Below are 54,789 nucleotides of genomic sequence, written 5' to 3'. Positions count from 1 at the left end.
CCAAGGGCGCCGATCTCAAGCTCAAGCCGCTGGGCGTCTCGGTGCTTGACGCCGGCGGCCATCTGGTCGCCTTCCAGCGCCAGGACGGCGCCTCGTTCCTGCGTCCGCAAATGTCGGCGGGCAAGGCCTATGGCGCGCTGGCCATCGGCATGGGTTCGCGCAAGGTTGAGGCCTTCGCCAAGGAGCGCCCGCATCTGGTCGCCGGTATTTCCGACGTGTCGGGCGGACGCGTGCTGCCGGTCGTCGGCGGCGTGCTGATCCGCGACAAGGCCGGCACTATTATCGGCGCCGTCGGCATATCAGGCGACACCTCGGACAATGACGAAGCCGCGGCCATCGCCGGCATCGAGGCCGCCGGCTTCACCGCCGACCCGGGCTGAGTGCTTAGTTGAGGTTGATGTCCCGGCTTGCCGACCGCATCGACACCGCGAAACCGGCCATCACATCGAACAGCGCGATGATCATCAGCGTGAAGAAGATCGAATGCGCCGCGCCCTTGACCAGCAGGAATTCGACCAGGAAGGCGACGAAGACCAGCGTCGACAGGAGATGGTCCATGATCGAGGCACTGGTCGTGCGCGCCGACTTCACCATTTCGAGGAACAGGAAGATCAGCCCTATCAGGATCATCAAATCGCCGAGCGTCATCGAGAACACCCCGCCCGACATCATGCGGAACGAGAAGATCTCGCTCGCCCACGGATCGTCACCGCCGCCGAAAATTCCGAGCAGCCCAAGATTGTAGAGAATGAAAGGCACGATTAAAAGCGGGACGGCACCGAACATCTGGCGTCTCCATATGGGGGCACCTTCTGTAGAATGCGCCACAGCCACGCCGTCAAGATTTTTCGTGTGAAGCCGCAAACACGGTAGAAGACCGGATGCAACAACCATGTCAGCCGACATCGAGCAAGCGAGACGGAGGCTCAGCGGTTGAACGAGCCGGTGCGCAGCGCGCGACGGTGATACGGCAGGCTGAACCAAGGCCCCGGCCATCAGGCTGCCAGACGCAAAAAGACCGGCCAAAGGCCGGTCCTTTGTAACTCAACCGTTCAAAAAAGCTGGTCTCAGCTTTCCTTGGGGGTCAGCACCTGGCGACCGCGATACATGCCGGTCTTCAGGTCGATGTGGTGCGGACGGCGCATTTCGCCGGAATTCTTGTCCTCGACATAGGTCGGGGCCTTGAGGGCGTCGGCCGAGCGGCGCATGCCGCGCTTGGACGGAGAGGTTTTGCGTTTCGGAACGGCCATGGATATGCTCCACTACATGGTCAAAAGCCCTGCCCGCCCTCGTGAAAGGGCCATGTCGGGGCCTAAATCTGAGAAAGTCGGGTGCCTATACACGCCTGACACCGTTTTGGCCAGCACTGCAGTGAATTTTTTTGTGTCGGCTACTCGAGGCAACCGACATAGGCGCCTGAACGGCCGGCGCGCCTCTCGATCAGATTGGCCAACCTTCTCAAGCCCGGCCCGGGTTTTGCCGGATTGCGGGCGATCGGATTGGGCAAGGTGACGGCGAGAAGTGCGGCCTGCCTCCGCGACAGCTGTTTTGCCGGAATGCCGAAATGATGCTGCGCCGCAGCCTCGATGCCGTAGACACCCGGCCCCCATTCGGCGATGTTGAGATAGATCTCCATGATGCGGCGCTTCGACATCACCGCGTCGAAATAAACGGCCAGCGGCAGTTCGACGACCTTGCGCACCGAGCCCAGCGGCCGTGACCACAGAAAAAGGTTCTTCACCGTCTGCATGGTGATGGTCGAGGCGCCGCGTGTCGCCTCGCCGGCCAGCGCATCGTCGACAACGCCGCGCAATTCGCCGAGATCGACGCCGCGGTGGAAGCAGAACTGCCCGTCCTCCGACATGATGACGGAGTGGGCCAGAACCGGGGCGACATCGTCGATCGACACCCAGCGCCGGTCATAGCCGGAGAAGGTCGCCAGGTCCTTCAGCATCAGCGTCGACACCGGATGCACGAAGGACGGCAAGTAAAGGAAGGTCAGCACTGTCGGGATGAGCGCCAGCACGGCGGCCACGACAAGGCAGCGCCGGACCCAGCGCCTAAGATTGCGGCGGTTCAAGCCGCGCGATCTTGTCGCCATGTCCAGCTTTTCGGTCTCATGATCGACGATCGGTTCCGCCAAGCCGCCCAACCCGTGCTTCTCCTCGCTCCGGCATAATGGCGCTTGCCTTCTTGCGCAACGTCTGAGTGTCGGCTACCGCTCCCGATCATGACGAATGACGACGAAATGGCGTTCGAGATGGCCCTCATCAGGCGGGCGGCGGCCGTCGAGGTGCTGCTACGGCGCCTGCTCGACGATCGCCCGCTTTCGGGCGAGATCGCGCGGCCCGACCGCCTGATGGCGGCGATGCGCCATGGCGTGCTGAACGGCGGCAAGCGCCTGCGCCCGTTCCTGGTCATGGAAAGTGCTGCCCTGTTTTCCGCCGATGGCGAAGCGGCACTGCGCGTGGCGGCGGCACTCGAATGCGTGCATTGCTATTCGCTGATCCATGACGATCTGCCGGCGATGGACGATGATGATCTGCGCCGCGGCCAGCCGACCGTGCACAAGGCCTTCGACGAGGCAACCGCGGTCCTGGCTGGCGACGCCTTGCTGACGCTGGCCTTCGACATCGTCGCCGGCGAGGCGACCGTGCTGCCGGCGGAGCGGCGGGTAGCCCTGGTGCTGGCGCTTGCCCGTGCGGCCGGCGCCGGCGGCATGGTCGGCGGCCAGAAGCTCGACCTCGAGGCCGAGCAGACGCCGCCCGACGAGGCGGGCATCATAACGCTGCAGGCGATGAAGACCGGCGCGCTGATCCGCTTCGCCTGCGAGGCCGGCGCCATCATCGCCGGCGCCGCGGCCGAGGACCGCGAAAGACTGGCCGAGTTCGGCTCGGCGATCGGCCTTGCCTTCCAGCTGGCCGACGACCTGCTCGACCTCACCGCCGACGCCAGCCAGATGGGCAAGGCGACCGGCAAGGACGCCGCCGCCGGCAAGGGAACGCTGGTGGCGCTGCACGGTGCGAATTGGGCGCGCAGCCAGTTGCACGGCCTTGTCGGGCAGGCCCACGCGCTGCTCGATCCGTTTGGTGACAAGGCGGCGCTGCTGAAGGAGGCGGCGACCTTCGTCGCGACGCGCAACAGTTGAGTGCGGCCCGCGATGTCGGTGCGGGTGGACAAAAGGGAGATCCTCTTCGATGTCGGCCAATCTGTTCGATCTCAGCGGGCGCCGAGCGCTCGTAACCGGCTCGTCGCAAGGCATCGGCTTCGCTCTGGCCAAGGGCCTGGCGCAAGCCGGCGCCAGCGTCATCCTCAATGGTCGTGACGCGTCGAAGCTCGGCGCCGCGGCGGCGCAGATCCCCGGAGCGGAAACGCTCGTCTTCGACGCGACCGACCATGACGCGGTCCGCTCCGCTATCGACAATTTCGAGCTGTCGAGCGGGCCGATCGACATACTGGTCAACAATGCCGGAATGCAATTCCGCACGCCGCTCGAAGACTTTCCCGCCGATGCGTTCGAGCGGCTGCTGCAGACCAATGTCGCCAGCGTCTTCCATGTCGGCCAGGCGGTTGCACGTCACATGATCGGCCGCGGCCGTGGCAAGATCATCAACATCGCCTCGGTCCAGACCGCACTCGCCCGCCCCGGCATCGCGCCCTACACGGCGACGAAAGGCGCGGTCGGCAACCTGACGAAGGGCATGGCGACCGACTGGGCGAAATACGGCCTGCAATGCAACGCCATCGCGCCCGGCTATTTCGACACGCCGCTTAATGCAGCCCTTGTCGCCGATCCGGCCTTCAGCGGCTGGCTGGAAAAGCGCACCCCGGCCGGCCGCTGGGGCAAGGTGGAGGAACTGGTCGGAGCCTGCGTGTTCCTGGCCTCCGATGCCTCGTCCTTTGTCAACGGCCATATCCTCTATGTCGATGGCGGCATCACCGCATCGATCTGATCGCCGCGCCGCATGATCGTCATGGTGTCGCCGGGCCGGGCAAGCCAGTGGATTATCGGCGCTTTCTTCTGGGTGTGCCTCCGACCGGCGCCGGCCCAGGGCCACCCTTGAGGGTCGGGCCGATCTCGTCCAGCGTCATCGATTTCGCCCAGTTCTTGTCCTCATAGAGATCCGCGAGCTTGTCCAGGTCGACAGGCCCCAGATCGGTGATCTTGTTTGTGCCCTGCTTCCATGCGCTTTCCCAGATCATGGCCAGGCTGCGCGCCCCTTCGGCCAGCAGCTCGACGGTTTTGTCGCCGAACTCGCTCCACATCTGGCTCTTGTCTCGAACATAGGTCTCGATGATCGCGTCGACCGAGATGGTTTCGAAGGCCGTGCGCATCACGTCGACGGTGGCCACCGCGGCGTCGTGACCGGACTGGCACAATTTCCGGAAGCCGTGCGATCCGAGCCGGCCGGGCGCAATGCCGAGCAGGGTGTTAAGGCGCGCCAGCATTTCCGGCGCATGCGAGCGCAGCATGTCGGACTCATAGGCCGAATGGACCTCGTGGCCGAAAATCTCGCCGGTCGCAGGATCCTTCAGATCAGGATCACCGTTGAACTTGTAGGAGATATGCAGCGGCTGACAGCTGTCGCCCTCATAGTGAGCCATGACGCCTGCTGCGGCAACGAAACCCACCGCGTCTCCCGCTTTGGCCGCCTGCACCATCATATCGTAAAACTGCCAGACACGGAACGGCAGCAGGCCGCGAGAGCGGTCATGAATGTCGTCATAGTAGTCCTGGAAAACCTTCACGGTCACCATATTCGGATCGGTACGGCCACCACGGCCCTTGGTGAGGTCGAGCAGAGTGCGGCCGCGCGAGTTGGGCTTGTCCATATCGGCAAAGTGATTGGGATTTTCGTGATTTCCCCTCGCGGCGGGACTGCCAGGGCGCTTCCATACTTTGTCCGGCACATCGGCAAGCGGGGAGAAGCGCCGTTGTGACGCGGTCGTAAACGACTTGGCGGCAATATTGTCATCGCCATAGGCGACGCGGTCGATATTGGCCATCATCAATTTGGAAAGATTGGGATCATCGATCAGTTGGCAGGCTTTGGCTCCGATCGTGTAGTGGCCGACATCCCCCCAATACTCGGGCAATCCGGAATTGATCCCGCGCAGAACATCCACGTCCAACTCGCGACAGACGGTGCTGACGAAAGTCGCCAGTGCAAGTCCTTGGGCCACACTGCTGCGGCCGCGATCGACAAAGACATGTCCGCCCCATTGAATCGCCATTGGACGCAAAGGGTCGGCACCTTCCGCATTAGGATCCGACACGCACCACAGCGTGCCGGAATCTCCGGGACGCGTCGTCATTCCACGGTCGGGGGCGATCAGCAGGTCGGACACGTAATCGGTACCGCCAATCGATTTGTAGCGATAAAACAGCGCCGCGACCTTGCCGGCAAGCGGCCCGGAAGCCCCTCCGAATGCCCGCACCTCACTGTCGATCAGATCGACCGTGATGTTATCGGCGTGAATGTCGAGCGGCGCGCCAATCGGGCCGAGCCCCGCGATCTGCGAGGTCCACATCGAGACATCATCAACTTCGACAAGACCCACATCGAGATTTGTGACTGCGCGGGCTCCCGGCCATCCCGGATAGACCTCCTGGAAAGGCTTTTTGCGAATTGACCCATCAGCCGATACGCCAACGTCTACACGATCGCCGCGCAAGATGGTCGCGACCTTGTCCCCCGGACGGCCGGCGACGTGCTGGTTGGTGAGCGCGAAGGTTGCGCGGCCGTCACTGACCAGACACCCGACCGAGCCAAAATGATCCGTCCCTTGTACTTTTGCCGTCAGCAGGAAGCCTCCGCCGATCAGGCCGTTGGGAAAGGATGGTGCATCGTCGCTTCCGGCTGGCGCATCCTGGCGTTCGACAAGGATGGTGCAGGTCGGGATGACACGCCCGTCCGGCAGAAACAGCGCCCGAGGTACCATCTGATCGGGGTTCCGGCCGAAATCGGCGCGGTCGACCCAGCGGTCGACGAAGACTTGTACGCATGGCCAGGACCACGGCCTTATCACTGTATTGTAGAGCGTCTTGGCTTCGGTGACAGGCTTGAAATCCTTCGGCTTCTCTTCAGCTGGAGAATGGGCGGCATACCAATCGTCTTCATGGATGCGGTATCGCCCGATGGCAGTTGCCGTCACATTTACCAGATGAGACAGGTGGAGATGGTAGGCGTCACGCGCCTCAATTAGATCGCGAACCGAAAGCGAGCTGTAGTCGCGCTGAGGTGGAAACTGCTTCATGACATTCCCCCTTCTTGCTAATTGTTATTTTATTGAACTTTGTACCCTTCCTGGTGAATAGCCAGGCTGATGCTATCATACATTGAACAAAGAACAGAAGAGCCGACTGTTGTTGATATTTGTGTCAGTCGTGTGAATATAAGATCGAGGAGTCTTATTGAGCTCCTTATACAGCCTCACCAACTACGCCGCACGGCACGAACAAGGCCGCCCCGGACACATCGTTGACATAGGCCGACTGCGAAACCCGTACGGCGCGAAGTTGCTTTCTGGACGGCATCTCCGACCCGGGAAGTCGCGATCATATCGCATCCGCTTTTGCTGGCACGTCGCCGGCGCGCGAACGAAATCTTAATGTAAATGAAGCGTAATCCCGGTCGTTAAAATAATGCGTATGTGTTGGGGTTGCGCATGCCGGAATATTCTTCCTTCATCCGGTTTGTCCGGATTCGCTATCTTTCAGGATTGCTGATTTTCGCGCTGGCTTCCACGGCCATCATGGTTGCGCTCAACCGTGTCAATTCCTTCCGTCATGAGATCGACGCGCTGAGCAGCAACCTCGTCGTCTTCACCCGCGATCTGCGCAACGCCACCAGCTTCGCCGAGACCACCGGTTCCGCCTGGCGCAACGAGACGCGCGACGCGCTGACCGCTTCGGCCCGCGACCATTCGGAACGCCTGACCAGCGAGATCGACACGCTGACCGCCCAGTTCGCCGCGCTGCGCTCGCGCCTGTCGGCCAAGACCATCAATGAGCTCGAAACCGCCTCGGTCAACGGCGACCTGTTCTGGTCGGCGCATGACATGGTGCGCAACTTCAACCTGATGTCGATGGCGCAGAAGGCCGATGAATGGAGCTATCGGGAAATCCGCAACCAGAACGACCTGTTCGTCCAGCCGATGCTGGTCCGCGTCCGCACCGCCATGGATGAAGAGCGCCATTTGGCCGACGCGTCCAGCGACCGGTTGCTGTTGTGGGCGAGCGGCCTGCTGTTCGGCGTCCTGGCCATCGTCGCCTTCTGGATCTTCCGGCCGATGGAGCAGGCGATCCGCCGCGCCTTTGCCCAATCGGCCGAATCCCTGTTCAAGGCGGAGGCCGCCGACCGCGCCAAGTCGGAATTCCTGGCCAATATGAGCCACGAGATCCGCACGCCGATGAACGGCGTGCTCGGCATGGCAGAACTCCTGGCCAAGACCGAATTGACCCCGCGCCAGAAGACCTTCACCGACGTCATCGTCAAATCCGGCAATGCGTTGCTCACCATCATCAACGACATCCTCGATTTTTCCAAGATCAATGCCGGACAGCTCACCCTGGACCCTGCCCCTTTCCGTCTCACCGAAGCGGTCGAGGACGTAGCGACGCTTGTCTCGGCGCGCGTCGCCGAAAAGAACCTCGAACTGATCGTGCGTGTCGATCCGCGCCTGCCGGCCCATGTCGTCGGCGACGCCGGCCGCTTCCGGCAGATCGTCACCAACCTGGTCGGCAATGCTGTGAAGTTCACCGAGAAGGGCCATGTGCTGATCGATGTCGGCGGCGAGACCGTCAACGATGTCGTCCAGCTCAGGTTGCGCGTCGAGGACACCGGCATCGGCATCCCGGCCGAGAAACTGCAGAACGTCTTCGAGAAATTCGCGCAGGTCGACGGTTCCTCGACCCGGCGTCACGAAGGCACCGGCTTGGGCCTTGCCATCGCCGCCCGCCTCGTCGACCTGATGGCCGGCAAGATCGGCGTCGAGAGCGAGATCGGGCGCGGTTCCGTCTTCTGGTTCGCGGTGCCGCTGCCCGTGCATCATGCCGAGGCGCGCGACGCGATCGTGCCGGTCGACGTCACCGGCGCGCGCGTGCTGGTCATCGACGACAATCCGGTCAACCGCGAAATCCTGCTCGAGCAGCTCAGAAGCTGGAGCTTCGACTGCGCTGCCGCCGAAAGCGGCGCGGTGGGGCTGGCCTTCCTCGATCGCGCCTGCCAACTGGGCGCCAGCGTCGATTGCATCATCCTCGACTACCAGATGCCCGGCATGAACGGCGCCGATGTCGCCCGGGCCATCGCCGCCGACAGCCGGCTGTCGACCATCCCGATCGTCATCCTGACCTCGGTCGACCAGGTCGATTTCGGCAAGATGATCATCGATTTCGGCATATCAGCGCACCTGACCAAGCCGGCGCGCTCGGCGGTCCTGCTCGGCACGGTCATCTCGGTCATCCAGAAGGCCCGCTCGCAGGTCGGCAAGGCGCAGTTCGTTCGCGAACCGGTCCAGCCGAAGCCGGTGCCGCAGGCGGCTCCTCCCGCCTTCACGGTCATCCGTGGCCCGGCCGTGCCGGTGATGGCGCTGCCGGAATCGACCGCGCTGCCGAACGGCACGATCGACATCCTCATCGCCGAGGACAATGAGGTGAACCAGCTGGTGTTCGGCCAGATCCTCAACGGGCTCGGTCTGAGCTACCGCATTGCCGGCAACGGCCGCACGGCGGTCGAGATGTACCGGTCGCTGCATCCGAAACTGATCCTGATGGATGTTTCGATGCCCGAGATGAACGGCTACGAAGCGACCCGCGCCATCCGGGCGATCGAAACCTCGTCGGGCGGTCACATCCCGATCGTCGGCGTCACCGCGCACGCGCTGAAGGGCGATCGCGACAAATGCATCGAGGCCGGCATGGACGACTATCTGCCAAAGCCGGTTTCGCCCGACCGCCTGGGGACGAAAATCGGCACCTGGCTCAGCGAAACGGTGGTGGCCAAGACGGCGTGAGATACGTCGGGGCGGGCTGTCGGATCAGCGCAGCCGACCGATCGGGATGATTTCCGCAGAGGTGTCCGCATAGGCTTCGCCCTGCCAGTCGCCGAACCATTGCTCCACCAGCAGGCCGGTCTCGTCCAGCATCCCGGCAAGATCTTCCCTTTTCGGAAACGCGATTTTCGATTCGGCGCCCAGAATTGGTCTGCCGCCCGGAATTTCATAGAAGGTCGAATAGGTGACCACCGCACTGGCGGCATCCCAATCCGCATCATACCATGCCCTGACCGTGCCGAGGCTGGGATGCTCCACCATCCTTTCGGAGCGCTGCGGCGTCCATTTCAGCCACGCCTCCACGGCGGGATTTCGCGTGTCGAAGATGAAGCGCCCACCGGGGGCGAGATGTTCGGCGATGGTACGCAGCACCGCCCGCTGATCCTTTTCGGTCAGGAAAACCTGGAACGCGTGACCGGTCAGCAGCACCAGATCGAACCGGTTTTCGAGCCGCACCGTTCGGGCGTCGCCGACAACCCAGTCGACCTTGTCGCCGTCGGTCCTGCGTCGCGCGACGTCGAGCATGGCCGATGCGGGATCGACACCGGTGACGTTGCACCTTTCGGCCATTTCGGCAGCCAGTTGACCCGTGCCGCAACCAAGATCGAGGACCGAGCCGCCATCCCGTGCAAGACGGATGCAATAGTCGAAATCGGCGCGGCCGTCCTGATTCTCGATGTCGTAGAACTGAACAAAGTCGGGATCATTGTAGATCAGATCGGTCATGTCGCCGCCTTTAGCTCAAATGCCTGCCATTCGCTACAGGCACAGTCGACGCTGCCGATGGCGTTGCGGCGTTGCTCGGCCCCCATACTCAGCCGGCCACGTCCAGACGATAGCGGCGCATCCAGTCGAGGCTTGCCTCGTCAGCGAGCTTTGCGACGCCAGGCCGGATGTCATCGGCATTAGGCAGTGGAACGCCGAGGGCCTCGCAGAGGGCCAGCAAGGTCGCCGCCGGGTCTGCGGAAAGCCGCTCGTAGCCAATGCGCAATGGCGTCAGGCCTTGCGCCGCGAACCAGATGTTCCAGGCCGTGTCATAGGCTTCGAGCTTGGCGAGTTCCCCTTTGATCCGCTCGAAATCATAGTGCGGCTCTTGCGCCGGCGCGACCCTTTCGATCTCGGTGCCGTCAGGCGCAATGTGCCAAAGACCGGTCTGCTGCGCCTTGATCAGCGAGATTGCCTGCGCAAGCTTGTTCTCGCGCGACAGGTGGATGTAGAGGGTGCGGCCAAAGGCCTTTTCGAAACGCGCTGTATCCGACGCCAGCCCCGGAAAAATCAGGTCGAGAATCGACGAAAGTTCATCCAGGTTTTCGCGCATCAGGCGCAGGCCGAAAATGCCTGTTCCGCCCTTTCCGGCGGTGATCGCCGCGTTGAGATAGGCAATCTCGAATTCAAGCTCGCCCATCGTCTCGCGGGCTGGCAGTTTCCACTCGTCGGCCCACTCCGACAGGTCCTGTCGCCGATAGAAGGAGTGCGGATCGCCTGATGTCCGGGTGGAGGCCAGGAGCTTGCACAGCAAGGTGCTGCCGGTTCTCGGCGTGCCGCAGATAATGTAGGCGTCGAACATCCCGCTGCCCTCGTCGCTCATCGCAGGCAGGGCAATCCCGGCCAGTCCGCCGTCGCCTATAGTCGAAATTGTTGCTGGATGCGACGGGCACATTCGAGCGGTGTGAACCGGCTGGTGTCGACTTCAAGGTCGTAGCATATATCCTGGTGCACGCGCTCATATTGCCAGCGCGCCAGCCCCGGCAGCCTGTCCGTGCGCTGCGCTTCGCGGGCTTCCAGCACCTCCAGCGGCGCCATGACACCGACCAGATGGAGATCGAAGGCCGACAGCAGCTCGACATAGTCCGATAGCTCGCCGTTGCACAGCACGTCGTCGACGATCAGGTCGTTGCCTTGCCCAGCCATGGCGGCAATGGCGTGGCGCATGCCGCGCAGGGTCTTTTCGCCCACCGCTCCGGTCCGGATCACGACCGACGGCTTGCCGTCCCGTTGAACGGTTTCGTAGGAGAAACCATCGGCATGGTCCTGCAAGGCATCGGGCAGCATATCGAGAAAACTGTCCATCTGGACATGCAGGTACGGCGCGGCGGTTATTGCCTGCAACGCCTTGGCGATCGAGCTTTTGCCGGCACTGCCGACACCATTGAGCAGAACGATCCTGGCTGTCATCGTCAAACGCCTCTCTCGGACCGGCCTACCGGTTGCGCACCACCACGCACGCCCCGCCGACACTCTGCAGTTTCCGGCAGATGACATTGGCGGCGGCACGATCTTCGATGCCGATCCTGACCGCGTAGATGCCGCGCCGGCCAATCGGCGTGCGCACCCGGCTCACCACGGGGTCGTGGCCGGCGAGCAAGGCCGGGAACCGGCTCCGCACCCTGAGCCACTGGCTGACTGCCGCGCTGCGGCGGAAATTGCCGGCGACCTGTACGCCCCAGGGTTTGACGTTGATCGAGGCCATCGCAACGGTCTGCGACATGATGACAGGCAGCTTGCGGCAGGCGACGGCAAAATCCGTCTTGGCATCCAGCGGTTTGATTTTGCCGGCATAGGCGGGGTCGGTGAATTTGTCGACCGGCTCGCCCATGACGTCGAAGACATAGCTTTCGGTTTCCATCGGCAGGAAGCCGCCTGAGCCCAGCCAGCGCGACACCCGGCTTTCGCCGGCATTGTAGGCGGCCGCCGCCAGGCCGAGATTGCCGTAGCTGGTTTTCATTTCGGCGAGATATTTCGCCGAGGCCGGGATCGCCTGGTTGATGTCGAACGAGTTTTCGAGCCCCCGCATCTTGGCGGTGCCTGGCATGAACTGGGCGATGCCTTCGGCGCCGACGGGGCTGACGGCGTTGGGATCGAAACGGCTTTCCTTCCAGATCAGCCGGGCGAAGAAATCCCGGGGCAGGCCGTTCTGGTCGGCATGGGCCTGGATCAGGTTGCAAACCTTGTCGATCAGCCGCTGCTTGGCCGATTGGGGCGGATCGGCCTGGGCAAGCGCCGACCAGGCCATGCCGAACAGGAAAATCAGCGCCGCCCAGAGGAAACGCTGCATTTGAGCTACTCTGCCGCGGCCTTGCCGCGACCAAACCGTTGCTCGATATAGTCGGCGACCATTTTCTCGAAATCCGCCGCGATCGACGGTCCGCGCAGCGTCGCCGCCTTCTTGCCGTCGACGAAGACGGGCGCCGTCGGCGTCTCGCCGGTGCCGGGCAGCGAAATGCCGATATCGGCATGCTTGGATTCGCCGGGGCCGTTGACGATGCAGCCCATCACCGCGACCTTGAGGTTCTCGACGCCCGGATATTTTTCGCGCCACACCGGCATGTTCTTGCGCAGATCGGCCTGGATGTTCTGGGCAAGCTCCTGGAACACGGTGGAGGTGGTGCGGCCGCAGCCGGGGCAAGCGGCGACGATCGGCACGAACTGGCGGAACCCCATGGTCTGCAGCAGCTCCTGCGACACCTGCACTTCGCGCGTACGGTCGCCGTTCGGCTCCGGCGTCAGCGAGATGCGGATCGTGTCGCCGATGCCTTGCTGCAGGAGGATGCCCATGGCGGCGGACGAGGCGACGATGCCTTTCGAGCCCATGCCGGCCTCGGTGAGGCCGAGATGCAGCGCATGGTTGGAGCGGGTGGCGAGCTCGGTGTAGACGGCAATCAGATCCTGCACGCCGCTGACCTTGGCCGACAGGATGATCTTGTCGCGGCCAAGGCCGATCTCTTCGGCCATCTCGGCCGACAGGATCGCCGACTGCACGATCGCCTCGCGCGTCACTTCCTGCGCGGTCAGCGGGAAACCCTTGTCCTGGTTCTCGTCCATCAGCCGGGTCAGAAGCTCCTGATCGAGCGAACCCCAGTTGACGCCGATGCGCACCGGCTTGTCGTGTTTGATCGCCATTTCGACGATGGCCGCGAACTGCCGGTCCTTCTTGTCCTTGAAGCCGACATTGCCCGGATTGATGCGGTATTTGGCCAGTGCTTCGGCGCAGGCCGGATGATCAGCCAGAAGCTTATGGCCGATATAGTGGAAGTCGCCAACCAGCGGCACATTGATGCCGAGCCGCAGGAGCCGCTCATGAATGCGCGGCACGGCGGCCGCACTTTCGTCACGGTCGACGGTGATGCGCACGATCTCGGAGCCTGCGCGGTGCAGCGCGGCGACCTGCGCGACCGTCTGGTCGATGTCGGCGGTGTCGGTGTTGGTCATCGATTGCACCACGACAGGCGCGCCGCCGCCGACGACCACTCCGCCGACATCGACACCGACCGAGGTGCGGCGGGGGAAGGGAGAGGAAAAATATCCGGTCATGCCGGCAGCCTTTTGTCTCTGGGGCCTAGCGCGTCCATTCGGACGCACAAGCACGCCCCGGGGCCGATGCGCTGAAGTCCGGGCATGAGGTGGAGGAGCAAAGATGGCTTGTCAATGGCGACAGGTCGCCACTGGCAGCAATTGATCCAGCCGGCGGCCTGAAACAGGACGCTGCCCGACGGCAGTCGACGTGCAAAAAGGGGATCGAAAGGGATATTAGCTACAGCTTATGACATAGGACTGAAAATCAAACCACCTACACCGGCGGCGGGTGCCGCCGGCAAGGAAGACCGCATAGTAGGCGGCTATGTCAGTCGGGCATCAATGCGTGGTCGGTTGCGCTTTCAGTTTCTCAATCGCATCCTTGAGTGCCAGCTTGCGTCGCTTGAGATTCACGATTTCCAGGTCGTCCACCGACGGGTGGTTCATCGCGTCATCGATTTCGCGTTCGATGTCGCCGTGTTTCCGCTGCAACTCATCAAGATGGGAAGCAAGAGACATGAATGGTTCTCCCTTTCATGGTTTCCTCGATTGCAGCCGTCAAGGCGCGTCCACCGCAGGTCGCTTCTGTGACGGCACAATGACACTTTGCCACCTTCCGACTGCGATGTCGAATGCTGCGTGGTAGCATTCCACGACAATGTGAAATGTGATATGGGCTGCGCGCCGGTGGTAAAAATTGCCGCCCCCGCCCAATCAGGCCCAGTTTTTGGGCGCCGCAGACGTGCAGACGGTAGAGAATGTCCGATCAGGAACAGGCCGATATTCGCCTCGAATTTTCCCGGCTGAAGCAGGAACACGCCGATTTCGATGCGGCGATCAACGCCATGATAGCCACCAACTGCGACCCGCTGCAGATCCAGCGCATGAAAAAGAAGAAGCTGGCGCTCAAGGACCGGCTGATGAAGCTGGAAGACAAGATCATTCCAGACATCATCGCTTAGAGTGATCCACCGTTTCATGGAAACGGTGAAGCGCTCTAACTCTTTGTTTTGACGCAACTCCCAAGGGAGGGAGAGCGCTACGCGCTTTTCCCGGGGAAACCGTTTCACACTTTTCCTGGAATTGCTCTGAATGCTTTCCCTATCCGCCGATCGACAGCCTGGCCGCGCGGTCGCGCAGGAGGCCGATGAGACTGCCGGTCCGCTCCTCGGACGTGTCGATGGGAACCACCAGGCACATCGTCGCCTCGACCTCGCCCGGCGCTGAAAAGACCGGCACGGCAAGGCACTTCGTGTACGCATCGACCAGGCCCGAGGTCACGCAGTAGCCGGTAACCCGCGCCTTGGCGATGTCGGCGATGAAATCGTCGAGCCGCAGCTTGCGGCCGTCGGGCAGCACGAGATCGTCTTGCGACACCATGGCTTCGACCTCGGCCCGCTCCAGCCCCGCCAGAAGCAGCCGGCCGGACGCGGTCCACGGCAGCGGTATCTGCAGGCCGGTGGCGGAGCTGATGCGGAACGGCCTGGTGCCCGGGCTGGAGTGCACGATCGTGTAGCGGCCGCTCTGCAGCATGCACAGTTCCGAGGTCTCGCCGGTTTCGCGCGACAGATGGTCGACCTCCTGGCGCCCGCGCCGCAGCAGGTCGTTGCCGCGCACATAATCCATTCCATAGAGGTAGAGCTTCTTGCCGAAATAGACCCGGTTGCCGTCGCCCGCCATTTCCAGCAGGCCGGCGTCCACCAGCGACCGCACCAGCGTGTAGGTCGTCGAACGGGGTGCATTCACGCCCTTGGCCAGGTCGCCAATGCCGATTGCCCGCTGCGTCGTGTGCAGGAAGTCCAGGATCTCGAGCACCCGGTTGAGCCCCTTCTCGCGGGAGGCCGTCGTCTTTTCGTCGGCCGAAACGGCCAAGGCATTGCCAGCTTGCATTGTCGATCCCTGGTGTTAGTATCTGTCTTGTACAGGATACATGCGTCTCTTGTAAGAGACAATTGCTTTTCCGGTGCATGGGGAACACAACACGAAAGGAGGTCGCCGTGAACGACACATCCGGAAGACGTGATTTTCTGAAATTGGGAATGGCGGGACTGGCCACCGCCGGTGTGCTGGTATCAGTCGACGCGCAGAAGGCGGCCGCCCAGGCCGCATCCGACAGCCTGCTGCGCACCGTGCTCGACCGCGGCAAGCTGATCGTCGGCACCGGCAGCACCAACGCGCCCTGGCATTTCGAGAACGACGCCGGCGAGCTGGTCGGCATGGACATCACCATGGGGCGCATCCTGGCCAAGGGCCTGTTCGACGATCCGACCAAGGTCGAGTTCGTCATGCAGGACCCGGCGCAGCGCATTCCCAATGTCACCACCAACAAGGTCGACATCACCATCCAGTTCATGACGATGACGGCGCAGCGATCGCAGCTGATCAACTTCACCCGGCCGTACTATGTCGAAGGCGTTGCGCTGCTGACGCTGCCCACCGCCGAGAACAAGACCTTCGACAAGCTGCTCGCCGGCGGTTCGGCGACGCGCATCTCCATCCTGCAGAATGTCGATGCCGAAAGCTCCGTCCACTACGCCTTGCCGCAGGCGCAGGTGCTGCAGATCGACACCCAGGCCAACGTGCTGCAGGCGCTGGAATCCAAGCGCGCCGACGCCGCCGCCGTCGATCTCTCCACCGTGCGCTGGCTTGCCTCGCGCAATCCGGACAAATATTTCGACGCCGGCAAGAGCTGGTATTCGATGCTCTACGGCGCGGCCCTGCGGCAGGGCGACTTGGACTGGCTGACCTTCGTCAACCAGACCTTCACCATCGCCATGTTCGGCCATGAATCGGCGCTCTACGACGCCGCCTTCAAGGATTATTTCGGCCAGGAGCCGCCGGCGCGCCACCCCGGCTTCCCGGTCATCTGATCCCGGATCGCGGAAGGGCGGCATTCCGTCCTTCCGCATCTATTCGACGCCCTTCACACCGAGGCGCACGCATGGGCTATGCCCTCAATTTCAACCTGATCTGGCGGCATTTCGACAGGCTGTGGGGCGGTCTGCTGCTCAGCCTCGAGCTTGCCGTGATCTCGATCGCCATCGGCACCGTCATCGGCCTGGTGCTCGCGGTCTGGTACGTCTCGGCCGGGCGCACGGTGCGGGCGATCATCGCCGCCTATGTCGAATTCATCCGCAACGTGCCGCTGATCCTGCTCGTCTATCTCGTCTTCTACGGCGTGCCGACCGTGGTTGACCTGGCCTACAGCGCGCCGACCTCCTTCGTCCTGACGCTGTCTGTCTATAGCGGCGCCTATCTGGTCGAGGTGTTCCGCTCGGGCCTCGAAGCCGTCCCGCGCGGCCAGCTAGATGCCGGCAAGGCGATCGGCCTGACGCCCTGGCAAAGGCTGATCCATGTGCGCCTGCCGACCATGCTGCGCATCACGCTGCCGGCGCTGTCCAACACCTTCATCTCGCTGTTCAAGGACACCTCGATCGCCTCGGTTATTTCGGTGCCGGAGCTGACCTTCGGCGCCCAGTGGATCAACTTCAACACCTTCCGCATCGTTGAGGTCTATCTGGTGACAACGGCGATGTATCTGGTGACCGGCTACATCCTGCTTTTCGGGCTCAGGCTCGTCGAGCGCCGGTTCAGGGCGGCGCGCTGACATGGCAAGCCAGATCCTCTACGCCCTGCCCTTCCTCGCCAAAGGCTTCGCCGTGACCCTTTGGGTGTCGCTGCTGGTCGTCAGCCTGTCGCTCGTCGCCGGCGTGTTGCTGGGCGTAGGCCTGGTCTATGGTCCCGCGCCGCTGCGCTGGGCGGTGCGCATCTTCTCCGACACCATCCGCGGCATCCCGATCCTGGTGCTGATGTTCTTCGTCTATTACGGCCTGCCGGCGATCGGGCTGCATCTGCCGTCCTTCTGGGCGGCGGTGCTGGCGCTCACCCTGTTCAAGACCGCGCAGGTCATCGAATATCTCAGGGGCGCGGTCGCCTCGATTCCGAAAGGCCAGTCCGAGGCCGCGATGGCGATCGGGCTGACCTTCCGCCAGCGGCTCACCTCCGTCATCTTTCCCCAAGCCTTCAGGCGCTTCCTGCCGCCCTGGATCAACGGCGTCACCGACGCCGTCAAAGGCAGCGCGCTGGTCTCGCTGCTTGGCATCACCGATCTGATGCAGGCCATCAACCAGGTCATCGGCCGCACCTACGAGGCGATGCCGCTCTATATCCTCGGCGCGCTCATCTATTTCGCCGTCAACTATGCGCTCTCGCTCGCCAGCCGGCGGCTCGAGCGGCGCTTTGCCTTCATTCGGGAATAGCACGATGTCCGACGCCACAAATGCCAGTCCCGCGCTGCTCGACGTTCGTGACGTCTCCAAGGCCTTCGGCGCCGTCGATGTGCTGCGTTCCGTCAGCCTTCAGGTCAAGCGCGGCGAGGTGGTGACCGTCATCGGCCCCTCGGGCAGCGGCAAGACCACGCTGCTGCGCTGCGTCAACTTCCTCGAAAGCTATGACTCGGRCTCGATCCGCATCGACGGCAAGGAGGTCGGCTATCTCTCAGCCGAAACGCGCCAGCGCCGCAGCGAGCGCGACCTGGCCTCGATGCGTGCCGAGACCGGCATGGTGTTCCAGAGCTTCAACCTGTTTCCGCACCTTACCGCCGCCGGCAACATCATGCTTGGACTGACCAGGGTGCGGGGAAAGAGCCAGGCCGAGGCCCGCCAGATCGCCGAACACTGGCTCGGCCGTGTCGGCCTCGCCCACAAGGCCGACAGCCTCCCGGCCGAGCTCTCCGGCGGCCAGCAACAGCGCGTCGGCATCGCGCGCGCCGTGGCGATGGAGCCGAAAATCCTCTTGCTCGACGAGATCACCTCGGCCCTCGACCCCGAACTGGTCGGCGAGGTGCTGGCCGTGGTGCGCAGCCTCGCCGAGGACGGCATGACCATGCTGATGGTGACGCACGAAATGGCCTTCGCCCGCGACGCTTCGAGCCGCATCGTCTTCATGGCCGATGGCGGCGTCAGCGCCGTCGGCCCGCCGAAAGAAATCCTGGCAGCGGAAACCAGCAACGAGCGCCTCCGCGCCTTTCTGGCGCGCTTCCGCGCCTCGCATTTCTGACATCGGACGGCCAACGCCGTCCCATTTTTGAATATCGGATGGCTGAAGCCAACCAAGGGAGCCTTCTTCCATGACGCCTTACATCCGGCTCGCCGAACTCGGCCTGACGCTGCCCGAGCCGCCGACGCCCATCGCCAACTTCGTCACCCATGCCGAGAGCGGCCGGCTGATCTTCCTGTCCGGCCAGGGGCCGCTGCGCGCCGACGGCACGCTCTGCACCGGCAAGGTGGGGGAAGATGTGACAGTCGAGCAGGCCTATGAGCATGCGCGCCTGACCGGGCTCAATCTGCTGGCCGTCATGCATGCCGCCGCCGGCGATCTCGGCCGCATCGTGCGCGTCGTCAAGCTGCTCGGCTTCGTCAACGCGACGCCGACCTTCAGCGACCACCCGAAAGTGGTCAATGGCTGTTCGGATCTCTTCGCCGATGTCTTCGACAAGATCGGCGGCCACGCCCGCTCGGCGATCGGCGTCGGCTCGCTGCCTGGAAACATCACTGTCGAAATCGAAGCGGTCGTCGAGATCGCCGCCTGACCTGCCAATCACGGGATCCGCTCACATGAAAACCACTTCCTCCACCGGCTCCAACACCACCATCCGCGAACGGCTGGGCTTGCGGCCGATCATCAACGTCTCCGGCACCATGACCGCGCTCGGCGCCTCGATCATCGTCCCGGAGGCGATCAGCGCCATGGCCGAGATGGCCTCGCAATGGGTGGAGATGGACGACCTGCAGCGCGCCGCGAGCACGGTGGTGGCGCGCCTCACCGGCGGCGAGGCCGGCTTCATCACCGCCTGCTGCGCCAGCGGCATCACCATGGCAATTGCCGGTGCGATGACGGGAACCAGCCTGCTCGCGATCGAGCGCCTGCCTGATGATACTGGCGATCTCAAATCGGAGGTCGTCATCCAGCTTGGCCACATCGTCAATTACGGCGCCCCGATCGACCAGTCGATCCGCGTCGCCGGCGCCAAGGTGGTGCCTGCCGGCACGGTCAGCGTGACGCAGGACTATCATGTGCGCGAAGCAATCAATGACCGGACAGCGGCTGGCCTCTATGTCGTCGCCCACCACACCGTGCAGTACGGCATGCTGTCGCTGGAAGAATTCTGCGAGATCTGCCACGCCAAGGGCGTGCCGGTAATCGTCGATGCCGCCTCCGAATACGATCTGCGCGGGTTCCTGGCGCGCGGTGCCGACGTCGTCATCTACAGCGGCCACAAATTCCTGAGCGGACCGACCAGCGGCATCGTCACCGGCCGCAAGGACCTGGTGCGATCAGCCTATCTGCAGAACCGGGGTGTGGCGCGGGCCATGAAGGTCGGCAAGGAGAGCATCGCCGGCACCATGGCGGCACTGGAAGCGTGGGAGAAGCGCGACCATGACGGCATCCGCCGGCGCGAGGAGGCGGCGCTCAATCTGTGGAGGGATGCGTTGCAGGGATTGCCGGGCATCTTTGCCAAGATCATTCCAGACCCGACAGCCAATCCGCTCGACCGGCTGCAGATCTTCGTATCGCCGGAAAGCCGCTTCAGTGCCGCCGGCCTCGCCTCGGCGCTGGCGACGGGCTCGCCGCCGATCATCGTGCGCAACCACGAGGTCGAACGCGGCCATTTCTTCCTCGACCCCTGCAACCTGCATCCCGGCGAGGCCGAGATCGTCGCCGAACGCCTGCGCGCCGTGTTGACCGCGAAGGACCGTCCCGCCGATGCGATGAGGCAGCCGCGCAAGGATTCGTCCGGCGTCTTGACGTGGCCGGACTGAGCCACGCGAACAGCCCCACCACCAGTGATCACGCGACTGTGAACAGCCGGATGGGGCGCGCGGGAATAAACCGTCTCCCGACCAGGTCTTCTCGGCATACGCCACTTCCGGCGTTGAGGAGACAGGCATGCCGCATCATTGCCAGGACAGCGACCATGGTTGCGGCGTCGGCCGTCGCCATGCGCTGGCAAGCATGATGGTCGTCAGGCTCTCCTTTGTGGCGCTTGACACCGGTGACGCAGATGAATTCAGTTTCAGCAAGGCAGGTGGCTCTGCCTGTTTCCGGGGGCTTTGCCCCCGCGAGCGGGGCAAGATCGCCGTCGCATCTTGAGGCGGCACGGCCCGGAGTGGATCATGGTGCTGCTTTGAGCGAGAGGGCCCTGGCGGAACGCTTCAACCAGGTGGTGCTGCCGCATCTCGGCGACGCTCTGGCGCTTGCCCGCTGGCTGACCGGCAATGCCGCCGATGCCGAGGATGTCGTGCAGGATGCCTGTATCAAGGCGCATGCCGGCATATCGAACTATGCCGGCGGCAACGCCCGTGCATGGGTCCTGACCATCGTGCGCAACACCTCCTATACCTGGATGGCGCGCAACCGGCCGCGCGCCGTGATGGCCGTCGGCGATCTCGGCGACCTTGATGACATGGCCGCGGCGCACGGCACCAGCCTGCCGGACGAGGACGGCCCGGAGGCGAGCCTGATCGCCAAAGCCGATACGTCGGCGCTCGAGGCGGCGATCGCGGCCCTGCCGCAGCCGTTTCGCGAAACGCTGGTGCTGCGCGATATCAATGGCCTGAGCTACCGCGAAATATCGGCCATGCTTGCCGTGCCGATCGGCACGGTGATGTCCAGGCTGGCCCGCGCCCGTGGCTTGCTGGCGTCTGAATTGGGGAGAGCGTCATGACGCACGACGACGGACTGCCCAGCGATCCCGAAGGTATGAGACTGATGATCCACGCTCTTGTTGATGGTGAGCTTGATGCGGCGGCCGCTCTTGCCGTGGAACGGCGCATCGCCGCCGACCCCAGGCTTGCCGCCGAGCATGCCCGCATCGTCGCCTTGCAAGGCGCGGTCAGCCGCTTGCCGCGTCCCGTTGTCAGCGACGCCTTCCGCGCCCGCATCGCGGCGATCGGCATGGCCGGCGCCGAACAGCAGACGTCCGCCGAGGCAACGGAGCCGCAGCGCGGCACGCCATCGGCATTGCCTGGATTGATCGCCGGCGCCGGTGGCGGCCAGAGGCGGGAAGCCGGGACGCGTCCGTCCCAGATGCGGCCATCGCCAAGGGCGCGCCGCTTCGGCTCGTTCGACTGGCGCGCCATGGCCGCGTCGATCATGATCAGCGCGGTGCTGGCCAGCGGGGCGACGCAATGGGTGATGCAGAGCGGCGTCGATGACGGCTTTGCCGCCGCGGTCGCCAGCGGCCATCGCCGCAGCCTGCTTGCCGCGAGCCCGATCGACATCGTCTCGTCCGACCGCCACACCGTCAAGCCCTGGCTCGACGCCCGCATCGGCGTCTCGCCGCCGGCGCCAGACCTTGCCCAGGACGGCTACGCGCTGATCGGCGGCCGGGTCGAGGTGATATCGGGTCGGCCGGTGCCGGCGCTGGTCTACCGCCACCGCGAACACCTGATCACGCTGGTCGCCGAACCCCAGCAGGGCGGCAAGACCACCCAGCCCGACGACCTCTCCTCCGGCGGCTTCTCGATGGTGCACTGGAGCGACGGCGCCTTCTCCTACTGGGCGATCTCCGACATGGAGCGGCCCGAACTCGACGACTTCGTCGCCCGCTTCCGCAAGGCGGCGGTTTAAGCTGGATTGTGGCCGTCGGTTCCCGCCGATGGCCGCACATCCTTGCGGCCCAGCGCGAATTCCGCTAAGGCGCGCCTTTGTCGCCGGGGAGCAGAAGCTTGGACGATCAACGCGCCGACGTCGCCATCATCATGGGCAGCCAGTCCGACTGGGCGACGATGCGCCAGGCGGCCGAAACGCTTGAGGCGCTGGGCGTCCCGCACAAGCGGCTGATCATCTCAGCGCATCGCACGCCCGACCGGCTCTATGAATTCGCCAAGGGCGCCAAGGCCGCCGGCTACAAGGTCATCATCGCCGGCGCCGGGGGTGCGGCGCACCTGCCCGGCATGACGGCGGCGATGACGCCGCTGCCGGTGTTCGGCGTGCCGGTGGAATCGAAGGCGCTGTCGGGCCAGGATTCGCTGCTCTCCATCGTCCAGATGCCAGCCGGCATTCCGGTGGGCACCTTGGCCATCGGCAAGGCGGGAGCGGCCAATGCCGCCCTGCTGGCCGCCGCCGTGCTGGCGCTCTACGACGACAAGCTTGCCCAGCGCCTCGATGCCTGGCGCGCCTCGCAGACCGCCAAGGTCGCGGCCGAACCGACGGACACGCCGTGAGCCTGCCCGCCGGATCGACCATCGGCATCATCGGCGGCGGCCAGCTCGGCCGCATGCTGGCGATGGCCGCCGCCCGCCTCGGCTACCGCACCATCGTGCTGGAGCCGCAGCCGGATTGCCCGGCGGCCCAGGTCGCCAACCGGCAGATTACGTCGGCCTATGACGACCCGACCGCCCTTGCCGAGCTGGCGGCCGCAAGTGCCGTCGTCAGTTACGAGTTCGAGAACGTGCCGGTCGCGGCGGCGGAAGCGCTTGCCGCCAGGGTTGCGGTCCATCCGCCGGCGCGCGCGCTCGACGTGGCGCAGGATCGGGTGAGCGAAAAGACATTCCTCAACGGCATCGGCATTGCCACCGCCGATTTTCGTCCGGTCGACACCGACGAGGAACTGACGGCGGCGCTGAAGGCGTTCGGCGGCAGCGGCATATTGAAAACGCGGCGCATGGGCTATGACGGCAAGGGCCAGCGCGTCTTCCGCAACATGGAAACCGGCGGCTTCGCCGGCACCTGCGAGGCGATGGGCAATGTGCCGCTGATCCTGGAAAGCTTCGTGCCTTTCGAGCGCGAGATCTCGGTGATCGCGGCTCGCGGGTTGGACGGCGCGGTGGCCGCCTACGACCCGGCCGAGAATGTCCACCGCCACGGCATTCTCCACACCTCGACCTTGCCGGCCAATGTCAAAGCCGAAACGGCTGAGGCCGCGCGCGCGGCGGCGGCTAAAATCCTGTCGGCGCTCGACTATGTCGGCGTCATCGGCGTCGAGTTCTTCGTGCTGTCCGACGGTTCGCTGCTGGCCAACGAGATTGCGCCGCGCGTCCACAATTCCGGCCATTGGACCGAGGCCGCCTGCGTCGTTTCGCAGTTCGAGCAGCATATCCGCGCGGTTGCCGGCCTGCCGCTGGGCAGCCCGGAGCGCCACTCCGACTGCGTGATGGAAAATTTGATCGGCGACGACGTGCAGCGTGTCCCCGAACTGCTCGCCGAGCCCGATCTGATGCTGCATCTCTACGGCAAGGCGGAGGCGCGGCCTGGCCGCAAGATGGGCCACTTCACCCGGATAAGCCGCCGAACTTAGTCCCGGAAAGCCTATTGCACTTCGTCGTCGTCGCCGGGACTGGCGCAGCTGACATCGCCCTCCTCGCAATTGGCCGAGGCGGCGAGTTGCTTGACGCGGTCATTGGTCAGCCTGGTCAGGCATTGCGAAACTTCCATCGCGTGGATGGAGCCGCCCGCGCTGGCGGCTGTGCTATGCGCGCATTCGGCGTCTCGGAAGGCAATCCAGGCGCGCTGTGCCGCCTGCAGCAACCGCTTGCCGTCGGCATCATCTGAGCTGATCAGGTCCTGATAGGCCTGGTTGAGCCTGGCGTCGGCGGCCTGGTAGTCCTCGCCGGCGCAGATGTTCATCATCTGCTGGCTGTCGTCGGAGCGATCGCATTCCTGTGCGCGGGCGGCTGCGGTTGCCGCCAGCAAGACGAGGCAGGCGGACAGGAATGTTCGGCGCATGATCGTCCCCAAATCACTTGAAATACACCGCATCATCCCAGCCCGCCGGAGGCCGCGCAATGCCGAGCGGCGGACATGGCGTATATTTGATGATATGCGGGTGTGGAGCACGCTTGCGGTTGACATGGGCAAGGCTCCTCGTTTATGAGCCACCCACCGTTGAAAAGGCGCGTCTTCTGGCGCGCCTTAAAATTTCGACCCGGGACCGGGTCCACACCGACAGGCAAGACCATGAAGATCAAGAATTCGCTCAAGGCGCTGAAGGCGCGTCACCGCGACAACCAGCTGGTTCGCCGCAAGGGCCGCGTTTACATCATCAACAAGACCGCCCCGCGTTACAAGGCGCGCCAGGGCTGAGCTTTCGGCCGGAGGCATTTTCGCCCCCGCCCCTTGATGTGTGTCGGCCTGCCGACCTTCTCACGCTAAAATCACTTTGCTGTTCCGCCGCCCGGGACTAGGATCGGGCGATGCGGATTCTTCTTGCATTTTTGACAGCTCTGCTTATTTCCGGCGCCACGAGCCTGCCGGCCTGGGCCGCGGACGATCAGCCGGCAGCACCGGCCACCCCTGAGGCGCCGGCCGCGCCGATGACGAAGCAGGCCCGGCTCGACAGGCTGTTTTCCGACCTCAAGCGCGAACGCAACGAAAAGGCGGCCGAACGCATCGCCGGCAACATCTGGACCGAATGGTTCCAGTCCGGCAGCGCCTCCATCGACCTGATGATGCTGTGGTCGCAAAAGGCGATGGACAACCAGAAATTCGACGTCGCGCTCGATTTCCTCGACCAGGTGGTGACCCTGCAGCCGACCTATGCCGAAGGCTGGAACCGGCGCGCCACGGTGCATTTCATGATGAAGAACTACGGCAAGTCGATGTCCGACATCGACCATACGCTGCAGCTCGAGCCGCGCCATTTCGGCGCGCTGTCGGGCCTGGCGCAGATCATGGCGCTGACCGGCCACAGGCAGTCGGCACTCGAGGCCTGGCAGAAGGTGCTCGCCATCTATCCGATGATGCGCAGCGCCCAGGACCAGGTCGCGACACTTTCGGAAGAGCTTGCCGGCGAAGGAATTTGATACCCTGAAGGGCGTAAGGGAATAGGGCAGTAAGGCAGTAGGGTAGATTACGCTGCGGAACGTATGACCCTACTGCCCTACTGCCCTACTGCCCATTCCCTATTCCCTCCCCAGAACTTATCCCGTCCCACCCCGTATCTCCCCGCATGAACCTGATCTCCGCCGCGTTCGCCTTCCTTCTCGCACTCGTCTTTGCCCTTGCCGGCGTCACCCGCGTCGGCTCGTGGCTGATCGAGCGCCGCAATCCACCCATTGGCGAATTCGCCGACATCGGCGGCGCGCGCATCCACTACGTCCACATTCCGGCACCCGCGAATGCGGAGCTGCCGCCGATCGTCTTCATCCATGGCGCCAGCGCCAATCTCGGGGATCAGATGCAGCCGCTCAGGCCGCTGCTCGAAGGCCGCGCCGAGATGCTGTTCTTCGACCGGCCGGGCCATGGCTGGTCGGGGCGTGGGCCCGGCAACAATGAGGATCCGTCGGCGCAGGCCAATACCCTCGCCGCCCTGATGGACCGCCTCGGCATCAGGAAGGCGATCATCGTCGGCCATTCCTTCGGCGGCGTGGTGACGGCGGCTTTCGGCCGCGAGCATGCCGACAGGACCGTTGGCCTCGTGTTCCTGGCCCCGGCGACCCATCCCTGGCCGGGCGGCGCGACGTCCTGGTACTACGATCTGACCACCGTTCCGGTGATCGGCCGGCTCTTCTCCGAAACGCTGACCTATCCTGCCGGGACGTTGCAGATGACTGATGCCACGACCTGCGTGTTCTCGCCCAACAAAGTGCCGAATAATTATCTCGGCACCGCCGCGATCCCGCTGGTGCTGCGGCCGTCGGCCTTTCGCGCCAACGCCACCGACGTCGCCGGACTCTATCGCTACGCGCTCGGCGCCGCGCCGCACTACAAGGAGATCGCCGCGCCGACCGTGGTCATTTCGGGCGACCGCGATAAGATCGTCTACGCCCATATCCATTCCGTCGGGCTGGTGCGCGATATCCCGGGCGCGGAACTCGTCTGGGTGCACAATCTCGGCCACAAGCCGGACTGGATCGCCTCGGATCTCGTCGTCGGCGCCATCGAGAAGGTAGCCGGCGAGGATATCGATCTGGAGGCAATGGCCAGGACGGTCGAGGCGCGGATCGCCGACGATGCCTTTGGTGCCGGAAAATGCCCCGACATCAAGGAGCCCCAGCCCGAACTCGCGCCGACCTGACATGTATGTCCTCAGGCATGGCATCAAGAAAAACCCGGAAAAGCGATGGGCGCTGCCGGATCGCATCTTCTTCGGCTACGGCGCATGCCACATTCTTGCAGGCACTTTCCTCGAGCGTCCCCCGCTTGCAGGATTTTTTGCGGAGCGCATCATCCCGGCCGAGGGCTTTTCGGGAAACCATATCTATGTGACGAACGGCGTCATCGCTTTCGACTACCACGGCTACTCCAGCCGCGAGCGCCTGCTGGAGCACCATCGAAGGGGATGGGCCTCCCACAGTGCCGGCTGGGACTGCACGATCGAGAAAGTCGATTTCGACTTGCTCGACACCGCCGAATTGAATCAGCGAAAGATGCTGGGTCCGGATCAGTACCTGTATGACGCCGTTCTTCGTGCGCGCCGGTTTCTTCAGCGCATTGATCACGCTGAAGCAGCGGCAAGAGCGCTCGGGATCGCGGCGGCCAGAGGCTAGATGACCAGCAGCGGTGTCTTGCCGGGAACGCGGTCGTAGAGATCCATGACGTCCTGGTTGAACATGCGCACGCAGCCCGATGACGCGGATTTGCCGATGGACTTCCAGTCCGGCGATCCGTGAATCCGGTAGAGCGTGTCGACGCCATCCTTGAAGATGTACAGCGCGCGCGACCCGAGCGGGTTGCTGATGCCCGGCCGCATGCCCTGTCGCCATTTCTCCAGTTTTGGATCCCTGCTGATCATTGCCGAAGGCGGCGTCCAGGTCGGCCATTTGCGTTTCCACTGGACGATCGCCCGGCCCTTCCAGGAATAGCCCTGGCGACCGAGACCAACGCCATAGCGCATGGCCTTGCCGTCCTCGAGCACCCAGTAAAGGTGCTTGTCGGTCGTGTTGACCACAAGCGTGCCGGGTTTTTCGCCTGTCGGATCATCGACGATCTGCCGCAGGAACCGTTCGTCGACCTTGCTGAAAGGGATCGCCGGCAGCGCATGGCCGCCATCCTCGACCGCGCGGTACATGCTGGCATAGTCGGGCGACGCCGGGGTTGCAGGCGCGGCATCTTCAACGGGAGGCTTTTCCTGCGCCGGCTCAAGCGGCGGCGGAGTGAGAGGAGCGGCCAGGCCGATCGACTGTCTGGGCATCTGCGCACAGGCCGAGATCGCCGAGACCCCAACGAGCGACAGTCCGGTCAAAAGCGACCGCCGCGAAACAAGAAATGACATTCAATATTGCTTTCGAAATAATGGGAATTGCCGACAGGGAGAGGCGACCATTGGTGCCGCCTCTCTGTCTTTTAGAGGCGATCAGGGCGACCCTGTGTCGAGACAAAGGCCGGGCTCATTGTCCCGGGCCTTTGTTGCAATATGGCAACAGCGAGCCGCACGAAACCGCGCGGGACGCTTCCGTCACGAAATCAGCTGCTTACCGGCTGCCCTGCGCTTCCGACCCGACATAGGCGATGCGCAGCATGTTGGTCGAGCCGGGCGTCCTCAGCGGCACGCCGGCCGTGATGATGACGCGGTCGCCCGGCTTGCCGAACTCTTCTTCCAGCGCAATGCGGCAGGCCCGGTTGACCATGTCGTCGAGATCGGTGGCATCGGGCGAGACGACGCAATGCGTGCCCCACAACAGCGACAGCCGGCGCGCCGTGTTGAGGATCGGCGACAGCGCGATGATCGGCACCTGCGGCCGTTCGCGCGCGGCGCGCAGGCCGGTGGTGCCGGACGCCGTGTAGGTGATGATCGCCGACAGTTTCAGCGTCTCGGCGATCTCGCGGGCGGCGAGCGAAATGGCGTCGGCGCCGGTCGCTTCCGGCTCCGAGCGCTGGGCGTTGATGATGCCGGCATAGGTCGGGTCGGTTTCGACCTTGGTGGCGATGCGGTTCATCATGGCCACGGCCTCGACCGGATAGGCACCCGCCGCCGATTCCGCCGACAGCATGATGGCGTCGGCGCCCTCGAAGACGGCGATCGACACGTCGGAGACTTCGGCGCGGGTCGGCACCGGTGCGGTGATCATCGATTCCAGCATCTGCGTGGCGACCACCACAGGCTTGCCGGCGCGGCGCGCGGCGCGCGTGATCTGCTTCTGGATGCCAGGCACAGCTTCGAGCGGCATTTCGACACCGAGATCGCCACGGGCGACCATCAGCGCGTCGGACAGTTCGATGATCTCGGCCAACCGGGCAACAGCCTGCGGCTTTTCGATCTTGGCCATGATCAGCGCGCGGCCGCGCGCGATCTTGCGCGCTTCGGCCAGATCCTCGGGGCGCTGCACGAAGGACAGCGCGATCCAGTCGACGCCCGTGGCGAGCACCGCGTCGAGGTCCTTGCGATCCTTCTCGGTCAGCGCGCCGACCGGCAGGTCGGTATCGGGCAGGCTGACGCCCTTCTTGTCGGAAATCGTGGTGCCGGCGACGACCGTGCAGACGATCGACTTGCCGTCGCTCTTCACCGCCTTCAGCTCGAGCTTGCCGTCGTCGATCAAAAGACGGTGACCGGGCTCGACCGAACTCAGGATTTCCGGATGCGGCAGATAGACCCTGGTCGACGTGCCGGGCTCGGGATTGTCGTCGAGCGTGAAGGTCTGGCCTGGGGTCAGCACTTCCTTGCCATTGGCGAACTTGCCTACGCGCAGCTTGGGGCCTTGCAGGTCGGCGAGAATGCCGATCGGCCGCCCGACCTTTTCCTCGACCGCACGGATGCGGCCGACCAGCGTGCGCATCAGCTCGTGGTCGGTATGGCTCATGTTGATGCGGAACACATCGGCGCCCGCCTCGAACAATTTCTGCAGCATCTCCTCGGAGGAGGATGCCGGACCGATTGTGGCTAGGATCTTGACCTTGCGGCTGCGTCTCATTGACTGTTTGTTCCCGGGGCGGCTGGTGCGCCTCCCGTTGCGGGCTCATCGGTCAGCTGGACCATCCAGCTTGCCTGTTCGCCCGTGTCATATTCCTGAAATCCGGCGCGCTGGAAGCCCCGGGCGACGCAGTCGTTTACGCCGGCGATCTTGAACTCTTTTTCAGCCACGCACATGTTGATCGGGCCGTCCCAGCGTCCACCGCGCTCGGCGTCTTCTGCATAAAGATAGTAAAACCTTGATGACAGCGGCCCTTCGATCAACGTCTTGCAGCTCGATCCTTCGATGTGCCACCAGCCTTCGGTGATCCAGCCGGCCTTGGCACGATAGCCGATTCCGACGCCGACTAGGTTCTGCGTGGCGTTGCAGACACGGAAATCGGCGCGCGCCGGCGAGGCCATGCCCACCGCCGACAGGCCAACGGCCACGGTCAGGAACGGCATGGCAAAGGCAGAGCGCATGCGCTGCCTGCCGGCGGAACCCATCCGAAAACCCCTCAAGAACCACATCTGCATCTCTCTGCGCCCCTTTTCGGAAAAGTCCGGGCGCATGTCAACGCGCCGTTTTGACCAATTCCAATCGATTTAGGAAGGCTCCCGGCGCGCTATCCGTCGCCCTCTGCCAGATTTCCCGATAAACCTTGGCCAAACAACGGCATTGCGCACGCGTCGTCTTCGTGGAATGACGATAGCACCCTCCCCGGAAGCCAGCGAACAGACCATTTCCCGCCAATGACCCGATCCACAGTTTTCGCGCCTTTCGACATTGTCGAGGGCGACCGCAAGCGGGGCATCGTGCTTCTGGCCGATCATGCCCGCCGCGACCTGCCCGACGACTATGGCAGCCTTGGCCTGCCCGCTTCGGAATTCGAGCGCCACATCGCCTACGATATCGGCGTCGAAGCGGTGACGCGCGAACTCGCCGGCCTGCTCGACGTTCCGGCGGTGATCGCCAATTTCTCGCGGCTCCTGATCGATCCCAATCGCGGCGAGGACGACCCGACGCTCATTCGCCAGCTTTATGACGGCACTGTCGTGCCGGGAAACTATCCCATCGCGCCGCAGGAGCGCGAGAGACGGCTCGACCGCTTCTACCGCCCCTACCACGACGCCGTCGGCGCCATGATTGCTTCGGTGGCGCAGGCTTCCGGCCAGGCGCCCTTCATCTTCTCGGTGCATTCCTTCACGCCGGTCATGCAGGGCAGGCAGCGCCCGTGGCATGTCGGCATCCTGTGGGATCTGGACGACCGGGTGGCGCGGCCGCTGATCGACATGCTGGGCGAGGACAAGACCCTCGTCGTCGGCGACAACGAACCCTATGACGGCGCGCTGCGCGGGGACACCATGTTCAAGCATGCGATCGTCAACGGCTACGCCCATGCGCTGATCGAGATCCGCCAGGACCTGATTTCGGACCAGAAGGGCGCCCTTGCCTGGGCCGAGCGTCTGGCGCCGATCGTTGACGCCATCGACCGCTGTCCCGATATACATGCGGTAAAGATGTTCGGCTCGCGCACCGGGCCGCTATGACGGAGGTTTCGATGACCGAACTCAGCGACGAGCAGAAGCGTGACTTCGAAGCCGCCGCCTTTCGCCGGCTGGTCGAGCATCTCCGCGAACGCAGCGACGTGCAGAACATCGACCTGATGAACCTCGCCGGCTTCTGCCGCAACTGCCTGTCGAACTGGTATCGCGAGGCGGCCAATGCCGAGGGCGTCGATCTCGGCAAGGAGCAGTCGCGCGAGATCGTCTACGGCATGCCCTATGCCGAGTGGCAGGCGCTCAACCAGACGGAAGCGTCGGACGCCAAGAAGGCTGAGTTCGAGGCCAGGCGGCCGAAGGATCATTAGGCACGGCTGGCGTGAAGAACGGACTGGTCTAGCCGGCCTCGGTAGAACTGGGCAGGCGTGTTTGCCTGATCTTATCCATAAGGTCGCTTAACATACCACGGGCTGCGGCCGATCCGACATGATCGACGTAGTCACGCGATTCTACGATCTCTCCATTTCGTACACGCATGACGAAGATACAGGGATAGGAAACAGCCTGGCCGCTCTCGATCACGTGGCCCGCATAGCTGAATTCAGCCACGATGACCTCCGGATCGGCAGTCTCATGGACTTGAATGTTCGTCGGCTCCAACCTAATCGTCGGGGTGCCCTTCATCGCCGCAAAATGTCGCCGAAGCGCCTCGCGACCGACAAGCTGAGGTCGTTTCAATGGATCGAACGGGTGCACGACCGACGTGTTCTCCGCATACAATTCCGGCAGATCCGGGCTTGCTTCGCAAATCCCGCGCACCAACGCGAGGAATGTGTCTTTTGGTGTCCGTGTTGACGGCAATCGATGCTCCTTTAAGCCTTCAAATGGTGGCGCTCACCGGCGTTCAACCACGCCGATCGCCGTGCCTCGGCAGGACAGGTAGTGTGCCGCCGTTTGAGCGCGGAATGGATCATCCCTCATCTGGCCGCTGGTCTCAAGACGGCGTGGATGCCGGCCTTCCTGGTGGCAGGCCATGAACAGCGCCCCGAGACCGGGCCAGCCAGTCCTCGCCTGACCCAAAACTTTCGGAATTGAGCGCTTGACTGAAAATTGAATCGATCTAATTTGCCGCTCAAAGCCATTTCCTGACCGGATTCGAGCCATGGATGCTCAAAACGCCATGCAGACTGCCATTCGCGGGCGATGGGCCGTGGCGGCCATTTTCCTTGCCAATGGCTTCCTGACCGGCAGCTGGGCGCCGCAGATCCCTGTGTTCCTGACCCGGCTCGACATATCGAAATTCACGCTTGGCCTGCTGATCCTTTTGTTCGGCGCCGGCGCTGTCACCGCCATGACCTGGTGCGGCCACCTGATTTCGAAACATGGCTCGCGCACCGTGCTGCGCTGGTCCGGCCTGTGCGGCAGCCTCGGCCTGCTGGTGGTGGCGCTGGCGCCCAACGTGCCGCTGGCGGCCATCGCCATGTTCATCTTCGGCGGCTCGATCGGCGGCATGGACGTCGCGATGAACGCCAACGCGGTGGTGGTCGAGCGAAAAATGTCCCGCGCCATCATGTCCTCCTCGCACGGCTTCTGGAGCCTCGGCGGTTTTGCCGGCGGCGGCCTCGGCGGCTTTGCCATCCAGCACTATGGCCACCTCATCCATGCCGCGGTCGTGACCGTGCTTGCCTTCGCGGCGATCGCGCTGGCGGTCGGCTATCTTGTTGCCGAGGACAGGCCACAGGCGGCCGAGCATCATAAATTCACACTGCCGGCAAACCCGCTGGTCTACCTGATCGGCCTGATGGCTCTGCTGACGATGATCTCCGAGGGCGCGGTGCTGGACTGGGCAGCGCTTTACCTCAGGCAGGAACTTGGCGCCGACCTTGCCGTCGCCGGCCTTGCCTATGCCGCCTTTTCCGGCGTCATGGCCATCATGCGCTTCTTCGGCGACGGCGTGCGCAACCGCTTCGGCGCGGTGACGACGTTGCGCGGCTCGGCGGTCGTCGCCGCGGCCGGCATGCTGGTCGCCGGCCTGTCGCCTTCGCCCTGGCTTGCCATCGCGGCCTTCGCGCTGTGCGGCTTCGGCATCGCCAATATGGTGCCGATCATCTTTTCGGCCGGCGGCAACCAGGAAGGCATGTCGTCGGGCACCGGCATGAGCGTGGTCACCACCATGGGCTATTCCGGCATTCTGGTGGCGCCGTCGGCGATCGGCTTCGTCGCCGAGCATTCCAGCTTCGGGCCGATTTTCATCGCCATGTCGGTGCTGCTGATCGTCGTCCTGCTGATGGCGGGCCTCGCTCATCGCGCCGAATTCGCCCCCGTGCCCGCCGAATAGCGCTTCAGCTCCTCGTGGAGAAGATCCGCCACGCGGCGGATACGCACGCTGCTGCGCACGTCGCGATGCATCGCCAGCCATATCGGCAGGCTTGGCAACGGCAGGCCGGGCAGCACCTTCTCCACCAGCGGGTCGCGATCGGCCAGCGGCTCCTGACCAAGCCCGATGCCGTTTCCCGCCCGCACCGCCTCCCACAGGACCATCTGGTTGTCAGCCCTGAAGCGGAAACTGCTCCGGGTGACTGGCAGGCCGAATTGCGTGAAGCCCCGGATCATCTCGTCGCTGCGATCGAAGCCGATCAAGGGGTGGTCGACGAGATCGGCCGGTCCGAGCGGGCGGCCGCGCCGGTCGAGATAGGCAATGGCCGCGCAGGCGCAGAGCGGGATGTCGCAGACCTTGCGCGCCACCAGTTCGTTCTGCGCCGGATTGACCATGCGGATAGCGATGTCGGCATCCCGGCGCAGCAGGTTCTCGACCTGGTTGGAGGCAACGATCTCGACCTCGATGCCGGGTTCCTCGATGCCGAGCCGTGCGGTGATGTCGGGCAGCACATAGGCAGCCACCACTTCGCTGGCGGCGATACGCACCGTGCCTTCGATCGCCTCGACCGAGCCCAGCGCCAGCCTTGAAAAGGCACTGGCCTGCTCACTGACCGCCTTGCCACGTTCGAAGAGCGTGGCGCCGGCTTCCGTCAGCGCATAGCCGTTGCGCCCACGCCGGAACAGGGTGACACCGAGCGCCTGCTCCAGCTCGCCGATGTGACGGCCAAGCGTCGGCTGGCTCGCCGACAGCTTGCGCGCGGCGGCCGACAGGCTGCCGGCTTCCGCGACCGTTACGAAGCTCTTGATCAGGTTCCAGTCGATGTCATCCATTCAATAATGAATATCAAAACTGCATTCATGGTCAATTTCAATTCATGGGCGAGACAATCATATTCGCCCTGCAAACACCGATACGGACTGCAACCACCAACCAGGAGAATTCAAATGACCAAGATCGCTATCACCGCCGCCGCCCTGCTCATCGCCGCCGGCAGCGCTTTCGCCGGCAGCGACAAGTTCGGCTCGAACGACGCCAGCCAGCCGGTCGTCGCCAGCACCGACACCACGACCACCACGTCGATCGAGAAATCCGAGATCGCCGATCAGAAGCCCCAGGGCAGCAACCGCGACCTCTTCGGCAACCGCTGAACGGCGGCCCTCGAAAGATCCCGAAAGCGGCGGGCTTGTCCCGCCGCCTCAAACCCCCGCCGCTTCAAATTAAAGACGGAGACGAACATGACCAAGATTGCAATTCTCGGCGCCAACGGCCGGCTCGGCCGCGTGGTTGCCAAGGCCTTCATCGACGCCGGCTTCGACGTCCGCGCAATCACCCGCACCGGCAAGGTACCGACCGAACTTGCAGGCGCCACGGCGGTTGCTGGCGATGCGCTGGACCGTCAATCGCTGATCCGCGCCACCGAGGGCGTCGATATCATCTTCAACGGCCTCAACCCGATCTACACAGACTGGGGCAAATGCCTGCCGATGGCCGAAAACGTCATGGCCGCCTGCCATGCCAACAACGCGCTGCATCTGTTCCCCGGCACCGTCTACAATTACGGCTCGCCCATGCCGGCGGTGATCACGGAAGACACGCCCTTCCATCCAACGACCGAGAAGGGCCGCATCCGCTGCGCCATGGAGGATCTGTTCCGCCGTGAGGCCGATGCTGGCCGGGTGCGCACCATCCTGCTGCGCGCTGGCGACTTCTTCGGCGGCACCGGCAGCGGCTCGTGGTTCGACCTCGTCGTCGCGGCCAAGATCAGCAAGGGCGTCTACACCGCGCCCGGCCCGGCCGACCTCGTGCATGAATGGGCCTATCTGCCGGATTTTGCCGTCGGCTTCGTGGCGCTCGCCAGGAATCTCGACAAGCTCGGCTCCTATGAGGCGCTGAACTTTCCGGGCCATGCCGTCACCGATCTTGAGATCAAGGCCGCCGCGGAGAAGGCGCTCGGCCGGCCGCTCAAGATGACCTCGATGCCCTGGTGGGTGCTGCGCGCCGGAAGCCCGTTCGTGGCGATGTGGCGCGAGATCGTCTCGATGTCCTATCTGCGCTTCGAGCCGCACCGGCTGGCCTCGACGCGGCTGGAGGGCATCATTGGCGAAATCCCGCACACGCCGCTCGATCAGGCGGTCGCCCAGGCCCTCGAGGACATCGGCATCGCCACTGCGAAGAACACGCACAAAGCCGCCTGAGCCGGGTCGGCGGGCCAGCCCGCCCCCGTCCCCTCACCGAAAGCCTCTTACGGATAGAAAAAGGCGGCTCAGAGCCGCCCCATCAGCAGCAACGCCAGAACCACCACCAGCACCACACCGACAATGCCGGAAGGTCCATAACCCCAGGAGCGTGAATGCGGCCAGGCCGGCACCGCGCCGATCAGGACAAGGATCAGGACGACGATGACAAGGGTGCTGATCGGCATGAGAAATTCCCCGCATTGAGTTTTGCTCAGGGACTATGCATGTGCATGCCCCCGGGGGAACAATGCAAAAGGCCGCCCGGTTGTTCCGGGCGGCCTTTGCCGTTCAGATCGGCAAGCCCGCCTACTCGGCGGCTTTTGGAAAGGCGATCGCGGGTTCCGCGCCGGCATCCGCAGTCGGCGCCTCCGACGAGATCTCACCCTTGCCGCGCCGGAACAGCCGGCTGAACAAGCCGCGCCGTGCGCCGGGCTTGACCTTGGCGCGGGTGAACACCATCAGCATCGACGGCGTCACCACCAGCGTCAGCACCGTGGCGAAGGACAGGCCGAAGACGATCGCCGAGGACAGCGAAATCCACCATTGCGTCGACGGCGCGTTGATCGTCGTCTCGTGATGGAAGATTTCCAGCCCGAGGCCGAAGGCGATCGGCAGCACGCCGAGGATGGCCGACACCGCCGTCAGCACCACCGGCCGTGCACGCTCGCGGCAGGTCTGCAGCACCGCATCCATCTTGTCCCAGCCCTCTTCACGCAGCCGGTCATAGGTGTCGATCAGCACGATGTTGTTGTTCACCACCACGCCGGCCAGCGCGATGACGCCGATGCCCGACATGACGATGCCGAACGTCTCGCCTGTTATCAGCAGTCCGAGGAACACGCCGATCGTCGCCATGACCACGCAGGACAGCACCAGCCAGACGCTGGTGAACTTGTTGAACTGTGCCAAAAGCACCAGGAAGATCAGGAAGATCGCCGCACCGAAGGCCTTGCTGAGGAAGGCGCTGGCTTCGGCGCTGTCCTCGTTCGAGCCGGCCAGCTTCCAGCGTATGCCGCTGCCGAGATTCATGTCGGTGACGGCCTGGGTGACCTCCTGCTGCACCGCGGCGACCTGGGCGCCGGCGGTAACGTTGGCCTGCACCACCACAGTGCGGGCGCCATCGATACGGTTGAGGATGCCGACGCTGGGCTTCGCCTTGCGGACGACGAAGTTCGAGATCGGCACCGACCCTTGCGAGGTCTGCACCCTGAGCTCGTCGAGCGTCGACAGCGTGCGCCGGTCCTCCGGCAGGCGCAGCCGGATGTCGACCGCCTTGTCGGCGCCGGCAGGCCGGTATTCCGACAGCTTCAGACCGTTGGTGACAAGTTGCACCACCGTTCCGACCGAGGTCGGGCTGATGCCGTATTGCGCTGCCTTGGCGCGGTCGACCTCAAGCGCCCAGTCGACGCCGGGCGGCGGCAAGCCGTCGGAAATGTCGATGACGCCGGGCACTTTGGCGATGCGTGCCGCGACCGCACGCGCCTTCTCGTCCAGTCCCTTGGGATCGACGGCCGAAAGCCTGATCTGGATCGGCTTGCCGGTCGGCGGGCCGGCTTCCGGCACGCGCACCTCGACGTCGACGCCGGGAATGCCGGCCATGACGCCGCGCAGATCGTTCAGGATCTGGTTCGCCGATTTGCGCTCGCGCCAGTCGATGAACTCGTACTGGATGACGCCGACGACGTCCTCGGGCACATCCTGGCCGCCGCCTTCGGACTTGCCGACGCGGGTATAGACCGACTTCAGCCCCGGCCAGCCGAGCAGCCGGTTTTCGGCGATCTTGGTCGCCGTGTCCATTTCGGCCAGCGAAAGGTTGCCGCGGGCATGCACATAGAGCAGGCCGTAATCGGGTTCGACGCTCGGGAAGAACTCGACGCCGGCGCCGTACTTCGAATAGCCAACGAAGATGCCGGCCAGCAGGACGACGGTGAGCACCATCACGGTGATGGGGAAGCGCACCGCCTGCTTGACGACAGCCATGTACCAGCCGTCGCGATTGTCATCGGCGTGATGCTCCGGCGCCTTGGCGAAGATCGCGCCCAGCGTCGGCGCGAAGACCAGCGCATAGAGCATCGAGGCCGAGAGCGTGACGATCAGCGTGATCGGCATGTACTTCATGAAGTCGCCGATGATGCCCGGCCAGAACAGCAGCGGCGAGAAGGCGGCGATACGCGTCATCGTCGCCGCGATGACCGGACCGGCCATGCGCTTGGCGGCAAGCGCGAAGGCTTCCTGCTTGGGCATGCCTTCGCTCATGCGCCGTTCGGCGAACTCGGTGACGATGATGGCGTCGTCGACCAGCATGCCGACCGCCAGGATAAGGCTGAACAGCACGATCATGTTGATCGTGTAGCCCATCATCGCCAGAAGCAGGATGCCGATCAGGAAGGATGACGGGATGGCGAGACCGATAAGCAGCGAGGCTCGACCGGACAGCGCATAGAGGATGACGATGAACACCAGGATGACGGCGATCATCACGTGGTTCTGCAGGTCGCCGAGCAACTGGTTGACGAAGACCGACTTGTCCTGCGTGTAGGTGACGTGCATACCCTCGGGCATGGTCTTGACGAAAGCATCGGACACCGCCTGCACCTTGGTGAGCGTGTCGATCAGGTTGGCGCCGATGCGCTTCTTGACCTCGATGGCGATGGCCGGTTTGCCGTTAAGGCGCGTGATCGTCGTGGCGTCGGCGAAGGTCGAGCGGATCGTCGCGATGTCCTTGGCCTGAACCACGGCATTGGGGCCGGCGACCACCGGCAGCGCCGCCACATCCTCCGGCGTCTCGATCAGCGACGGCACCTTGACGGCGTATTTGCCCTGCGAGCCCTCGATGTTGCCGGCGGCGACCAGGCTGTTGGAAGCGCCGACGGCGCCGATCAGCTGGTCGAGCTGCAGCCCGTAGGAAGACAGTTTCATCGGATCGATGACGACCTCGACGAGATCGTCGCGCGAGCCCTGCAGCGAGCCTTCGAGAACGCCCGGCACTTCCTCGATGCGGTCACGCAGTTCGCGCGCCGCGGCCGCCAGCACGCGCTCGGGCAATTCGCCCGACAGCGTGACGACCAGCACCGGGAATTCGGAAATGTTGACCTCGGTGACGACAGGCTCCTCGGCCGCCTGCGGCAGGTCGGCCTTGCCGTCCTGCACCTTGGAGCGGGTATCCTGCAGCGCGGTCGCCAGATTGGTCTGCGGCTGGAACTCGACCAGCACATAGCCGCCGCCCTGGAAGGCGGCCGAGCGCATTTCCTTGAGGCCCTTCAGGCTTTTCAGCTTGCTTTCCATCGGCCGCAGCAGAAGGCGCTCGGAATCCTCCGGCGAAATGCCTTGATAGATCAGGCTGACATACATCATCGGAATCGGAACGTCGGGTTCCGCTTCCTTCGGCGTCGACTGATAGGCGACCCAGCCTGCGATCAGCAGGAAGACCAGGACCGAGATGGTCAGGCGGGCATTGTTGATTGCGAGTCTGACGATATCCATGACTTGTGCCTGTTGCTTTCGGGAGTGGCGAACGAACTGACGTCGCCGGGCAGAGCCCGGCGCCGGCGTCGCTGCGCTACTGCGTCCCGGCGGTGGCTTCGCCGATCAGCTTGTTGATGGTCGCCTGGTCGGCCTCTACCGGCTTGACCTCATCGCCTTCCTTCACCAGTTCCTGGCCGGCGACGATGATGCGCGCATCGGCCGGGATGCCGCCAAGCACAAGGCCGGTCGGGGTGTCGTCGACGAGGTCGATCGGGAAGAACGCCACTCTGTTGTCCTTGCCGACGGCGCGGATGCCGAGGTCGCCCTTGTCGCCCAGCGTCACCACCGAACGCGGCAGCAGGACCGCGTCGGTCGGCAGCGCGCTGAGCCGGATCTCCGCCGTCATGCCGGCCGGCACCGAGCCATCCGCATTGGGGATGGCGACCTCGACGCGAAAGGTGCGGGTCGCCGACGACGCGTCGCGGCTGATATAGCGCACGGTGCCCTCGACGGTCTGGCCGCTGACCAGCCGCACGCTGGCCTTGTCGCCGATCTTGAGATAGCCGAGGTCGCGCTCGCTGATCTCGCCGCGGGCGATCACCGGATCGAGCTTGAGGATGGTCGCCACCTCGCCGCCCTGCATGATGGAACTGCCAAGCTCCACCGGCACCCGGTCGATGACGCCATCGAACGGCGCCTTGACTTCGTTGCGGTCGAGTTCGGCCTGCGCGGTATCCAGCTGGGATTGCGCCTGGGTCAGGTTGGAGCGGGCGGTGTCGAGCTGCAGCTTGGGCAGATTGCCGGTCTTGGCAAGCCGCTCGGCGGCATCGAGCTCGGCCTTGCGCTGCACCAGCAACTGCTTGGCATTGTCGACACCCGAGATCTTTTCTTCCGCCGCCAGCATCAGCACCAGGTCGCCGGTCTTGACGTGATCGCCTTGCTTGACCGGCAGCTTGTCGATGACGCCGGCGACACGGGTTGCCAGAACCGCGCGCTTGTCCGCCTCGGTCAGGCCGGAAATGCGGATGGCGCGCGCATAGGTCTTGCGCGGCGGCGTCACCACGGCAACGGTGCGCAACGGCGCCTTCGGTTCGGCTTCCGCCGCCTTCGGCTTGCTTGCGTCCGGCGCCTTGCCCTGCTCGACTTCGGCCGCCTTGGCCTTGTTGGCCGCTACGCTGCCGACCGACGAGAACTCGCCTGTCGCCATCCACGCCGCGAACCCAATGAGCACAACAATGGCTGCAAGCTTGTGAAACCTGATTTTAGGCATCGTCATTTTTCCACTGCGGGTTCGGTCAGCTCCGCGCCTTCATGACGCGGGCGCGTCGCCGCTATGGGTGCGCGCCTGACCGTGTTCAATTTGCCGTGATAGGCGAGCGTGCTTCTACATCAAAGTTGCACTGCAATATAGCCTCAAAGTTGCAAGACCATTACGGCATCGGACAAGGTGAACCCGCCGCCATCCAGTTTTCGATCGCTTGATAGGTCGCTTCGGCCGAGCCCGGAGCCGGCTCACGATCCGAGCCCGGCGCCCAGCCCCAGGCGACAAGTTTATCGTCGCGGACATGCAGCGCGACATCAGCCAGTTTGCGGTTGCCATTGCGCGCCGGATCCTTGATCTGGGCGCAGATTTCGGCCGAGGATTTACCGAACCAGGCCATCTCGGCCGGCGCCAGATGCCAGCCCTTGGCGCCGGGCGGTCCGTGCAATGCATTGGAATTGCTGGAGAAATGGCAAGTCGTGCAGCGCAGGCCCGGATTGCCGAAGCCTGATCCGTCGGTGCCGCGCTGGACGTTGAAGGCATGCACACGAGTACCGCCATAATGCGCACCCGACCAGCGCGGCCGGTCGTCCGCAACATGACAATCGGCGCAGCGCGGATGCGAGAACACCGCGTAGATCTTGTCCCATTCGGACAGGCCCCTGGCCATGTCGACCGTCGGGCTCGGCGATGTCTGGCTCTGCTCCGCGGTTGCAGAGGGCGCCACCGAAAACATGATGGCAGCAGGCGTCAGCATGATGAAAAGCTTCCTCATGCGAAGGCCACCGTTGTCGACAGCGGCAGCGTGCGGATACGCTTGCCGGTAAGCGCGAAGATGGCATTGGCCAGCGCCGGTGCCGCCGGCGGCGTGCCAACCTCGCCGACGCCGCCCATCTTGTGGAAATTCTCCAGGATGGCGACTTCGAAGACCGGGCACTGGAAGATCCGCATGGCGTCGAAATCGTGGAAGTTCGACTGTTCGACCATGCCGTCGGCGAAGGTGATCTGCTGTCCCATTGCCGCCGACAGGCCATAGATGGCGGCGGAAATCAGCTGTGCCTCGATGATGCCCGGATCGAGCGCGGTGCCGACATCGGCGGCGATCCACACGTTCTCGACGCGGATGCCGGCCGGTGTGTCCGCCACCTGGACGATCTCGCCGACCCAGCTGCCGAAGGATAGCGTGAAAGCCATGCCCTTGGCCTTGCCGGCGGGCAGCGCCTCGCCCCATTTCGCCATCGCGGCGACCTTCTCGACCACCTTCACCGCCGAGGGATAGGCAGCCATCAATCTCTTGCGCATCTCGATCGGATCGACTTTCCCGGCGACGGCAATCTCGTCCATGAAGCCTTCGTGGAAGAAGCCGTTGATCGAACTGCCGACCGAGCGCCAGGAGCCGACGGGAATCGAGACAGGGGCGGCGACACCGCTCACCCGATAGTTCGGGATGGTGTAGGGCTGGTCATAGGCGCCGTCGACGATGCTTTTGTCGGGTCCCATCGCCGGTATCGACGGGAACAGCCGGCGCAAGGTGCTGGCTATCATGGATGGCGAGGCGATTCTCATGTCGACGGCGACCGGCATGCCGTCATCGCCGAGCCGCGCCTGGAACTTGCCGACCGCGGCCGGCCGGTAGGCATCGTGGCGCATGTCTTCCTCGCGCGTCCAGGTCACCTTGACCGGACGCCCGTCTGTCTCCTTCGCCATCAGCGCGGCGTACAACGCGTAGTCCACCTCGACGCGGCGGCCGAAACCGCCGCCCATGAAGGTGGTGTGCACGGTGACGTTGTCCTGCCCGATGCCGATGGCGTTGGAGCAAAGCTGCCGCACCAGCGTCGGCGCCTGGTTGCCGCACCAGATGTCGAGCGCGCCATCGCGGAACCGCGCCGTGGCGTTCATCGGCTCCATCGTCGCATGCGCCAGATAGGGCACGGCATAGTCCGCCTCGACCATGCGTTCGCGCGGCGCGTCGGCAAAGGCGGTGTCGACGTCGCCATTGTCGCGCATCGCCGAGCCCTTGGTGGCGAGCGCCTGCTTCAGCACGTCTAATATGGCGGCGCTGCCGAGCGGATATTCGGGATCCGCCCATTGGACATCGATGGCGTCGGCCGCCTTGAAAGCCGCCCAGGTATTTTGCGCGATGATGCCGAAGCCGTGGCCGTAATTCGTCTCGAGCGGCACGATCTTGATCACGCCGGGCATTTTCTCGGCTTTGGCGAGATCCGCCCTGACTGGCTTGGCCCAGAAGCGCGGGCTCATCTTCACCGTGCCGTAGAGCATATCCGGCAGCCTGACATCGATGCCGAAGATCGGCGCCCCGGTGACCTTGGCCAGCATGTCGATGCGTTTCTGCGGCTTTCCCAGCAGTTTCCAGTCGGCTCTGTCCTTGAGCCTGACTTCGGCCGGGGCCGCCAGGACGGCGGCAGCAGCCGCAACCGCGCCATAGGTCAGCGACTTGCCGGACGCCTTGTGGACAATCGAGCCATTGGCCGTTTCCAGATCGGTGGCGGCAACGCCGAGTTTCTGCGCCGCCGCCGCGATCAGCAACTGCCGGGCGGTGGCGCCCGCCTGGCGCATTTTGTCGAAACCGTCGCGCGCCGAAGCCGAGCCGCCGGTTGCCTGGAGAGCGAGGAACTTGCCGATCACACCGAGACCTGAGCGCACCGCCTGCGCGGTCATGCTCTCGTCGAAAAAGGCGAACGGACCGCCCTCTTCGAGGATCGCCGCGTTGTAATAGGCGTAGGAGGCCGGGCCGTGCTCGACCTTGACCTGGTCGAGACCGACATCGAGTTCTTCGGCTACCATAACGGCGAGCGTCGTCGAGATGCCTTGCCCCATCTCGGCGCGCGGCGCGACGATGGTGATGGTGTTGTCGGCGCCGATCTTCACATAGGGGTTGAAGGTCGCCTCGCCCTTGCCGAGATCGGTCTCGAGCGGATTCGGAAACGGCTTGCGATAATAGTAGTAACCGACGGCAACGCCGCCCGCGACAGCGGCCGCGCCGATCAGGAACGTGCGGCGGGCGATCTTTCCGACACTGGCCATGATCAGAGCCCCGCCGTCTTGAGCGCCGCGGCCTTCCTGATGGCCGAGCGGATCTTCGGATAGGTCCCGCAGCGGCAGAGATTGCCGCCCATGGCGTTGTCGATATCGGCGTCGCTCGGGTCGGCGACCTCGTCGAGCAGCGCCACCGCGCTCATGATCTGGCCGGCTTGGCAGTAGCCGCATTGCGCGACCTGTTCTTCCAGCCATGCCCGCTGCACAGGATGCAGCCTGCCCGCCGTGCCGATGCCTTCGATGGTGGTGACAGCGCCGCTGACCTGGCCGACGGGTAGCGAGCAGGAGCGCACCGGCTGACCATCGACATGCACGGTGCAGGCGCCGCATGCGGCAATGCCGCAGCCGAATTTCGGTCCGGTCTTGCCGATAAGGTCGCGCAGCGCCCACAGCAGCGGCATGTCCGGATCGGCGTCGATGTCGAATGACTGCCCGTCGACGGTGAGGCGCATAGGGATACCCTTTGTTGTCATCCACAGCCCGAGGGCGAAGTTCCCCTTGGGTCGCTTCACCTTCAAACAGATTGACAAATTCCGTCATTTTGTCAATTGAGATTTTGCAGGATAATGTCGCTCCATGAATCAGAACGAAGACATCGCCGCCATCGACCCCAGACGCGTCCGTATTCTGGACGGCGCGATGAAGGTGTTCTTGGCCTATGGCTTCTCCCGCACCACCATGGACGACATCGCCCGCGCCGCCGACATGTCGCGTCCGGCGCTCTATCTGCAGTTCAAGAACAAGACCGACATTTTCCGCGCCATCGCCATGATGGTGCTGTCGCGCTCGGTCGCGGCGGCAAAAATGGCTCTGGCCGGCGATGGTGCTTTCACCGAGCGCATGATGGGAGCCATCGACGAGGCTTTCATCGCGATGATGAGCGCCGTCCTTGCCTCGCCTCATGGCGCCGAATTGCTGGACATGAAATCAAGCCTCGGCGATCTGGTCGGGTGCTGGCGCGGCGCTCTTGTCGAACATATCGCCGCCGCCATCCATGGCGAGGCGGCCAGGAACGGCGTCGATCTGGCGGCCAGGGGCCTGTCGACGCAACTGCTTGCCGACATGCTGCTCGATGGACTGGAAGGCATGAAGACGCGGATCAGCGATCCCGAGGGACAGCGGCAGGCGGCCGCCGCCCTGATCAAGGTGATCGACCTGGCGCTGAAAGTCGGATGAAGCCTAGACGTGCCGGGTTTCCGGTCAGGCCCGGCGGCGCTCCGCTTCAGGGTTCTTGCGCACCGCGAGGAATTCCTTGACCCGCCGGCCGGGCGCGGGACCGCGCACCGGCTTGAAGCCGTCATCGAGTTCGCCGGAGAGATCGAGCGTCGGCCGCTTGCCGACGGCATCGTAGTTTTCTTCCAGCCAGTCGCTGGCGGCAGTGCGGCCGAGGTCTCTGAGATAGCTCAGGAAGGCCCATTCGGCATTGACCTTCGACGACGCCGACAGGTCCTTGAACGCCTCATCGGCATCGATGCGATGCATGCGGATGTCGCGGTACTCGCCATGCGGCAGCCGGCCGGCGGCGATCAGTTCCTTGACGAAGGCGATCGAGCGGAATTCGCGCAGCAGCCCGGCATTGAAGGTGATTTCGTCGATGCGGTTCTGGATCTCGTTGGCGCTCCTGGGCGTCCCCTCGCGCACCACCGGATTGATCTGCACCAGGAGCACGTCCTCGGTCGCCGCCGTCTTGAAGAACGGATAAAGCGCCGGGTTGCCGCCATAGCCGCCATCCCAATAGGGCACGCCCTTGATCTCGACGGCGCGGAACAGCTGCGGCAGGCAGGCCGAGGCCATCACCGTGTCGAGGTCGATCTCGCCATCGGAAAACACCCGCAACTGTCCGGTCTCGACATTGGTCGCCGAGATGAACAGCTCCATGGATTTGCAGGCGCGCACATTGCTGAAGTCGATCTCCTGCGCCACCACGTCGCGCAGCGGATTGAGGCCGAGCGGGTTGGCGACATAGGGCGAGAACACCCGCGACATGGTGTCGAAGAAGACGTAGCCAGGCGTATTCTCGATCGACCAATTGCCCCAGGCAACGTCCCACGGCATGCGCTGGACCGGGCTGAACCGGCCCTTCGCCGCCACCGCGCGCCAGAAATCGTCGAGTTTTTGCCGCGCGCCTTCGACCCCGCCGCGCACAAATCCATCGGCCAGCGCCACGGCGTTCATGGCGCCGGCGCTGGTGCCGGAAACCGCTGAAATCTCCAGCCTGCCATCCTCCAGCAGCCGGTCGAGCACGCCCCAGGAAAAGGCGCCATGCGAGCCGCCGCCCTGAAGCGCGATGTTGATCTTCTTGTTTTCCTCCGCCTTGCCGTTCTTCGTCATGGCGTTCCTGTTGTCCTGATGCGCCAACCTGCCCCAACGTCACGGAAGGAAGCAGCTATTGGCGGCCTATGTTGCAGTGCAGCATATAAGGACGAACCAAGGCAAGAACACGAACACGGTCGCGTGATCACATGAAATTTCGGTCATGAGGGAAAGCTTCTCCGCTTGAAGCGGAGAGACCGTGTCCTCGGGTCAGGATGCCTAGGCAACCAAATCCGGCACCGGGCCGACATAGCGCGATTGCGGCCGGATCAGCCGACCGGTCGTCTGCTGCTCGCGCGCATGCGCGATCCAGCCGGCAACGCGGCCGGCGGCGAAGACATTGCTGAAGGCTTGTGGCGGGAAACCCGCTGCTTCCAGCACCAGTGCCGTGTAGAATTCGACATTGGTCTGCAGCGAGCGCTGCGGCTTGGCGACCCGCAGCACCTCGAGCGCCGTCTTTTCGACGCCCTCGGCGAAAGCCAGCCGGCGGCCGGTCTCGCCCTCGCCGCCGAACTGCCGCACGACGGCTTTCAGCACGTCGGCGCGCGGATCGCGCACGCGGTAGATGCGATGGCCGAACCCCATGATCCGCCTGCCATGCGCGATCTCGTTGCGCAGCCAGCCGGCCGCATCGCCATGCGCCTCGATCGCGTCAAGCATCTCGATCACCGGGCCGGGCGCGCCGCCGTGCAACGGCCCCTTGAGCGCGCCGAGCCCGGCCAGCACCGACGAGGTCAGGCCGGCCAATGTCGAAGCAACGACGCGCGTGGCGAAGGTCGAGGCGTTGAGGCCGTGGTCGCAGACGGTCACCAGATAGGTGTCGAGCGCTTTTGCCAATGCCGGCGACGGAACGGCCCCCCGCAGCATGCGCAACATGTCGGCGGCATGGTCTGCCTTGCCGTCCGGCGCGACCGGCTGCTCGCCGCGCTGCAGGCGCAGCAAGGCAGGCGTCAGCACGGCGGGCGCCGCGATCAGCCGCAGCGCGTCGGCCAGTGTTTCGCCATCTGGCAGCAAGGCCATGCCGGCGCGCATGGCGCTGTAGATTTCGAGTGGCGCCAGCAGCGACAGCAAAGGCTGGGTCCGCCCGAACACCTCGACACGCGCCTCACCCAGTTGCGCCGCCAGTTCGATATCGCCAGGCAGATCCTCGAAGAAGCCGTCGAGCAACAGCCGCACGACCTGCGGAAAACTCCTTCGTCCGGCCAGTTCCGCCAGCGAATGACCACGGATCGTCAGGCGGCCGCCCAGACCATCCACGTCGGACAGCACGGTTTCGGCCGCCACCACATCATCGAGCCCATTCGCCATAGCCTTGTCTCCTTGAAGCTTTTCCGGATCGGAGATAAGGCTGGACAACGCTATCATCAATCTTGATCAACAGAATCAATATCAGGGCCGAAAATGTCGGAATGGTTGTCGCGGGAAGAGGCGCTGGAAAGGCTGCGGGTACGGCCGCAGACGCTCTATGCCTACGTCAGCCGCGGGCGCATCGGCATGCAGCCGGATGAGACCGACCCGCGCCGCAGCCGGTACCGCGCCGATGACATCGCGGCGCTGGCCACCCGCCGGGCACGCGGACGCAGCCCCTCGGCCATCGCCGAGAGCGCGATTGCCTGGGGCGAGCCGTCGATCGTCACCTCGGTCTCGACCGTTTGGCACGGTCGCCTCATCTACCGGGGACAGGACGCCGTTGCGCTCGCCAAATCGGCGACCCTGGAGGAAACCGCCGCCGTGCTGTGGAACTTGGCTGAACCGATGGTTTTCAGGGCGCCGTCGTCGCAGGCACCTCATCCGATCGGCCGCGCCTCGGCCTTTGCGCAGCTTGCCTTGCTTGCCAGCCAGGGACGGCCTTCGCTTGGACGCAGCGCCACCTCGCTGTGCGCCGAGGCCGCGCAAACAATTGGGGCGCTGGCCCAGTCGCTGGGCGCCGCAGCCGGTAAAGGGCCTGTCCATCGGAGTCTGGCGCAGGGCTGGTCGGTGGATGATGCCGGGGCGGAGGCGATACGGTGCGCGCTTGTCCTGCTTGCCGACCATGAACTCAACGCATCGACCTTCGCTGCCCGCGTTGCCGCCTCGACCGGAGCCGCGCCCGCCGCTTGCCTGCTGGCGGGCCTGGCAACGCTATCCGGCCCGCGCCACGGCGGCGCCGGCGAGGCGGTCATGCAGCTCGCCGAGGATGCCGCAAGATACGGCGCCGATGCAGCAATCCGGCGCTGGCTCGGCCACGATCGGCCATTGCCGGCATTCGGCCATCCGCTCTATCCCGAGGGAGATCCCCGTGCCACCGCACTTTTGGCGGCCATCCCGGTCGACGAGACACTGCAGCAGCTGGAAAAGGCCGCCATGGCCATGACCGGCGCGCGGCCGAACATCGACTTCGCCCTGGCTGCGCTGACGCGCGGTCTCGGCCTGCCGCGCGATGCGCCGTTCCAGCTGTTCGCGCTCGGGCGCAGCGTCGGCTGGGCCGCGCATACGGTCGAACAGATCGTCAGCGGCAGCATCATCCGGCCACGCGGCCGCTATGAGGGACTGTTGCCCTGACGGCGTGCGTCAGCCGGAATTGGCATTGGTCCCGAACCGCGCCCGGTACGCGGCGGGCGTGGTGGCGAATTGCTGGCGGAAATGATGCCGCAACGTCGCCGCAGCGCCAAAGCCGGCGGTCTCGGCAATCCGCTCGATCGGCAAGGCGGTGTCCTCCAGCAAAGTACGCGCCCGTGAAAGACGTTCCGAAAGCAGCCAGCGCGCCGGCGTGACACCAGTTGCGGCGGCGAACCGGCGCAGAAATGTCCGCTCGCTCATCCCGGCCAGGGCGGCCAGGGTTGCGACGGAATAGTCATTGGCAATATTCCCGCGCATTCTGTCGATCAACGGTCCGAGCCGGCTGCGTTCGTGCGGCTCGGGAACGGAACTCTCGACATACTGCGCCTGGCCGCCGTCGCGGTGCGGCGGCACGACCAGGCGGCGCGCCACCATGTTGGCCGCCTTGGTGCCGAAATCGCGCCGCACCAGATGCAGGCACAGATCGATGCCAGCCGCGCTGCCGGCCGATGTCAGCACATTCCCCTCATCAATGTACAAAACGTCAGGAACCACGGTGATGTCGGGATACATCGCCCTCAGCCTGTCGCTGTAGCGCCAATGCGTGGTTGCCTTCTTGCCTGACAGCAGGCCGGCAGCGGCAATCACGAACACACCCGAGCAGATGGACAGGATGCGCGCGCCCCGCTCGCTGGCCGCCCGAAGCGCCTCGATCAGCGAGGGCGGCACCGGACAATCCACACCACGCCATCCAGGCACGATCACCGTGCCGGCCTCGCCGATCAGATCGAGTCCGCCATCGGCAACAATGCGCACGCCGCCCATCGCGCGCATCTCACCGGCATCGATGCCGGCGACGGCAAAACGGTACCAATCCACACCCATCTCCGGCCTAGGCAAGGCGAACATCTCCGCCGCCACGCCGAACTCGAACGTGCACAGCCCGTCATAGGCAATGGCGACGACGAGTGGATTGGCAGGAGGGACGTTTGGCATGATCTTGACGATATATGGCAAAGCTGCCAGCTGCAATCGCCCGGTCCGGTGCGCTACCTCAGTCTCCATCAGGTGATGGAGACCAGCTCCATCAGAGATGGAGCCCCCTCAATGAGCTATGTGACAGACATTCCAGCGGCAGCGCCGGAGATTGCCCGCGACCATTTCCTGCACCGGCTTTCCGTCGAGACGGACTGTTCCGACGTCGCGGCGGCCCTGCGCGGCGGCGAGCCGGACTTCGTGCTTCTGCATGTGGTCGGTTCGCCTGATGCCTATGAGCGCCGCCATGTGCCGGGCGCGCTGCATCTGCCGCACCGCGAGATATCGGCCGAGCGGATGGCAAAGTGGCCGGCAGGCACGCTGTTCGTGGTCTATTGCGCCGGTCCGCATTGCAACGGCGCGGACCGCGCGGCCTTCAAGCTGGCCAGCCTCGGCCTGCCGGTCAAGATCATGATCGGCGGCATTTCAGGCTGGCAGGACGAAGAACTTCCCTTCGCCTCGGGCAAGGAGCCTGGTGCCCTGCGGGCGTGATCCGGACGYGCAGCCGTGCCTTACCGGCTCACGACATCGTATCGAGCTTGCGCTGCATGGCCGCGATCTGGTCCTTCAGCTGCTGCAGATCGTCGGACTTCTCCGGCGGCGCGTCCTTCCTGGCCGGTTCGGCGGGGGCCGCGGCCGGCGCCGAGCCAGCGGGCGGAAACGGCGTGAACAATCGCATCGCGTTCTGGAACATTTCCATATTGCGGCGCGTCTGCTCTTCCAGCGCCTTGATCGGCGTCGCGATCTTCATGACGTCCAGCGGCGACTTGCCGATGGCGCCCTTCATCTGCTCGCGAAAGCGCTCTTGCTCCTTGGAGAAAGCGATCATCGACTGTTCGAGGAAGCTCGGCACGATCATCTGCATCTGGTCGCCGTAGAAGGCGATCAGCTGGCGCAGGAACGGGATCGGCAGCATGTTCTGCCCATCCTTGTTCTCCAGTTCGAAAATGATCTGGGTCAGCACCGGATGGGTGATGTCGTCGCCTGTCTTGGCGTCCTGGACGGTGAACTCCTCGCCCTTCTTGACCATCTCGGCCAGATCCTCGAGCGTCACATAGGTGCTCGTCCCCGTATTATAGAGGCGGCGGTTGGCGTATTTCTTGATAATGATCGGGTCGTCTTTTGCGGCCATCTGCATCCTCCCCGGACACCGGCGCGCCTGAGTAAGCAGCCGGTAACGATTGCGCCCTTTTTGAGGATATGCGCAAAAGCCTCATAATTCCAAGCAGTTTGTGCAGTGCGGGATCATATAATGCTGCATAGCAGGCAAAATATGCTGCGCAGCAGCGGCCAGCCCGCCGGCATGGCGACGCGCGACCTGCTTGGCGCGCATGGGCGCCATGCCGATTTCCGGTTTGACTTGGGTCATGGAAAGGGCAAGAAAAGTCGTCAACAATGCCCAAAAACATGACAGCTCGAAGTCTGGAGAAGAAAATGTCCTCTGCCAATTCCATCGTTGTCGCCAGTGCCGCACGCACGGCCGTCGGCTCCTTCAACGGTGCCTTCGCGGCCACGCCGGCGCATGAACTCGGTGCTGTCGTCATCAGGGAACTCCTGGCGCGCGCGGGTGTCGAGGCAACCGAGGTCGACGAGGTCATCCTCGGCCAGGTGCTGACCGCCGCCCAGGGCCAGAACCCGGCCCGCCAGGCCTCGATCATTGCCGGTCTGCCCAAGGAAACCACCGCCTGGGGCCTCAACCAGGTTTGCGGCTCGGGCCTGCGCGCCATCGCGCTCGGCATGCAGCAGATCGCCACCGGCGACGCCAAGGTGATCATCGCCGGCGGCCAGGAATCGATGTCGCTGTCGCCGCACGCGCAGCACCTGCGCGCCGGCGTGAAGATGGGCGACTACAAGATGATCGACACCATGATCAAGGACGGCCTGTGGGACGCCTTCAACGGCTATCACATGGGCAACACCGCCGAGAACGTCGCGCGCCAGTTCCAGATCACCCGCGACGATCAGGACCAGTTCGCGCTGGCCTCGCAGAACAAGGCCGAGGCCGCGCAGAAGGCCGGCAAGTTCAAGGACGAGATCGTGGCCTTCACCATCAAGGGCAAGAAGGGCGACACCATTGTCGACCAGGACGAATACATCCGCCATGGCGCGACGCTGGACGCCATGACCAAGCTGAAGCCGGCCTTCGACAAGGAAGGCACCGTGACCGCCGCCAACGCCTCAGGCATCAATGACGGTGCGGCCGGCGCGCTGCTGATGAGCGAAGCGGAAGCCGCAAGGCGCGGCATCACTCCGCTGGCACGCATCGCGTCCTGGGCGACCGCCGGCGTCGATCCGGCGATCATGGGCACCGGACCCATCCCCGCCTCGAAGCGGGCGTTGGAAAAGGCCGGCTGGTCGGTCGGCGATCTCGACCTGGTCGAGGCCAACGAGGCCTTCGCCGCGCAGGCCTGCGCCGTCAACAAGGGCATGGGCTGGGATCCCTCGATCGTCAACGTCAATGGCGGCGCCATCGCCATCGGCCATCCGATCGGCGCCTCGGGCGCCCGCGTCTTCAACACGCTGGTTTTTGAGATGCGCCGCCGCGGCGCCAAGAAGGGCCTCGCCACGCTGTGCATCGGCGGCGGCATGGGCGTCGCGCTCTGCGTGGAGGCGCTCTGAAAAGACGATGACCGGGCGGCGCGAGCCGCCCGCGCCATATCCAATGCCTGCCAAGCCCGAAAACAGGGCGATATCAAAAAGGGGAAATGCATGACCAAGGTAGCAATCGTCACGGGCGGATCGCGCGGCATCGGCGCGGCGATCTCGATCGCTTTGAAGACCGCCGGCTATTCGGTTGCCGCCAACTATGCCGGCAATGACGAAGCGGCGGCGAAGTTCAAGGCCGAGACCGGCATTCCGGTCTACAAATGGTCGGTCGCCGACTATGACGCTTGCGCCGCCGGCATCAAACAGGTCGAGGCCGACCTCGGCCCGGTCTCGGTGCTGGTCAACAACGCCGGCATCACCCGCGATGCCATGTTCCACAAGATCACCCGCGACCAGTGGAAAGAGGTCATCGACACCAACCTGTCGGGTGTCTTCAACATGACGCATCCGCTGTGGAACGGCATGCGCGAGCGCAAGTTCGGCCGCGTCATCACCATCTCCTCGATCAATGGCCAGAAGGGCCAGGCCGGCCAGGTCAACTATTCCGCCGCCAAGGCCGGCGACATCGGCTTCTCGAAGGCGCTCGCCCAAGAGGGTGCCCGCGCGGGCATCACCGTCAACGTCATCTGCCCCGGCTACATCGCCACCGAAATGGTCAAGGCCATCGACGAGAAGGTCCTCAACGAGCGCATCCTGCCGCAGATCCCGGTCGGCCGCCTCGGCGAGCCGGAAGAGATCGCGCGTTGCGTCGTCTTCCTGGCCTCGCAGGATGCCGGCTTCATCACCGGCTCGACCATCACGGCCAATGGCGGCCAGTACTTCGTCTGACGGCGACGCCACGCTCGGCAACCGCCTCGCCGCCTGACAATGCGATTGTCAGGCGGCGAGTTTCAGTTGGGGGCCGGCTTCAGACTTGGCGGCCCCCACTGACCCTGGCTTGCCTGAAGGCGCGGGAACTTGCGCGAGCGGCGCACGGCTAAGCCCTGACAGTTTCAGCGCGATGCGACGCTTCATGACCGGGCTGAGGTTCACCATCGAAAGCACGAGGTTGCGCAGGAACCGCTTCACCGGATTGCGAGCAAGTGCCATGCCGGTCATCCTGCCCGCGAGGTTGAGGACCTCCTGCGCGGCCGGGCGGCGCAGCGTTTCATAAAGGTCGAGTTCCGTCTCGGAACGAACGCCGTTCACCACATCGCCAAGCAACCGGCCAAGCACGACCGCATCGATGATGCCTGTGTTCATGCCTTGCCCGCCCGCTGGACTGTGGACATGGGCGGCATCGCCCATCAGAAGCAGCCGGTCCTTGCGATAGGCCCGGACCAGGCGATGATGAACGCGGAATCGCGAACTCCAGCTGATGCCAAGCACCCTGGCTCTCTTTCTGGTCGGTCCGCGGCTGTCGAGCAACGCCTGGATGTCGGCGACATCGGGCTTTTCCGGCGCCTCATCCATTGTCGCGACGACACGATATGATCCGTCCGGAAGCGGCGCCACCACCACCAGTCCGGCTGGGGCAAAGAACAGCGATACTTCTGTCGGCCCCACCGGCCAGTCCAGGCGAACGTCTGCCAGTACAAACGAGCCATCATAGGCCTCGCCGTCGAATTCGATGCCTGTCGACTTACGCACCAAGCTCTGCATGCCGTCGGCACCGACGACGTAGCGCGCCAATATGATTTTCTCTTGGCCGTTTTCGACCACTGTCACACGCGCGCCATCGCTGTCTTGAGTGACAGCCACAGCCTCGACCTCACGATGAATGGTGCCGCCAAGGGCAGAGATCCGCTCGGCGAACACCTGCTCTGTCAGGTTCTGCGGCAGCATCATCAAATAGGGATGCCTTGATGGGAGCTTGCCGAAATCGAGCTTGAGAAGCGCTCTGTTTCGGTCGCGTATGGCGAAATCTTCCAACTTCACGGAAAGCTCACTCAGCTGCTGGGTAACGCCGAGCGGTTCGAGCGATTCCAGCGTCTGTGCATGGATGACACCGGCGCGCGACGTCTGCAGGCCGTGCGCAAGCTTTTCGATGAGCACGTGATCGACATTGGCTTGATGCAGAGCAATCGACAGCGCCATGCCGGTCGGACCGGCACCGATGATCACGACTTCAGTTTTCTTGGGCAGCATTTTTCCATCTCCATTTATCAACGGTCGTTGACTTTTTAGTGAATCACGTTGCATTTGTCAACAGTCGTTGGCATATGCATCTCCATGACCGAGAACCAGCCGAAAAAAATCACCAAGTCAGACCGTACACGGGCTCAAATCCTCGAAGCCGCGCGCCAGCTTTTCGCTGAGCGAGGCTATGACGGCGCCTCCATCCGAGACGTTGCAGCACAGGCCTCGATCGATCCGGCGATGGTGATCCGTTATTTCCACAGCAAGGACGAATTGTTCGCCAGGGCGGCGGTCGTGAACCTGCAACTGCCCGATCAGCGGATTGATCCGGCCGCTATCGGCGAAACGCTGATCAGGCGCTTTCTCGTGAATTGGGAAGGCCCGGCCAACGGGCCCGGCATGATAATCCTGCTTCGCTCGGCAGCATCGAACGAGCACGCGGCCGAAAAAGTCCGTGATGTCTTCGCCAACCAGGTGAGGCCCATGATTGCTTCAATAGGCGACCCGGCGGATGCCGGCCGGCGCGCCGGGTTGGTTGCCAGCCAGTTGCTGGGTCTCGCCATGTGCCGATATCTGCTGCGGCTTGGGCCGGTGGTCGCGCTATCCCATGAAGAGATCATCCGAAATGTCGGGCCAGTGCTGCAACACTACGCCATGGGATCATGACGCGCATCGAATAATCCACTCGGTACGTGTCGATTGTGCCTAAGCGAGACAGAAAGGTTAATGGCGGCGGCGCCGTCTGTGCGAACCCTGTGGGCAAGCCTGTGAATGCTCGGTGGATAAGCTGTTCACAACACAAGATATTGAGGGAACAAAACGGGAAAATAGCGCCGGCGCTGATTTGTCGCCGATTCGTTCCGGCTTTGAGCGGAAGTTAACGTTAATGGCCCGGAATCGCCTGCAGCATCTTAACGGGAAATTCAGAAAGATTAACAATTTCATAATCTTGAGCGATGGTCACCGATCCGCTCCTTTCATTTGCCGGCAAAAGTTAAGGGCGAAGGTCACCCAGCATAAAACGGGCCAGTTCGGCGATTCAGCATGTGGTGAGACTCAGGGTCACAAAATCCATATGTAGCCGTGAACAAAAGCTGAA

The 54,789-nt window shown here is 64.1% G+C and carries 60 protein-coding genes (1 of these 60 only partly in view); 32 read left to right on the top strand and 28 right to left on the bottom strand.

All coding sequences use genetic code 11. The annotated features are described in order from the left end of the window. A protein-coding gene (locus AC1DPX_RS07595; RefSeq protein WP_477235570.1) for a GlcG/HbpS family heme-binding protein crosses the window boundary here: on the top strand, positions 1-380 show its 3' portion. It extends 52 nt beyond the left edge of the window; 380 of the gene's 432 nt are visible here — the last part of the coding sequence; its start codon lies off the left edge, out of view; the stop codon is at positions 378-380. A gap of 4 nt (positions 381-384) precedes the next feature. On the opposite strand, the gene AC1DPX_RS07590 is transcribed toward AC1DPX_RS07595, so the two are convergent. The 3 genes from AC1DPX_RS07590 to AC1DPX_RS07580 all read right to left on the bottom strand — a co-directional run bounded on the left by AC1DPX_RS07590 (position 385) and on the right by AC1DPX_RS07580 (position 2,152). Further along, positions 385-786, bottom strand: a complete 402-nt coding sequence (locus tag AC1DPX_RS07590) for a hypothetical protein (protein ID WP_064981146.1) — start codon at positions 784-786, stop codon at positions 385-387. A 281-nt stretch (positions 787-1,067) separates the two neighbouring features. Beyond that, complete coding sequence (gene rpmF, locus AC1DPX_RS07585) at positions 1,068-1,250, bottom strand: 50S ribosomal protein L32 (protein ID WP_008834724.1); 183 nt, start codon at positions 1,248-1,250, stop codon at positions 1,068-1,070. Between the two features lie 140 nt (positions 1,251-1,390). After that, a complete protein-coding gene (locus tag AC1DPX_RS07580; protein ID WP_477235568.1) occupies positions 1,391-2,152 on the bottom strand; it encodes a biosynthetic peptidoglycan transglycosylase in 762 nt (253 codons plus the stop codon). 78 nt (positions 2,153-2,230) lie between these two features. Here AC1DPX_RS07580 and AC1DPX_RS07575 point away from each other — a divergent pair, with 78 nt between their 5' ends. Together AC1DPX_RS07575 and AC1DPX_RS07570 are read left to right on the top strand one after the other, a co-directional pair. Next, complete coding sequence (locus AC1DPX_RS07575; RefSeq protein ID WP_477235566.1) at positions 2,231-3,148, top strand: polyprenyl synthetase family protein; 918 nt, start codon at positions 2,231-2,233, stop codon at positions 3,146-3,148. 49 nt (positions 3,149-3,197) lie between these two features. Further along, positions 3,198-3,953 carry an SDR family oxidoreductase gene (locus tag AC1DPX_RS07570; protein ID WP_477235564.1) on the top strand — a complete coding sequence of 252 codons (756 nt, stop codon included), beginning with the start codon at positions 3,198-3,200 and terminating at the stop codon, positions 3,951-3,953. 52 nt (positions 3,954-4,005) lie between these two features. Here the strand turns inward: AC1DPX_RS07570 and AC1DPX_RS07565 are convergent, their stop codons facing one another. After that, positions 4,006-6,258, bottom strand: coding sequence for a Nal1-like putative serine protease (locus AC1DPX_RS07565; protein WP_477235562.1), 2,253 nt, complete (start codon positions 6,256-6,258; stop codon positions 4,006-4,008). A 411-nt stretch (positions 6,259-6,669) separates the two neighbouring features. Between AC1DPX_RS07565 and AC1DPX_RS07560 the strand changes: the two genes are divergently transcribed. Next, positions 6,670-9,015 (top strand): response regulator, encoded by a 2,346-nt coding sequence (locus AC1DPX_RS07560; protein ID WP_477235561.1) that lies wholly within the window; start codon positions 6,670-6,672, stop codon positions 9,013-9,015. Between the two features lie 24 nt (positions 9,016-9,039). On the opposite strand, the gene AC1DPX_RS07555 is transcribed toward AC1DPX_RS07560, so the two are convergent. The 6 genes from AC1DPX_RS07555 to AC1DPX_RS07530 all read right to left on the bottom strand — a co-directional run bounded on the left by AC1DPX_RS07555 (position 9,040) and on the right by AC1DPX_RS07530 (position 13,866). After that, a complete protein-coding gene (locus AC1DPX_RS07555) occupies positions 9,040-9,780 on the bottom strand; it encodes a class I SAM-dependent methyltransferase (RefSeq protein WP_477235559.1) in 741 nt (246 codons plus the stop codon). 88 nt (positions 9,781-9,868) lie between these two features. Then, complete coding sequence (locus tag AC1DPX_RS07550) at positions 9,869-10,642, bottom strand: Stf0 family sulfotransferase (protein ID WP_477235557.1); 774 nt, start codon at positions 10,640-10,642, stop codon at positions 9,869-9,871. A gap of 35 nt (positions 10,643-10,677) precedes the next feature. After that, entirely contained in the window at positions 10,678-11,229 is a 552-nt protein-coding gene (locus AC1DPX_RS07545; protein WP_477235555.1) for a phosphotransferase-like protein, read from the bottom strand. Positions 11,230-11,254: 25 nt separating this feature from the next. Beyond that, positions 11,255-12,109 (bottom strand): transglycosylase SLT domain-containing protein, encoded by an 855-nt coding sequence (locus AC1DPX_RS07540; RefSeq protein ID WP_477235553.1) that lies wholly within the window; start codon positions 12,107-12,109, stop codon positions 11,255-11,257. Between the two features lie 5 nt (positions 12,110-12,114). Further along, positions 12,115-13,365 (bottom strand): flavodoxin-dependent (E)-4-hydroxy-3-methylbut-2-enyl-diphosphate synthase, encoded by a 1,251-nt coding sequence (gene ispG, locus AC1DPX_RS07535; protein WP_477235551.1) that lies wholly within the window; start codon positions 13,363-13,365, stop codon positions 12,115-12,117. Positions 13,366-13,686: 321 nt separating this feature from the next. After that, positions 13,687-13,866, bottom strand: a complete 180-nt coding sequence (locus tag AC1DPX_RS07530) for a YdcH family protein (RefSeq protein WP_010911953.1) — start codon at positions 13,864-13,866, stop codon at positions 13,687-13,689. A 239-nt stretch (positions 13,867-14,105) separates the two neighbouring features. Here AC1DPX_RS07530 and AC1DPX_RS07525 point away from each other — a divergent pair, with 239 nt between their 5' ends. Further along, positions 14,106-14,309, top strand: coding sequence for a YdcH family protein (locus tag AC1DPX_RS07525; protein WP_010911954.1), 204 nt, complete (start codon positions 14,106-14,108; stop codon positions 14,307-14,309). A gap of 139 nt (positions 14,310-14,448) precedes the next feature. Here the strand turns inward: AC1DPX_RS07525 and AC1DPX_RS07520 are convergent, their stop codons facing one another. After that, complete coding sequence (locus AC1DPX_RS07520; RefSeq protein ID WP_477235549.1) at positions 14,449-15,237, bottom strand: IclR family transcriptional regulator; 789 nt, start codon at positions 15,235-15,237, stop codon at positions 14,449-14,451. Between the two features lie 149 nt (positions 15,238-15,386). On the opposite strand from AC1DPX_RS07520, the gene AC1DPX_RS07515 reads away from it, so the two are divergent. From AC1DPX_RS07515 to AC1DPX_RS07465, 11 genes are all read left to right on the top strand, one after another. Beyond that, entirely contained in the window at positions 15,387-16,217 is an 831-nt protein-coding gene (locus tag AC1DPX_RS07515; RefSeq protein ID WP_477235779.1) for a transporter substrate-binding domain-containing protein, read from the top strand. Between the two features lie 71 nt (positions 16,218-16,288). Next, positions 16,289-16,954 (top strand): amino acid ABC transporter permease, encoded by a 666-nt coding sequence (locus tag AC1DPX_RS07510; RefSeq protein WP_477235547.1) that lies wholly within the window; start codon positions 16,289-16,291, stop codon positions 16,952-16,954. Position 16,955: 1 nt separating this feature from the next. Beyond that, on the top strand, positions 16,956-17,606 hold the full coding sequence (locus AC1DPX_RS07505) for an amino acid ABC transporter permease (RefSeq protein ID WP_202357510.1): 651 nt from the start codon (positions 16,956-16,958) through the stop codon (positions 17,604-17,606). A gap of 4 nt (positions 17,607-17,610) precedes the next feature. Next, positions 17,611-18,405 (top strand): amino acid ABC transporter ATP-binding protein, encoded by a 795-nt coding sequence (locus tag AC1DPX_RS07500; protein WP_477235545.1) that lies wholly within the window; start codon positions 17,611-17,613, stop codon positions 18,403-18,405. 70 nt (positions 18,406-18,475) lie between these two features. Next, positions 18,476-18,937, top strand: a complete 462-nt coding sequence (locus tag AC1DPX_RS07495) for a RidA family protein (protein WP_010911960.1) — start codon at positions 18,476-18,478, stop codon at positions 18,935-18,937. 25 nt (positions 18,938-18,962) lie between these two features. Next, complete coding sequence (locus AC1DPX_RS07490) at positions 18,963-20,168, top strand: aminotransferase class V-fold PLP-dependent enzyme (RefSeq protein ID WP_477235543.1); 1,206 nt, start codon at positions 18,963-18,965, stop codon at positions 20,166-20,168. A 127-nt stretch (positions 20,169-20,295) separates the two neighbouring features. Further along, the gene (locus tag AC1DPX_RS07485; RefSeq protein WP_202357507.1) at positions 20,296-20,499 is read left to right on the top strand and encodes a hypothetical protein; all 204 of its coding nucleotides are present in this window, start codon (positions 20,296-20,298) and stop codon (positions 20,497-20,499) included. A 34-nt stretch (positions 20,500-20,533) separates the two neighbouring features. After that, a complete protein-coding gene (locus tag AC1DPX_RS07480; protein ID WP_477235541.1) occupies positions 20,534-21,073 on the top strand; it encodes a sigma-70 family RNA polymerase sigma factor in 540 nt (179 codons plus the stop codon). Beyond that, positions 21,070-21,978 (top strand): anti-sigma factor family protein, encoded by a 909-nt coding sequence (locus AC1DPX_RS07475; protein WP_477235539.1) that lies wholly within the window; start codon positions 21,070-21,072, stop codon positions 21,976-21,978. The genes AC1DPX_RS07480 and AC1DPX_RS07475 overlap by 4 nt, the downstream gene beginning before the upstream one ends. Positions 21,979-22,076: 98 nt before the next feature. Further along, a complete protein-coding gene (gene purE / locus AC1DPX_RS07470; RefSeq protein WP_202357504.1) occupies positions 22,077-22,574 on the top strand; it encodes a 5-(carboxyamino)imidazole ribonucleotide mutase in 498 nt (165 codons plus the stop codon). Then, positions 22,571-23,647, top strand: a complete 1,077-nt coding sequence (locus tag AC1DPX_RS07465) for a 5-(carboxyamino)imidazole ribonucleotide synthase (protein WP_477235537.1) — start codon at positions 22,571-22,573, stop codon at positions 23,645-23,647. The genes purE and AC1DPX_RS07465 overlap by 4 nt, the downstream gene beginning before the upstream one ends. A gap of 11 nt (positions 23,648-23,658) precedes the next feature. Here AC1DPX_RS07465 and AC1DPX_RS07460 read toward each other — a convergent pair whose 3' ends face one another. Then, positions 23,659-24,075: a lysozyme inhibitor LprI family protein gene (locus AC1DPX_RS07460; protein WP_477235535.1), complete on the bottom strand. Its 417-nt coding sequence runs from the start codon at positions 24,073-24,075 to the stop codon at positions 23,659-23,661. A gap of 231 nt (positions 24,076-24,306) precedes the next feature. Between AC1DPX_RS07460 and ykgO the strand changes: the two genes are divergently transcribed. From ykgO to AC1DPX_RS07440, 4 genes are all read left to right on the top strand, one after another. Beyond that, on the top strand, positions 24,307-24,432 hold the full coding sequence (gene ykgO / locus AC1DPX_RS07455; RefSeq protein WP_006327841.1) for a type B 50S ribosomal protein L36: 126 nt from the start codon (positions 24,307-24,309) through the stop codon (positions 24,430-24,432). A gap of 110 nt (positions 24,433-24,542) precedes the next feature. Then, entirely contained in the window at positions 24,543-25,151 is a 609-nt protein-coding gene (locus tag AC1DPX_RS07450) for a tetratricopeptide repeat protein (RefSeq protein ID WP_477235533.1), read from the top strand. 146 nt (positions 25,152-25,297) lie between these two features. Then, positions 25,298-26,365, top strand: coding sequence for an alpha/beta fold hydrolase (locus AC1DPX_RS07445; RefSeq protein ID WP_477235531.1), 1,068 nt, complete (start codon positions 25,298-25,300; stop codon positions 26,363-26,365). Position 26,366: 1 nt separating this feature from the next. Further along, positions 26,367-26,837, top strand: coding sequence for a hypothetical protein (locus tag AC1DPX_RS07440; protein WP_477235529.1), 471 nt, complete (start codon positions 26,367-26,369; stop codon positions 26,835-26,837). On the opposite strand, the gene AC1DPX_RS07435 is transcribed toward AC1DPX_RS07440, so the two are convergent. The 3 genes from AC1DPX_RS07435 to AC1DPX_RS07425 form a co-directional block, all read right to left on the bottom strand. Next, the gene (locus tag AC1DPX_RS07435; protein WP_477235527.1) at positions 26,834-27,562 is read right to left on the bottom strand and encodes a L,D-transpeptidase; all 729 of its coding nucleotides are present in this window, start codon (positions 27,560-27,562) and stop codon (positions 26,834-26,836) included. The two genes, AC1DPX_RS07440 and AC1DPX_RS07435, sit on opposite strands and share 4 nt — an antisense overlap. Before the next feature lie 199 nt (positions 27,563-27,761). Beyond that, positions 27,762-29,198 carry a pyruvate kinase gene (gene pyk / locus AC1DPX_RS07430; protein ID WP_202357498.1) on the bottom strand — a complete coding sequence of 479 codons (1,437 nt, stop codon included), beginning with the start codon at positions 29,196-29,198 and terminating at the stop codon, positions 27,762-27,764. Next, on the bottom strand, positions 29,195-29,641 hold the full coding sequence (locus AC1DPX_RS07425; RefSeq protein WP_446721206.1) for a DUF1036 domain-containing protein: 447 nt from the start codon (positions 29,639-29,641) through the stop codon (positions 29,195-29,197). The genes pyk and AC1DPX_RS07425 overlap by 4 nt, the downstream gene beginning before the upstream one ends. A gap of 288 nt (positions 29,642-29,929) precedes the next feature. On the opposite strand from AC1DPX_RS07425, the gene AC1DPX_RS07420 reads away from it, so the two are divergent. Next, positions 29,930-30,727, top strand: coding sequence for an N-formylglutamate amidohydrolase (locus AC1DPX_RS07420; protein ID WP_477235525.1), 798 nt, complete (start codon positions 29,930-29,932; stop codon positions 30,725-30,727). A gap of 11 nt (positions 30,728-30,738) precedes the next feature. Then, the gene (locus tag AC1DPX_RS07415) at positions 30,739-31,047 is read left to right on the top strand and encodes a DUF1244 domain-containing protein (RefSeq protein ID WP_095201197.1); all 309 of its coding nucleotides are present in this window, start codon (positions 30,739-30,741) and stop codon (positions 31,045-31,047) included. A gap of 28 nt (positions 31,048-31,075) precedes the next feature. On the opposite strand, the gene AC1DPX_RS07410 is transcribed toward AC1DPX_RS07415, so the two are convergent. Further along, entirely contained in the window at positions 31,076-31,540 is a 465-nt protein-coding gene (locus tag AC1DPX_RS07410) for a nuclear transport factor 2 family protein (protein WP_244730686.1), read from the bottom strand. Between the two features lie 301 nt (positions 31,541-31,841). Between AC1DPX_RS07410 and AC1DPX_RS07405 the strand changes: the two genes are divergently transcribed. Continuing rightward, positions 31,842-33,017, top strand: coding sequence for an MFS transporter (locus AC1DPX_RS07405; RefSeq protein ID WP_477235524.1), 1,176 nt, complete (start codon positions 31,842-31,844; stop codon positions 33,015-33,017). Here AC1DPX_RS07405 and AC1DPX_RS07400 read toward each other — a convergent pair. Then, positions 32,981-33,889, bottom strand: coding sequence for a LysR family transcriptional regulator (locus tag AC1DPX_RS07400; RefSeq protein WP_477235522.1), 909 nt, complete (start codon positions 33,887-33,889; stop codon positions 32,981-32,983). The genes AC1DPX_RS07405 and AC1DPX_RS07400 overlap by 37 nt on opposite strands. 114 nt (positions 33,890-34,003) lie before the next feature. Between AC1DPX_RS07400 and AC1DPX_RS07395 the strand changes: the two genes are divergently transcribed. Then, positions 34,004-34,207, top strand: coding sequence for a DUF680 domain-containing protein (locus AC1DPX_RS07395; protein ID WP_477235520.1), 204 nt, complete (start codon positions 34,004-34,006; stop codon positions 34,205-34,207). An 87-nt stretch (positions 34,208-34,294) separates the two neighbouring features. Then, entirely contained in the window at positions 34,295-35,254 is a 960-nt protein-coding gene (locus tag AC1DPX_RS07390; RefSeq protein WP_477235518.1) for an SDR family oxidoreductase, read from the top strand. Between the two features lie 68 nt (positions 35,255-35,322). On the opposite strand, the gene AC1DPX_RS07385 is transcribed toward AC1DPX_RS07390, so the two are convergent. From AC1DPX_RS07385 to AC1DPX_RS07360, 6 genes are all read right to left on the bottom strand, one after another. Further along, positions 35,323-35,481 (bottom strand): DUF3309 family protein, encoded by a 159-nt coding sequence (locus AC1DPX_RS07385; RefSeq protein WP_202357492.1) that lies wholly within the window; start codon positions 35,479-35,481, stop codon positions 35,323-35,325. A 121-nt stretch (positions 35,482-35,602) separates the two neighbouring features. Beyond that, the gene (locus AC1DPX_RS07380; protein WP_477235516.1) at positions 35,603-38,779 is read right to left on the bottom strand and encodes an efflux RND transporter permease subunit; all 3,177 of its coding nucleotides are present in this window, start codon (positions 38,777-38,779) and stop codon (positions 35,603-35,605) included. Positions 38,780-38,855: 76 nt separating this feature from the next. Then, the gene (locus AC1DPX_RS07375; protein ID WP_202357490.1) at positions 38,856-40,031 is read right to left on the bottom strand and encodes an efflux RND transporter periplasmic adaptor subunit; all 1,176 of its coding nucleotides are present in this window, start codon (positions 40,029-40,031) and stop codon (positions 38,856-38,858) included. A 160-nt stretch (positions 40,032-40,191) separates the two neighbouring features. After that, positions 40,192-40,797 carry a hypothetical protein gene (locus tag AC1DPX_RS07370; RefSeq protein ID WP_477235514.1) on the bottom strand — a complete coding sequence of 202 codons (606 nt, stop codon included), beginning with the start codon at positions 40,795-40,797 and terminating at the stop codon, positions 40,192-40,194. Continuing rightward, positions 40,794-43,067, bottom strand: coding sequence for a xanthine dehydrogenase family protein molybdopterin-binding subunit (locus tag AC1DPX_RS07365; RefSeq protein WP_477235512.1), 2,274 nt, complete (start codon positions 43,065-43,067; stop codon positions 40,794-40,796). Before AC1DPX_RS07365 ends, AC1DPX_RS07370 begins: the two co-directional genes overlap by 4 nt. Before the next feature lie 2 nt (positions 43,068-43,069). After that, complete coding sequence (locus tag AC1DPX_RS07360; RefSeq protein ID WP_202357487.1) at positions 43,070-43,531, bottom strand: (2Fe-2S)-binding protein; 462 nt, start codon at positions 43,529-43,531, stop codon at positions 43,070-43,072. Positions 43,532-43,655: 124 nt separating this feature from the next. Here AC1DPX_RS07360 and AC1DPX_RS07355 point away from each other — a divergent pair, with 124 nt between their 5' ends. Beyond that, positions 43,656-44,255: a TetR/AcrR family transcriptional regulator gene (locus tag AC1DPX_RS07355; RefSeq protein ID WP_477235510.1), complete on the top strand. Its 600-nt coding sequence runs from the start codon at positions 43,656-43,658 to the stop codon at positions 44,253-44,255. Positions 44,256-44,279: 24 nt separating this feature from the next. Here AC1DPX_RS07355 and AC1DPX_RS07350 read toward each other — a convergent pair whose 3' ends face one another. Next, complete coding sequence (locus AC1DPX_RS07350) at positions 44,280-45,410, bottom strand: patatin-like phospholipase family protein (protein WP_202357485.1); 1,131 nt, start codon at positions 45,408-45,410, stop codon at positions 44,280-44,282. A gap of 201 nt (positions 45,411-45,611) precedes the next feature. Further along, positions 45,612-46,700 carry a citrate synthase/methylcitrate synthase gene (locus AC1DPX_RS07345; RefSeq protein WP_477235508.1) on the bottom strand — a complete coding sequence of 363 codons (1,089 nt, stop codon included), beginning with the start codon at positions 46,698-46,700 and terminating at the stop codon, positions 45,612-45,614. 93 nt (positions 46,701-46,793) lie between these two features. On the opposite strand from AC1DPX_RS07345, the gene AC1DPX_RS07340 reads away from it, so the two are divergent. Beyond that, positions 46,794-47,933, top strand: coding sequence for a citrate/2-methylcitrate synthase (locus AC1DPX_RS07340; RefSeq protein ID WP_477235506.1), 1,140 nt, complete (start codon positions 46,794-46,796; stop codon positions 47,931-47,933). A 9-nt stretch (positions 47,934-47,942) separates the two neighbouring features. Here the strand turns inward: AC1DPX_RS07340 and ftrA are convergent, their stop codons facing one another. Beyond that, the gene (gene ftrA, locus AC1DPX_RS07335; RefSeq protein WP_477235504.1) at positions 47,943-48,926 is read right to left on the bottom strand and encodes a transcriptional regulator FtrA; all 984 of its coding nucleotides are present in this window, start codon (positions 48,924-48,926) and stop codon (positions 47,943-47,945) included. Between the two features lie 111 nt (positions 48,927-49,037). Here ftrA and AC1DPX_RS07330 point away from each other — a divergent pair, with 111 nt between their 5' ends. Next, positions 49,038-49,457 carry a rhodanese-like domain-containing protein gene (locus AC1DPX_RS07330; protein WP_202357482.1) on the top strand — a complete coding sequence of 140 codons (420 nt, stop codon included), beginning with the start codon at positions 49,038-49,040 and terminating at the stop codon, positions 49,455-49,457. Positions 49,458-49,485: 28 nt separating this feature from the next. Here the strand turns inward: AC1DPX_RS07330 and phaR are convergent, their stop codons facing one another. Further along, positions 49,486-50,097, bottom strand: a complete 612-nt coding sequence (gene phaR / locus AC1DPX_RS07325) for a polyhydroxyalkanoate synthesis repressor PhaR (protein WP_095201387.1) — start codon at positions 50,095-50,097, stop codon at positions 49,486-49,488. A gap of 120 nt (positions 50,098-50,217) precedes the next feature. On the opposite strand from phaR, the gene AC1DPX_RS07320 reads away from it, so the two are divergent. The 3 genes from AC1DPX_RS07320 to phbB all read left to right on the top strand — a co-directional run bounded on the left by AC1DPX_RS07320 (position 50,218) and on the right by phbB (position 52,400). Further along, a complete protein-coding gene (locus AC1DPX_RS07320; protein ID WP_477235502.1) occupies positions 50,218-50,376 on the top strand; it encodes a hypothetical protein in 159 nt (52 codons plus the stop codon). A 23-nt stretch (positions 50,377-50,399) separates the two neighbouring features. Next, positions 50,400-51,584 carry an acetyl-CoA C-acetyltransferase gene (locus AC1DPX_RS07315; protein ID WP_202357480.1) on the top strand — a complete coding sequence of 395 codons (1,185 nt, stop codon included), beginning with the start codon at positions 50,400-50,402 and terminating at the stop codon, positions 51,582-51,584. Positions 51,585-51,674: 90 nt separating this feature from the next. Further along, a complete protein-coding gene (phbB, locus tag AC1DPX_RS07310) occupies positions 51,675-52,400 on the top strand; it encodes an acetoacetyl-CoA reductase (protein WP_202357479.1) in 726 nt (241 codons plus the stop codon). A 48-nt stretch (positions 52,401-52,448) separates the two neighbouring features. Here the strand turns inward: phbB and AC1DPX_RS07305 are convergent, their stop codons facing one another. After that, complete coding sequence (locus AC1DPX_RS07305; RefSeq protein ID WP_477235500.1) at positions 52,449-53,699, bottom strand: FAD-dependent oxidoreductase; 1,251 nt, start codon at positions 53,697-53,699, stop codon at positions 52,449-52,451. 84 nt (positions 53,700-53,783) lie between these two features. On the opposite strand from AC1DPX_RS07305, the gene AC1DPX_RS07300 reads away from it, so the two are divergent. After that, entirely contained in the window at positions 53,784-54,356 is a 573-nt protein-coding gene (locus AC1DPX_RS07300) for a TetR/AcrR family transcriptional regulator (RefSeq protein ID WP_202357477.1), read from the top strand. The last annotated feature ends 433 nt before the right edge of the window (positions 54,357-54,789 follow it).

Source organism: Mesorhizobium sp. 01N446 (genome assembly GCF_056399285.1).
This window is presented reverse-complemented; position numbering and strand designations above follow the sequence as displayed.

Bases quoted from the DNA above. Each gene is read 5' to 3' on its own strand.
- AC1DPX_RS07590 (WP_064981146.1), bottom strand. From the start codon at position 786: ATGTTCGGTGCCGTCCCGCTTTTAATCGTGCCTTTCATTCTCTACAAT.
- rpmF (WP_008834724.1), bottom strand. From the start codon at position 1,250: ATGGCCGTTCCGAAACGCAAAACCTCTCCGTCCAAGCGCGGCATGCGC.
- AC1DPX_RS07575 (WP_477235566.1), top strand. From the start codon at position 2,231: ATGACGAATGACGACGAAATGGCGTTCGAGATGGCCCTCATCAGGCGG.
- AC1DPX_RS07570 (WP_477235564.1), top strand. From the start codon at position 3,198: ATGTCGGCCAATCTGTTCGATCTCAGCGGGCGCCGAGCGCTCGTAACC.
- AC1DPX_RS07565 (WP_477235562.1), bottom strand. From the start codon at position 6,258: ATGAAGCAGTTTCCACCTCAGCGCGACTACAGCTCGCTTTCGGTTCGC.
- AC1DPX_RS07560 (WP_477235561.1), top strand. From the start codon at position 6,670: ATGCCGGAATATTCTTCCTTCATCCGGTTTGTCCGGATTCGCTATCTT.
- AC1DPX_RS07555 (WP_477235559.1), bottom strand. From the start codon at position 9,780: ATGACCGATCTGATCTACAATGATCCCGACTTTGTTCAGTTCTACGAC.
- AC1DPX_RS07550 (WP_477235557.1), bottom strand. From the start codon at position 10,642: ATGAGCGACGAGGGCAGCGGGATGTTCGACGCCTACATTATCTGCGGC.
- AC1DPX_RS07545 (WP_477235555.1), bottom strand. From the start codon at position 11,229: ATGACAGCCAGGATCGTTCTGCTCAATGGTGTCGGCAGTGCCGGCAAA.
- AC1DPX_RS07540 (WP_477235553.1), bottom strand. From the start codon at position 12,109: ATGCAGCGTTTCCTCTGGGCGGCGCTGATTTTCCTGTTCGGCATGGCC.
- ispG (WP_477235551.1), bottom strand. From the start codon at position 13,365: ATGACCGGATATTTTTCCTCTCCCTTCCCCCGCCGCACCTCGGTCGGT.
- AC1DPX_RS07530 (WP_010911953.1), bottom strand. From the start codon at position 13,866: ATGTCTCTTGCTTCCCATCTTGATGAGTTGCAGCGGAAACACGGCGAC.
- AC1DPX_RS07525 (WP_010911954.1), top strand. From the start codon at position 14,106: ATGTCCGATCAGGAACAGGCCGATATTCGCCTCGAATTTTCCCGGCTG.
- AC1DPX_RS07520 (WP_477235549.1), bottom strand. From the start codon at position 15,237: ATGCAAGCTGGCAATGCCTTGGCCGTTTCGGCCGACGAAAAGACGACG.
- AC1DPX_RS07515 (WP_477235779.1), top strand. From the start codon at position 15,387: ATGGCGGGACTGGCCACCGCCGGTGTGCTGGTATCAGTCGACGCGCAG.
- AC1DPX_RS07510 (WP_477235547.1), top strand. From the start codon at position 16,289: ATGGGCTATGCCCTCAATTTCAACCTGATCTGGCGGCATTTCGACAGG.
- AC1DPX_RS07505 (WP_202357510.1), top strand. From the start codon at position 16,956: ATGGCAAGCCAGATCCTCTACGCCCTGCCCTTCCTCGCCAAAGGCTTC.
- AC1DPX_RS07495 (WP_010911960.1), top strand. From the start codon at position 18,476: ATGACGCCTTACATCCGGCTCGCCGAACTCGGCCTGACGCTGCCCGAG.
- AC1DPX_RS07490 (WP_477235543.1), top strand. From the start codon at position 18,963: ATGAAAACCACTTCCTCCACCGGCTCCAACACCACCATCCGCGAACGG.
- AC1DPX_RS07485 (WP_202357507.1), top strand. From the start codon at position 20,296: ATGCCGCATCATTGCCAGGACAGCGACCATGGTTGCGGCGTCGGCCGT.
- AC1DPX_RS07475 (WP_477235539.1), top strand. From the start codon at position 21,070: ATGACGCACGACGACGGACTGCCCAGCGATCCCGAAGGTATGAGACTG.
- AC1DPX_RS07460 (WP_477235535.1), bottom strand. From the start codon at position 24,075: ATGCGCCGAACATTCCTGTCCGCCTGCCTCGTCTTGCTGGCGGCAACC.
- ykgO (WP_006327841.1), top strand. From the start codon at position 24,307: ATGAAGATCAAGAATTCGCTCAAGGCGCTGAAGGCGCGTCACCGCGAC.
- AC1DPX_RS07450 (WP_477235533.1), top strand. From the start codon at position 24,543: ATGCGGATTCTTCTTGCATTTTTGACAGCTCTGCTTATTTCCGGCGCC.
- AC1DPX_RS07445 (WP_477235531.1), top strand. From the start codon at position 25,298: ATGAACCTGATCTCCGCCGCGTTCGCCTTCCTTCTCGCACTCGTCTTT.
- AC1DPX_RS07440 (WP_477235529.1), top strand. From the start codon at position 26,367: ATGTATGTCCTCAGGCATGGCATCAAGAAAAACCCGGAAAAGCGATGG.
- AC1DPX_RS07435 (WP_477235527.1), bottom strand. From the start codon at position 27,562: ATGTCATTTCTTGTTTCGCGGCGGTCGCTTTTGACCGGACTGTCGCTC.
- pyk (WP_202357498.1), bottom strand. From the start codon at position 29,198: ATGAGACGCAGCCGCAAGGTCAAGATCCTAGCCACAATCGGTCCGGCA.
- AC1DPX_RS07425 (WP_446721206.1), bottom strand. From the start codon at position 29,641: ATGCCGTTCCTGACCGTGGCCGTTGGCCTGTCGGCGGTGGGCATGGCC.
- AC1DPX_RS07420 (WP_477235525.1), top strand. From the start codon at position 29,930: ATGACCCGATCCACAGTTTTCGCGCCTTTCGACATTGTCGAGGGCGAC.
- AC1DPX_RS07415 (WP_095201197.1), top strand. From the start codon at position 30,739: ATGACCGAACTCAGCGACGAGCAGAAGCGTGACTTCGAAGCCGCCGCC.
- AC1DPX_RS07405 (WP_477235524.1), top strand. From the start codon at position 31,842: ATGGATGCTCAAAACGCCATGCAGACTGCCATTCGCGGGCGATGGGCC.
- AC1DPX_RS07400 (WP_477235522.1), bottom strand. From the start codon at position 33,889: ATGGATGACATCGACTGGAACCTGATCAAGAGCTTCGTAACGGTCGCG.
- AC1DPX_RS07395 (WP_477235520.1), top strand. From the start codon at position 34,004: ATGACCAAGATCGCTATCACCGCCGCCGCCCTGCTCATCGCCGCCGGC.
- AC1DPX_RS07390 (WP_477235518.1), top strand. From the start codon at position 34,295: ATGACCAAGATTGCAATTCTCGGCGCCAACGGCCGGCTCGGCCGCGTG.
- AC1DPX_RS07385 (WP_202357492.1), bottom strand. From the start codon at position 35,481: ATGCCGATCAGCACCCTTGTCATCGTCGTCCTGATCCTTGTCCTGATC.
- AC1DPX_RS07380 (WP_477235516.1), bottom strand. From the start codon at position 38,779: ATGGATATCGTCAGACTCGCAATCAACAATGCCCGCCTGACCATCTCG.
- AC1DPX_RS07375 (WP_202357490.1), bottom strand. From the start codon at position 40,031: ATGCCTAAAATCAGGTTTCACAAGCTTGCAGCCATTGTTGTGCTCATT.
- AC1DPX_RS07370 (WP_477235514.1), bottom strand. From the start codon at position 40,797: ATGAGGAAGCTTTTCATCATGCTGACGCCTGCTGCCATCATGTTTTCG.
- AC1DPX_RS07365 (WP_477235512.1), bottom strand. From the start codon at position 43,067: ATGGCCAGTGTCGGAAAGATCGCCCGCCGCACGTTCCTGATCGGCGCG.
- AC1DPX_RS07360 (WP_202357487.1), bottom strand. From the start codon at position 43,531: ATGCGCCTCACCGTCGACGGGCAGTCATTCGACATCGACGCCGATCCG.
- AC1DPX_RS07355 (WP_477235510.1), top strand. From the start codon at position 43,656: ATGAATCAGAACGAAGACATCGCCGCCATCGACCCCAGACGCGTCCGT.
- AC1DPX_RS07350 (WP_202357485.1), bottom strand. From the start codon at position 45,410: ATGACGAAGAACGGCAAGGCGGAGGAAAACAAGAAGATCAACATCGCG.
- AC1DPX_RS07345 (WP_477235508.1), bottom strand. From the start codon at position 46,700: ATGGCGAATGGGCTCGATGATGTGGTGGCGGCCGAAACCGTGCTGTCC.
- AC1DPX_RS07340 (WP_477235506.1), top strand. From the start codon at position 46,794: ATGTCGGAATGGTTGTCGCGGGAAGAGGCGCTGGAAAGGCTGCGGGTA.
- ftrA (WP_477235504.1), bottom strand. From the start codon at position 48,926: ATGCCAAACGTCCCTCCTGCCAATCCACTCGTCGTCGCCATTGCCTAT.
- AC1DPX_RS07330 (WP_202357482.1), top strand. From the start codon at position 49,038: ATGAGCTATGTGACAGACATTCCAGCGGCAGCGCCGGAGATTGCCCGC.
- phaR (WP_095201387.1), bottom strand. From the start codon at position 50,097: ATGGCCGCAAAAGACGACCCGATCATTATCAAGAAATACGCCAACCGC.
- AC1DPX_RS07320 (WP_477235502.1), top strand. From the start codon at position 50,218: ATGCTGCATAGCAGGCAAAATATGCTGCGCAGCAGCGGCCAGCCCGCC.
- AC1DPX_RS07315 (WP_202357480.1), top strand. From the start codon at position 50,400: ATGTCCTCTGCCAATTCCATCGTTGTCGCCAGTGCCGCACGCACGGCC.
- phbB (WP_202357479.1), top strand. From the start codon at position 51,675: ATGACCAAGGTAGCAATCGTCACGGGCGGATCGCGCGGCATCGGCGCG.
- AC1DPX_RS07305 (WP_477235500.1), bottom strand. From the start codon at position 53,699: ATGCTGCCCAAGAAAACTGAAGTCGTGATCATCGGTGCCGGTCCGACC.
- AC1DPX_RS07300 (WP_202357477.1), top strand. From the start codon at position 53,784: ATGACCGAGAACCAGCCGAAAAAAATCACCAAGTCAGACCGTACACGG.